48 protein-coding genes and 1 pseudogene (1 of these 49 running past the window's edge) are annotated in these 57,671 nt (G+C 57.3%); 16 read left to right on the top strand and 33 right to left on the bottom strand.

Features of this window, described 5'->3' with window-relative positions:
- Nucleotides 1-200 precede the first annotated feature (200 nt).
- From ACZRMO_RS27715 to ACZRMO_RS27735, 5 genes are all read right to left on the bottom strand, one after another.
- On the bottom strand, nt 201-557 hold the full coding sequence (locus ACZRMO_RS27715; protein ID WP_124526206.1) for a DUF1493 family protein: 357 nt from the start codon (nt 555-557) through the stop codon (nt 201-203).
- 269 nt (nt 558-826) lie between these two features.
- Entirely contained in the window at nt 827-1,462 is a 636-nt protein-coding gene (locus ACZRMO_RS27720) for a DUF1493 family protein (protein ID WP_463974976.1), read from the bottom strand.
- A complete protein-coding gene (locus ACZRMO_RS27725) occupies nt 1,459-1,950 on the bottom strand; it encodes a hypothetical protein (RefSeq protein WP_463974977.1) in 492 nt (163 codons plus the stop codon). The genes ACZRMO_RS27720 and ACZRMO_RS27725 overlap by 4 nt, the downstream gene beginning before the upstream one ends.
- A gap of 311 nt (nt 1,951-2,261) precedes the next feature.
- Nucleotides 2,262-2,861, bottom strand: a complete 600-nt coding sequence (locus ACZRMO_RS27730; protein ID WP_463974978.1) for a putative adenosine monophosphate-protein transferase Fic — start codon at nt 2,859-2,861, stop codon at nt 2,262-2,264.
- A complete protein-coding gene (locus ACZRMO_RS27735) occupies nt 2,861-3,031 on the bottom strand; it encodes a YhfG family protein (RefSeq protein WP_017737561.1) in 171 nt (56 codons plus the stop codon). Before ACZRMO_RS27735 ends, ACZRMO_RS27730 begins: the two co-directional genes overlap by 1 nt.
- A 175-nt stretch (nt 3,032-3,206) precedes the next feature.
- On the opposite strand from ACZRMO_RS27735, the gene ACZRMO_RS27740 reads away from it, so the two are divergent.
- Nucleotides 3,207-4,382, top strand: a complete 1,176-nt coding sequence (locus tag ACZRMO_RS27740; RefSeq protein ID WP_124526201.1) for a tetratricopeptide repeat protein — start codon at nt 3,207-3,209, stop codon at nt 4,380-4,382.
- Nucleotides 4,383-4,446: 64 nt separating this feature from the next.
- Here ACZRMO_RS27740 and ACZRMO_RS27745 read toward each other — a convergent pair whose 3' ends face one another.
- Complete coding sequence (locus tag ACZRMO_RS27745) at nt 4,447-5,508, bottom strand: S8 family peptidase (RefSeq protein WP_463974979.1); 1,062 nt, start codon at nt 5,506-5,508, stop codon at nt 4,447-4,449.
- 165 nt (nt 5,509-5,673) lie between these two features.
- On the opposite strand from ACZRMO_RS27745, the gene ACZRMO_RS27750 reads away from it, so the two are divergent.
- Nucleotides 5,674-7,611, top strand: a complete 1,938-nt coding sequence (locus ACZRMO_RS27750) for a RecQ family ATP-dependent DNA helicase (RefSeq protein ID WP_463974980.1) — start codon at nt 5,674-5,676, stop codon at nt 7,609-7,611.
- A 23-nt stretch (nt 7,612-7,634) separates the two neighbouring features.
- Entirely contained in the window at nt 7,635-8,066 is a 432-nt protein-coding gene (locus ACZRMO_RS27755) for an acyl-CoA thioesterase (RefSeq protein WP_463974981.1), read from the top strand.
- A 158-nt stretch (nt 8,067-8,224) separates the two neighbouring features.
- Here the strand turns inward: ACZRMO_RS27755 and ACZRMO_RS27760 are convergent, their stop codons facing one another.
- The 4 genes from ACZRMO_RS27760 to ACZRMO_RS27775 form a co-directional block, all read right to left on the bottom strand.
- On the bottom strand, nt 8,225-8,698 hold the full coding sequence (locus ACZRMO_RS27760; RefSeq protein WP_017737565.1) for a glycine zipper domain-containing protein: 474 nt from the start codon (nt 8,696-8,698) through the stop codon (nt 8,225-8,227).
- Nucleotides 8,699-8,899: 201 nt separating this feature from the next.
- Complete coding sequence (locus ACZRMO_RS27765) at nt 8,900-11,248, bottom strand: FdhF/YdeP family oxidoreductase (RefSeq protein ID WP_463974982.1); 2,349 nt, start codon at nt 11,246-11,248, stop codon at nt 8,900-8,902.
- Nucleotides 11,245-12,084, bottom strand: coding sequence for a formate dehydrogenase accessory sulfurtransferase FdhD (gene fdhD, locus ACZRMO_RS27770; protein WP_463974983.1), 840 nt, complete (start codon nt 12,082-12,084; stop codon nt 11,245-11,247). Before fdhD ends, ACZRMO_RS27765 begins: the two co-directional genes overlap by 4 nt.
- A 97-nt stretch (nt 12,085-12,181) precedes the next feature.
- Nucleotides 12,182-13,069, bottom strand: a complete 888-nt coding sequence (locus tag ACZRMO_RS27775; RefSeq protein WP_017737568.1) for a LysR family transcriptional regulator — start codon at nt 13,067-13,069, stop codon at nt 12,182-12,184.
- A gap of 132 nt (nt 13,070-13,201) precedes the next feature.
- On the opposite strand from ACZRMO_RS27775, the gene lysM reads away from it, so the two are divergent.
- Nucleotides 13,202-13,642, top strand: a complete 441-nt coding sequence (lysM, locus tag ACZRMO_RS27780) for a peptidoglycan-binding protein LysM (protein WP_159932444.1) — start codon at nt 13,202-13,204, stop codon at nt 13,640-13,642.
- A gap of 109 nt (nt 13,643-13,751) precedes the next feature.
- Here the strand turns inward: lysM and yrfG are convergent, their stop codons facing one another.
- Complete coding sequence (gene yrfG / locus ACZRMO_RS27785) at nt 13,752-14,414, bottom strand: GMP/IMP nucleotidase (RefSeq protein WP_463974984.1); 663 nt, start codon at nt 14,412-14,414, stop codon at nt 13,752-13,754.
- Nucleotides 14,415-14,501: 87 nt separating this feature from the next.
- Between yrfG and nudE the strand changes: the two genes are divergently transcribed.
- A complete protein-coding gene (gene nudE / locus ACZRMO_RS27790) occupies nt 14,502-15,068 on the top strand; it encodes an ADP compounds hydrolase NudE (protein WP_124526194.1) in 567 nt (188 codons plus the stop codon).
- Nucleotides 15,065-15,901, top strand: a complete 837-nt coding sequence (cysQ, locus tag ACZRMO_RS27795; protein WP_463974985.1) for a 3'(2'),5'-bisphosphate nucleotidase CysQ — start codon at nt 15,065-15,067, stop codon at nt 15,899-15,901. Before nudE ends, cysQ begins: the two co-directional genes overlap by 4 nt.
- A 154-nt stretch (nt 15,902-16,055) precedes the next feature.
- Here cysQ and ACZRMO_RS27800 read toward each other — a convergent pair whose 3' ends face one another.
- The 7 genes from ACZRMO_RS27800 to rfbB are packed head-to-tail and all read right to left on the bottom strand — an operon-like array spanning nt 16,056 to nt 23,088.
- Nucleotides 16,056-16,511: a YiiD C-terminal domain-containing protein gene (locus ACZRMO_RS27800; RefSeq protein ID WP_463974986.1), complete on the bottom strand. Its 456-nt coding sequence runs from the start codon at nt 16,509-16,511 to the stop codon at nt 16,056-16,058.
- Nucleotides 16,508-17,884, bottom strand: coding sequence for a sigma-54-dependent transcriptional regulator (locus tag ACZRMO_RS27805; RefSeq protein WP_124526191.1), 1,377 nt, complete (start codon nt 17,882-17,884; stop codon nt 16,508-16,510). Before ACZRMO_RS27805 ends, ACZRMO_RS27800 begins: the two co-directional genes overlap by 4 nt.
- Nucleotides 17,881-19,689, bottom strand: coding sequence for a sensor histidine kinase (locus tag ACZRMO_RS27810; protein ID WP_124526190.1), 1,809 nt, complete (start codon nt 19,687-19,689; stop codon nt 17,881-17,883). The genes ACZRMO_RS27805 and ACZRMO_RS27810 overlap by 4 nt, the downstream gene beginning before the upstream one ends.
- A 36-nt stretch (nt 19,690-19,725) precedes the next feature.
- Nucleotides 19,726-20,595 (bottom strand): dTDP-4-dehydrorhamnose reductase, encoded by an 870-nt coding sequence (rfbD, locus tag ACZRMO_RS27815; protein WP_463974987.1) that lies wholly within the window; start codon nt 20,593-20,595, stop codon nt 19,726-19,728.
- Nucleotides 20,592-21,137 (bottom strand): dTDP-4-dehydrorhamnose 3,5-epimerase, encoded by a 546-nt coding sequence (gene rfbC / locus ACZRMO_RS27820; protein WP_463974988.1) that lies wholly within the window; start codon nt 21,135-21,137, stop codon nt 20,592-20,594. The genes rfbD and rfbC overlap by 4 nt, the downstream gene beginning before the upstream one ends.
- Nucleotides 21,134-22,009 carry a glucose-1-phosphate thymidylyltransferase RfbA gene (rfbA, locus tag ACZRMO_RS27825; RefSeq protein WP_463974989.1) on the bottom strand — a complete coding sequence of 292 codons (876 nt, stop codon included), beginning with the start codon at nt 22,007-22,009 and terminating at the stop codon, nt 21,134-21,136. Before rfbA ends, rfbC begins: the two co-directional genes overlap by 4 nt.
- Nucleotides 22,006-23,088, bottom strand: a complete 1,083-nt coding sequence (gene rfbB / locus ACZRMO_RS27830) for a dTDP-glucose 4,6-dehydratase (RefSeq protein WP_463974990.1) — start codon at nt 23,086-23,088, stop codon at nt 22,006-22,008. The genes rfbA and rfbB overlap by 4 nt, the downstream gene beginning before the upstream one ends.
- A 150-nt stretch (nt 23,089-23,238) precedes the next feature.
- Here rfbB and ACZRMO_RS27835 point away from each other — a divergent pair, with 150 nt between their 5' ends.
- The 3 genes from ACZRMO_RS27835 (at nt 23,239) to ACZRMO_RS27845 (ending at nt 27,815) form a co-directional block, all read left to right on the top strand.
- Entirely contained in the window at nt 23,239-26,139 is a 2,901-nt protein-coding gene (locus ACZRMO_RS27835; RefSeq protein WP_463974991.1) for an aminotransferase, read from the top strand.
- Between the two features lie 122 nt (nt 26,140-26,261).
- A complete protein-coding gene (gene aguA, locus ACZRMO_RS27840) occupies nt 26,262-27,368 on the top strand; it encodes an agmatine deiminase (RefSeq protein ID WP_463974992.1) in 1,107 nt (368 codons plus the stop codon).
- 234 nt (nt 27,369-27,602) lie between these two features.
- Nucleotides 27,603-27,815 carry a hypothetical protein gene (locus tag ACZRMO_RS27845; protein WP_463974993.1) on the top strand — a complete coding sequence of 71 codons (213 nt, stop codon included), beginning with the start codon at nt 27,603-27,605 and terminating at the stop codon, nt 27,813-27,815.
- A 128-nt stretch (nt 27,816-27,943) separates the two neighbouring features.
- Here ACZRMO_RS27845 and ACZRMO_RS27850 read toward each other — a convergent pair whose 3' ends face one another.
- The gene (locus ACZRMO_RS27850) at nt 27,944-30,013 is read right to left on the bottom strand and encodes a TonB-dependent receptor (protein WP_463974994.1); all 2,070 of its coding nucleotides are present in this window, start codon (nt 30,011-30,013) and stop codon (nt 27,944-27,946) included.
- Between the two features lie 409 nt (nt 30,014-30,422).
- Here ACZRMO_RS27850 and ACZRMO_RS27855 point away from each other — a divergent pair, with 409 nt between their 5' ends.
- Nucleotides 30,423-31,718, top strand: coding sequence for an OprD family porin (locus ACZRMO_RS27855; RefSeq protein ID WP_463974995.1), 1,296 nt, complete (start codon nt 30,423-30,425; stop codon nt 31,716-31,718).
- Between the two features lie 73 nt (nt 31,719-31,791).
- Here ACZRMO_RS27855 and ACZRMO_RS27860 read toward each other — a convergent pair whose 3' ends face one another.
- The 11 genes from ACZRMO_RS27860 to ACZRMO_RS27910 form a co-directional block, all read right to left on the bottom strand.
- On the bottom strand, nt 31,792-33,921 hold the full coding sequence (locus tag ACZRMO_RS27860; protein WP_463974996.1) for a M48 family metallopeptidase: 2,130 nt from the start codon (nt 33,919-33,921) through the stop codon (nt 31,792-31,794).
- Between the two features lie 66 nt (nt 33,922-33,987).
- Nucleotides 33,988-35,553, bottom strand: coding sequence for a M48 family metallopeptidase (locus tag ACZRMO_RS27865; RefSeq protein ID WP_463974997.1), 1,566 nt, complete (start codon nt 35,551-35,553; stop codon nt 33,988-33,990).
- A 12-nt stretch (nt 35,554-35,565) separates the two neighbouring features.
- Nucleotides 35,566-35,931 (bottom strand): hypothetical protein, encoded by a 366-nt coding sequence (locus ACZRMO_RS27870; RefSeq protein ID WP_463974998.1) that lies wholly within the window; start codon nt 35,929-35,931, stop codon nt 35,566-35,568.
- Between the two features lie 39 nt (nt 35,932-35,970).
- Nucleotides 35,971-37,314 carry a CHASE2 domain-containing protein gene (locus tag ACZRMO_RS27875; protein WP_463974999.1) on the bottom strand — a complete coding sequence of 448 codons (1,344 nt, stop codon included), beginning with the start codon at nt 37,312-37,314 and terminating at the stop codon, nt 35,971-35,973.
- A 140-nt stretch (nt 37,315-37,454) separates the two neighbouring features.
- Complete coding sequence (locus ACZRMO_RS27880) at nt 37,455-39,884, bottom strand: TonB-dependent siderophore receptor (protein WP_463975000.1); 2,430 nt, start codon at nt 39,882-39,884, stop codon at nt 37,455-37,457.
- A gap of 100 nt (nt 39,885-39,984) precedes the next feature.
- The gene (locus ACZRMO_RS27885) at nt 39,985-40,932 is read right to left on the bottom strand and encodes a FecR domain-containing protein (protein WP_463975001.1); all 948 of its coding nucleotides are present in this window, start codon (nt 40,930-40,932) and stop codon (nt 39,985-39,987) included.
- Entirely contained in the window at nt 40,932-41,432 is a 501-nt protein-coding gene (locus ACZRMO_RS27890; RefSeq protein WP_463975002.1) for a sigma-70 family RNA polymerase sigma factor, read from the bottom strand. Before ACZRMO_RS27890 ends, ACZRMO_RS27885 begins: the two co-directional genes overlap by 1 nt.
- A 228-nt stretch (nt 41,433-41,660) precedes the next feature.
- Complete coding sequence (locus tag ACZRMO_RS27895; RefSeq protein ID WP_463975003.1) at nt 41,661-41,951, bottom strand: type II toxin-antitoxin system RelE/ParE family toxin; 291 nt, start codon at nt 41,949-41,951, stop codon at nt 41,661-41,663.
- Nucleotides 41,914-42,180, bottom strand: coding sequence for a CopG family ribbon-helix-helix protein (locus ACZRMO_RS27900; protein WP_124526174.1), 267 nt, complete (start codon nt 42,178-42,180; stop codon nt 41,914-41,916). The genes ACZRMO_RS27895 and ACZRMO_RS27900 overlap by 38 nt, the downstream gene beginning before the upstream one ends.
- A gap of 171 nt (nt 42,181-42,351) precedes the next feature.
- Entirely contained in the window at nt 42,352-43,041 is a 690-nt protein-coding gene (locus tag ACZRMO_RS27905; protein WP_463975004.1) for an NYN domain-containing protein, read from the bottom strand.
- Between the two features lie 1,439 nt (nt 43,042-44,480).
- Nucleotides 44,481-44,777, bottom strand: a complete 297-nt coding sequence (locus ACZRMO_RS27910) for a hypothetical protein (protein WP_463975005.1) — start codon at nt 44,775-44,777, stop codon at nt 44,481-44,483.
- 162 nt (nt 44,778-44,939) lie between these two features.
- On the opposite strand from ACZRMO_RS27910, the pseudogene ACZRMO_RS27915 reads away from it, so the two are divergent.
- A pseudogene (locus ACZRMO_RS27915) lies at nt 44,940-45,032 on the top strand (3-oxoacyl-ACP reductase); the annotation flags it as partial.
- 66 nt (nt 45,033-45,098) lie between these two features.
- Here ACZRMO_RS27915 and ACZRMO_RS27920 read toward each other — a convergent pair.
- Complete coding sequence (locus tag ACZRMO_RS27920) at nt 45,099-45,440, bottom strand: DUF6124 family protein (RefSeq protein ID WP_463975006.1); 342 nt, start codon at nt 45,438-45,440, stop codon at nt 45,099-45,101.
- A gap of 1,028 nt (nt 45,441-46,468) precedes the next feature.
- Here ACZRMO_RS27920 and ACZRMO_RS27925 point away from each other — a divergent pair.
- On the top strand, nt 46,469-50,527 hold the full coding sequence (locus ACZRMO_RS27925; RefSeq protein WP_463975007.1) for an AAA family ATPase: 4,059 nt from the start codon (nt 46,469-46,471) through the stop codon (nt 50,525-50,527).
- A gap of 112 nt (nt 50,528-50,639) precedes the next feature.
- Here the strand turns inward: ACZRMO_RS27925 and ACZRMO_RS27930 are convergent, their stop codons facing one another.
- Both ACZRMO_RS27930 and ACZRMO_RS27935 read right to left on the bottom strand, forming a co-directional pair.
- Nucleotides 50,640-52,367, bottom strand: coding sequence for an ATP-binding protein (locus tag ACZRMO_RS27930; RefSeq protein ID WP_463975008.1), 1,728 nt, complete (start codon nt 52,365-52,367; stop codon nt 50,640-50,642).
- A gap of 9 nt (nt 52,368-52,376) precedes the next feature.
- Entirely contained in the window at nt 52,377-53,390 is a 1,014-nt protein-coding gene (locus tag ACZRMO_RS27935; RefSeq protein ID WP_463975009.1) for an SIR2 family protein, read from the bottom strand.
- 618 nt (nt 53,391-54,008) lie between these two features.
- Between ACZRMO_RS27935 and ACZRMO_RS27940 the strand changes: the two genes are divergently transcribed.
- The 4 genes in view from ACZRMO_RS27940 to ACZRMO_RS27955 are tightly spaced (at most 28 nt apart) and all read left to right on the top strand, a layout consistent with a single transcriptional unit that may run on beyond the window.
- Nucleotides 54,009-55,805, top strand: coding sequence for a hypothetical protein (locus ACZRMO_RS27940; RefSeq protein WP_463975010.1), 1,797 nt, complete (start codon nt 54,009-54,011; stop codon nt 55,803-55,805).
- 28 nt (nt 55,806-55,833) lie between these two features.
- Complete coding sequence (locus tag ACZRMO_RS27945; RefSeq protein WP_463975011.1) at nt 55,834-56,781, top strand: ABC-three component system protein; 948 nt, start codon at nt 55,834-55,836, stop codon at nt 56,779-56,781.
- Complete coding sequence (locus tag ACZRMO_RS27950) at nt 56,774-57,004, top strand: ABC-three component system middle component 8 (protein WP_200866307.1); 231 nt, start codon at nt 56,774-56,776, stop codon at nt 57,002-57,004. The genes ACZRMO_RS27945 and ACZRMO_RS27950 overlap by 8 nt, the downstream gene beginning before the upstream one ends.
- A protein-coding gene (locus tag ACZRMO_RS27955) for a DUF2326 domain-containing protein (protein ID WP_463975012.1) crosses the window boundary here: on the top strand, nt 57,001-57,671 show its 5' portion. The gene runs 1,117 nt beyond the window's last position; the window shows 671 of its 1,788 coding nt (coding positions 1-671); the start codon lies at nt 57,001-57,003; its stop codon lies beyond the right edge, outside the window. Before ACZRMO_RS27950 ends, ACZRMO_RS27955 begins: the two co-directional genes overlap by 4 nt.

The following is a 57,671-nucleotide window of genomic DNA, read 5'->3' on the forward strand; positions in this document are numbered from 1 at the left end:
AGCAGGCCTCACAGCTACAACGACTACCGGTCGCCGGTCGCGAAGGAAAGGTTGGCGGCATGAACCTTAATCGGTGTCCAAGATTACTTGACCAGTTCAGCTTGCTCGCGAATGCGGTGGGTCAGATATAAATTCAGTGACTGACCCACCGCTTTCGCGAGCAAGCCCGCTCCCACAGTAAGTGCTCTGTGTTGTTGAGGTCAGCTGAGGTTTTCCAGGGTTTGCGTGTCCCAGCTGTGGGTTTTGATCGCCAGGTACAACATGCCGATGGTCAGCGGGATTTTGTCGCCGCGACCCTTGGCGCGGTGCTTCAGGAAGACATCGAACACCGGCGGGTTGAAGTAACGATAGGCGTCGTAGTCGCCCATATCGAGGGCAAACTCCTCCTCCACGGCTTCCATGAACTGCTTGGCCTCCGCGCCGTCGCAACCGAGGTCGAAGTTGATCGAGGTTTGCAGGCGCAGGGTCTTGTGTTTCGGCAGGCCGATTTCTTCGTGCAGCAGTTGCAGGAGTTGCTGCATGGCGAGGTCTTCGGGGAAGTCGGCGGCGAGGTTCATGGTGGGGGCACGCAGGAGTGGGTGAGGGGGATGGTCGCTTTGCAGGCGGTATTTGTTGCGGGTGATGAAGAGTGCCAAGCCTATCAAGAATACGAAGACAGGTAGGAAGGGCATTCTGAGAATCACCGCCACGTAGGGTAGTAGGAACGTCAAAGTGAGCCCGGTCACGAGAAATGTGAGTGCGAAACGCTTTCTGAGGGTGGGGTCTGTGATTTGTAGATGCAGCAGCAAGTAAAGGCCGAGGAAAAAGGCTGTTTGCAGATAGATACTCATGACGACGGGTAACCGATTGCTTCGAGCGTCTCAGAGTCCCAGCGTTTGGCTTTGATGGCTTGGTAGAGCATGTTGATGGTGAGTGGCGTCTTGCCTTCGCACCCTCTTTCTACATATCGCAAATAGACGTCGAAACCTCGGCGCTTGAAGTAGCGGTTGCTTTTATAGTCACCGAGTTTCAAACCGAAATCTTGTTTCAGCGCTGCCATCAATCGTCTGGCCTCGCTACTGCTACAGCCGAGGTCGTGGTTGATTGAGGTATTGAGGTTAATGGCCTGGTGCTTGGGCAGGCCCACATCTTCATGTATGAGTTGCAGAAGATGAAGCATGAGGAGGTCGTCTGGGAAATCGGCGGCCAAGTTAAGCGTGGGTGCCACAAGCAGTGGGTGAGCGGATTGGGTTCGATTGTAGCGGTGTCGGTCCAGGAACAGTCCCGAACCTAATAGGACTGCACCTATCGGCACGCTGGGCAACTGGGCTTCGTGTGCCCAGTAAGGGAGCCATATTGCACAGGCTAGCCCTGTGGCTAGCAGAGACAAACCGACATACTTCCTTAGGCTTTGCGCGCGTATTTTGTTGTCGATGACAACGTTCAGCACGATAAAAATCAGCCACTGCAGGTACTCCATCATTGGGTGATGCCCCCCATGAATGGGATAACCATTGCAGACATGGAGCGCTGGGGGCCTATCCCACCTTCGACCTGCGCTTCAATTCCAATAACCACATCACTTGCGTGATAGGTGCGAATGAAGCTTTTGGTGATTACTCCCACCGTTGTGGCAGCGGCGCGTGCCACGGGTTTTGAAAATGGGTGAATTGGCGCGCTGAAAGCCCCCGCTAGCAACAAAGCGATGATGGTCCCGCGCTCATTGAACAGGTCCGCCTGCTGTCGGGTTAGCGGTTTGGTGATCGCGATAGTCATCATGCAAGGCAAATCACGAGCAAGCATTTTTCCGTAGAGATCCACCAGTTGTTGGCGGACCTCATTTGCGGACGCGCCAGCTTCTAGTAGGCAGAGGTTTGCCAGCGCGTTCCGATCGGCAGGTAAAACGGTAACGCGCAGCACGGTGAAAGTGACGCCGTAGTGGCCGATGTATTGAGTCCTTTCGATGTTCATAGGGTGTTGTCCAGGCCGTGGAAAGGGCGCTAGTTTCGGACAGGCGAATATGGGTTTTGTAGAGGGGCGCGTGAGTGTTTTAAGCAGTTTCAGACGTGGATGTCACGGTGTTTGGAGGTTTCTTACAGCGGCGGCCGGCGTTGGCAGCTTGGCAGTGATTTCACAGGAAAAACGCGCCAACTGTGGGAGCCGGGCTTGCCCGCGATGGCGGTGGGTCAGGTAGGGAATTATCGGCTGATACACCGCGATCGCAGCGGTGCGACGACTCGACAAGCCAGCTCCCACAGGTTCAGCGGTGTGGCTGGGAGCGATCAACTGCTGGCAGGCCTGCTGATACACCGCTCAAAAATCGCCTCCAAACCGCGGTAATCACACGCCACCGCATCAATATTCGCCGGTACCCAGGCGGCGTGTTTCACCAGCCACCAGTTCACTGAAAACCCCGCATTCACAATGATCTGTTCAAACAAGATTCGCTGTGCCCGGCCGTTGCCTTCGCGGAAGGGGTGGATGACGTTGAGGTCGCCGTACGCCTCGGCAATCTGCGTTATCAGCTCGGCCTGAGTCGCGCCCACGTACCAGTTGGCCGCTTCCATATGCCCGATGATTTTCGCCGCTTCCGGTGGGATGCGTTCCGGGGTGCAGAACAGGGTGTCGCCTTTCTGGATATTGACGCTGCGCAGCTCGCCGGCCCAGTCGTAGAGGTCGCCGAACAGGACGCGGTGGATGTATTGCAGGCGATCGAGGTCGTAGGGCGGTGGGAAGAGGGGGAGGTTGCCTACGGCGATTTCGGAGAGTTCCCGCTCAGCCTGGTGCAGGCGGGCTTCGTCGTGCAAATCGAGGCGGTTGCGCAGCACGCTGCTACCGGGATAGCAGTACGGGTCCTGGCCCACTCCATATTTGTCGAGCATCAGCGTGGGGTGTCGCGGTACTTGGCAAGGACGGCTTCGCGGGTCGGCAAGGGTTTGTCGACGTCGGCCGGTTGGGTATCGAACCCTTCCAGGCGCAGGCTGGCCAGGTAATTGGACCGGCGTATCTTGTGGTAATGATCCTGTTTTTGCTCAAACGTCAGTTCGCTCATTGCAGCGTACTCCTGGGTGGCAAGGCTTGATTGTAGCGCAATGCTTCCAAGGGCAGGCGCGATAAAAACCACGTCACATTTTGTACAAAAAAACTGCCAGCTCGCTGAATTCAGCGTATGTTGCAGCGCAAAATCTTGTAGGGCGATTCCGCCCACTACTTAAAGGGAGTTAAGCATGGGTTTGCTTCGTGTCGCCTCGGCGATGTCATTGTGTGCAGTAGCGTTTTCAGTCCAGGCCGAACAGTTGCCGATTGAAGTGCTCAGCGCAGTGGTCAAGGACCAGAAAATCGCCGACGCCGAAGTGCTGCTGCAACGCAACGGCGCACAAAACGTAGTGGGCCGCACCAACGCCCAAGGCCAGGTGGTCCTCACCAGCGCAGCCGCCGATGATGGCAGTAGCCTGTTGATCATCAAAAAACCTGGCTATTCCAACCTGGTGGTGAAGTGCCCGTGCAAGGGCATGACCTACGCGATCAGCCCGGTAATGGAAAACCTCGACGGACTGCGCGTCGTGCTGACCTGGGGTCGCAACCCTTCCGATCTCGACTCCCACATGATCTTCCCGGGCAACAACATCTACTACGCCAGCAAAAAGGGCACTGATGCCGAGTTGGACGTGGATGACACCGACAGCTACGGCCCGGAAACCATCACCCTGCAGAAAAAACACTACGGCGAAAGCTACGTGTATGCCGTGCATGACTACTCCAACCAGTCCTACCCGAATTCGAGCCAGCTGTCCGACAGCGAAGCCAAGGTGTTCGTGTACATGGGGCAATCCCTGGTACGTACTTACTACGTACCGAAAAACCGCACTGGCAACCTGTGGACCGTGTTTCGCATGACCGGCAGCGGCGACTTCCAGGACATCAACAGCTTCACCGGCGTCACCGTGGATGCGGCGAATGTGCTGAACGAAGTCAAACCGTTGCTGGACGACAGCGTGGCCGTCACCGAAGTGGTCGTCAGCTCTTCCGTACAGGCTGATGCGAAGAAGCTGAACCTGAAAGGTGAAGCGGCCTACCAGGCGGGTAACCTGGACCAGGCGATTGACTACTTCCGCCAGGCTATCGATCTGGATAACAGCTTCGGCAAGGCTTACGGCAACCTGGGCTTGGCCTATCAGAAGGCCGGCAACACTGCCGAGTCGATCTGGGCCAACCGCAAGGCCATCGCTTTGGCGTCGGGCGCGAATGCTGCAACCGTGCGTGCCGGGTCTTACTACAACATTGCGCGGATCTATGAAGCGGCCGGGCAGTTCCAGGATGCGTTGCGTCACTACCAGTTGGCCAAGGAGCAGAAGGCCAATCCGGTGTATGACACGGCGATTGAGCGTGTGAAAAACCGCTGATCGTCAACGCCCTACGCTTTATCGACAACGCGCCCTGGTGGCGCGTTGTTTGTTTGGGCGGCGGTTACAGGCGTGAGGCCGCTTCCAGGTCCATCAACCCGCGCCCATAGGCTTCGCTGTTGGCGTAGATGCCTGTTCGATTGGCGGTGTTGAGCAAGCGCTCGCGGACCTGTTGTGGCGTCATTTCAGGAAAGCGGCTTTGTAACGCGGCCAGTGCGCCGCTGACCAATGCAGCGGCTGGCGAGGTGCCGGCGGTTGGTCCATAGCTGCCGTCTTTGTGAGTGGTCAACAACCCTGCGCCACCATCGCCACCCGGCACGGCGATGCACCAGCGTGCAGCCAGGCCGCAATAATTGGATTTGAGATTGATGGCCGTGCCGTCGTTCTTGAGCGCCATCACGGCAATCCAGCCTTTTTCCAGTTCGGGTACCAGCGTTGGCAGGCCAGGCTCGGCCAGGGGCTCACGCTTGATTTCATTGCCCGTGGAGAAGACAAACACTGCACCCTCTGCCACCAGCTTTTTCGCCACGTTCAGCGAGTCCCCCATCAAGCGTTCATACACGGGGATTTCATTGGTGTTGGCTTCGATGGGGTTTGCCCATGAGTTGCTGAAAATGCGTGCGCCTTTGGCGTATGAGAGGGACCAGGCCTGGGCGATTTCACTGTCGAAGTAGAACGGCTCCTTGTCATCGCCAAAGCGCATGGGAATGAGCTGTGCGTTGAAGGCAATCCCATGCATGCCCTGGTCATTCTTGTTGGCGGCGAGAATGCCGGCCATCTGCGTGCCATGGCCCTTGATATCCACCGTGCCAGGTTGTTGGCGGACAAAGTCGTAGCCTGGGTCGGCCACTCGATCGTGGAATTCGGGCAACCCCTGGTTGAGGCCCGAGTCGATCAGCGCCACTTTCACGCCCTGGCCGGTGCCGCCCCGTGCGTAGAGGGCCGAGGCCTTGACGATGGGCAGGGCTTTTTCCGCGAGGTATTCGTGGGTTTCGAAGGTGCGGGTGTCCGGGGCGGCAGGCAGGGGTTTGGGCGGTGTAGTGCAACCGAGCAGAATCAAAGGCAACGCGAGCAGGCCGAGGCGTTGCAGTGACAGCATGGGCTTGGGATGGTGGCATTGAGGCATTCACGACTCCTTGTCGGGGTAGGTGATCAAGCGTGCTACTGTCTGCGTTTTTGCGCGGGTCTGCTGGTTTTCTCTGTATCAGTTTGTAGCGTTATATCCCCGACTTTTTCCAGGCCGCTGGTCTATGTTTTTGACGTGTTCAGCGGTCAACGGAGTGACAGTTCCATGCACGAAACCCTTCAGCAGGTCTTTGGTTATCCACAGTTTCGTTTGGGCCAGGAAGAAACGGTCAGCGCCGTGCTGGCCGGCCGTTCTGCGGCCGCGATTTTCCCCACCGGCTCGGGTAAGTCCCTGTGCTACCAACTGTCGGCAGTGCTGCTGCCGCACCTGACGCTGGTGGTGTCGCCGTTGTTGGCGTTGATGCAGGACCAGTTGGGTTTTCTGCAACACCATGGCATTTCAGCGGGCAGCATCGACTCGGCGCAGAGCCGCGAAGACGCCAATGACGTGATGGCCCGTGCGCGTTCGGGGGAGTTGAAGATCCTGATGATTTCCGTGGAGCGCTTGAAGAACGAGCGCTTTCGCAACTTCCTGCAAAGCGTGCAGATTTCGCTGTTGGTGGTGGACGAGGCGCACTGTATTTCCGAATGGGGCCACAACTTCCGCCCGGACTATTTGAAGCTGCCGGACTACCAGCGTCAGTTCAATATCCCACAAGCCTTGCTGTTGACGGCTACAGCAACGCCAGAGGTGATTGCCGACATGCAGGCGAAGTTCGCCATCGCGCCGGACGATGTGGTCACCACAGGCTTCTACAGGCCCAATCTCAACTTGCTGGTGGAGCCAGTCAGTGGGGCGGACAAGCGCCGACGCCTGGTGCAGTGGATGAGCGAGCGGGCGAACCAGCCGAGCATCGTCTACGTGACCCTGCAAAAAACCGCCGAGCAGATTGCCGAGCACCTCAATCGCAATGGCATCCAGGCTGAGGCCTATCACGCTGGCCTGCCTCACGATAAACGCGAGGGTATCCAGCAGCGCTTCATGGGTGGGCGTTCCAATTGCATCGTCGCCACCATCGCGTTTGGCATGGGCATCGACAAGAGTGATATCCGCAATGTGGTGCACTTCGACCTGCCCAAATCCATCGAGAACTACAGCCAGGAGATCGGCCGCGCGGGGCGTGATGGGCAGCCGTCCGATTGCCTGGTGCTGGCCAACCGCGACAGCCTCAACGTGCTGGAAAACTTCGTGTATGGCGATACGCCGGAGCAGGACGGCATTCGCCGTGTGCTGGAGGAGTTGCAGGCGGCGCGGGGTGAGGGGCAGTGGGAGTTTCTGCTGCGCTCGCTGTCGGACCACAGCAACATCCGCGAGCTGCCGCTGAAGACGCTGTTGGTGCAGTTGGAGCTCAAGGGTGTGATTGCGCCACGCTACGCGTTTTATGCGGAATACCGCTTCAAGTACCTGATCGAGCCCGATGCGTTGTTGGCAAGGTTTAGCGGCGAGCGGCAGCAGTTTGTCGCGGCGATCGTCGAGGTGTGCAAGCGTGCCAGGACCTGGGCCACGGTGGATTTCGAGGCGCTGTATCAACAGCACAACGCCGGACGCGACCGCGTGGTGAAAGCCCTGGATTACTTCCAGGAACAGGGCCTGATCGAGTTGGAAAGCAAGCAGATGACCGAGGTCTACAACCTGCTGGACACGGATTTTGATCCACAGGTGATGAGCGCCGAGTTATACACAGGCTTCAAGCGACATGAGGTCGGCGAGGTGGCGCGGATTCACGCCATGCTCGACCTGTTCGCCACCGAGCACTGCCTGGGGCAGCGCCTGGCGCAATATTTTGGCGATGAAAACGCGCCGCTGCGCTGCGGGCATTGCTCGGTCTGCCATGGTGATGTTGCGCACTTGCCGGCGCCGCCAGCGTTGCCGCCGCTTGTGGATAAAAACTTCATGGGGCTGTGCGGTGATTTTATCCACAGGCATCATCAGCACACCGGGCAACTGCCCGAAGCGGAACGCCTGACGCGGTTCCTCGGCGGGATCAGCGTGCCGTTGTTTACCAAGTTGAAGGCGCGGGGTATTCCGGGTTTTGCTGCGCTGGAAGACTATCCGTATGCCGAGGTACGCGAATGGGCCGAAGCCCATTTGCAGGACCTTTAAACCCCCTACACGAGATGCGCCCGATGCCCGACTCAGTGCCACAACGTGCCGACTACCTTCACTTCCAGCCGATCATCACGCGCTGGCACGACAATGATGTGTATGGGCATGTGAACAATGTCACCTACTACAGCTTCTTCGACACGGCGGTGAACACCTACCTGATCGAGCAGGGAGGTCTGGATATTCATGACGGCAAGGTGGTGGGCTTTGTGGTGAGCTCGGCGTGTGACTACTTTGCGTCGATCGCCTTTCCCGAGCGCATTGATATCGGCCTGCGGGTGGGCAAGTTGGGCAATAGTTCAGTGCAATACGAGTTGGCAGTGTTCAAGGCGGGCGAAGACGACGCCTGCGCGGCGGGGCGCTTTGTGCATGTGTTTGTGGAGCGCGGGTCGAACCAGCCGGTGGCGATTGCGGGGGTGTTGCGCGAGGCGTTGCAGCGGTTGGTGGTTTGAGCCGACCCCATAAGCACCGCAGAACTAAATGTGGGAGCGGGCTTGCTCGCGAATGCGGAGTATCAGACGACACATCAGTGACTGACCCACCGCATTCGCGAGCAAGCCCGCTCCCACACAAGCCCATTCCACATTGGGTCTGTGGTGTGCTTTAGATCTTACCGGTGACGGTAGTGATGCTTGTTCTTGCGATGCCCGTAAGCATGCCCACGGCCACGATGGTCATCACGATCGTAACGACGGTTGTCGCGCGAACGGCGATCATCGTCGTCGCTCTTGTTGCCCATGTAGTTACCCAGCGCACCACCTGCACCACCGCCGGCGGCTGCGCCGATCAGGCTGCCGGTGCTGCCGCCGACACTGCGGCCGACCACGTTACCGCCGGCTGCGCCCAATGCGCCGCCAATGGCCGCTTCGCCACGGCTGCGTTTGTCGGCACCGACCGCACTACCACCTGCGCCGCCCAGGGCTGCGCCGATGGTCGAGCCGGTGTTGCCGCCGAGCTGCTGGCCAACAACCGAACCTAGAACCCCGCCCAATGCGCCGCCTACACCGGCTTCGGTGGTGCCACCGGCCATGGCTGCGCCACTGACCAGGCCAAGGGACAACAAGAGAATCGAGGAGAACTTCATTCAGGGAAACCTCAAGGGGATGACGGCGCGATCCTGAGGCTGTATCGACATTGTGACAATAGAAATCCGACCAGTAACACGAGTTGTGCACAATTAGCTAAGTTATTGTTTTAGCTAGGGAACTTAAGTCGGTTTGGTGGGTCTTTAGCTCTTCGGAACGGCCGCTTTTATGCAAAAGCGGCCTTTTTTGTGCCCGCAGATCTACGCCGTGCGCGCCATGATCAAGCCGTTGTCACTTGCGGCTTCCAAACGGATCGCGACGAATTTCGACGTTGGCGTATGGCTGCCATCCCCCGTGCTTTCCAGCGGCACCAGCGGGTTCACTTCCGGGTAGTAGGCGGCTGCCTGCCCCGCCGGAATATCAAACGCCAGCAGGGTGAAGCCCTTCACCCGGCGCTCACGGCCATCTTCCCACAGCGACACGATGTCCGCCTTCTGCCCCGGCTTGAAGCCCAGGCGGATGATGTCGGCTTCGTTGACGAACAACACGTCACGCTGGCCCTTGACCCCACGGTAGCGGTCGTCCAGGCCATAAATCGTGGTGTTGTACTGATCGTGGGAGCGCATCGACTGCATGATCAGGTCCGGCACGCGGCCCGTGGCGTGGGTGCGTTCGTGGATCAGGTCCTTGGGCAGGATGTTCGCGCGGAAATTGGCGCGGCCCGAAGGCGTGTTCCAGCGCCGTGCGCCGGCGGCGTTGCCCAGGTAGAAACCGCCCGGGTTTTTGATCTTCTCGTTGAAGTCCTTGAAGCCTGGAATGGTGTCGGCGATCAGGTCGCGAATACGCCCGTAGTCGGCCACCAGCCAGTTCCAGTCCACCGGCTTGCTACCCAAGGTAGCGGCGGCGATACCGGCCAAGATGGCGGGTTCGGATTTCATCAGCTTCGACAGCGGCTGCAACTGGCCATTGGAACCGTGGACCATGCTGAACGAGTCTTCCACCGTCACCGCTTGCGGGCCATCGGCCTGGATGTCGATGTCGGTGCGGCCCAGGCACGGCAGGATCAGCGCGTCTTTGCCGTGCATCAGGTGGCTGCGGTTGAGCTTGGTGCTGATCTGCACGGTCAGGTCGCAGTTGCGCAGTGCTTGAAAGGTGCGCGGGCTGTCTGGCGTGGCTTGGGCGAAGTTGCCGCCCAGGCCGATAAACACCTTGGAGCGGCCTTCGAGCATGGCGTGGATCGCTTCCACCACGTTGTGGCCGTTTTCGCGCGGCACCTGGAATTGGAAACGACGCTCCAGCGCGTCGAGGAACGCCACCGGTGGCCGTTCGTTGATGCCCATGGTGCGGTCGCCTTGCACGTTGCTGTGGCCACGCACCGGGCACAGGCCGGCGCCGGGGCGGCCGATGTTGCCGCGCAGCAGCATCAGGTTGGCGATTTCCTGGATGGTCGGCACCGAGTGGCGGTGCTGGGTGATGCCCATCGCCCAGCACATGATCACGTTCTTGCCTTTGGCGTACATGCGCGCCGCTTGCTCGATCTCAACCAGGGTCAGGCCGGACTGTTCGACGATTTCATCCCAGGAGGTGTCGTCGATTTTGGCCAGGTAATCCAACACGTTGACCGTGTGTTCGTTGAGGAAGGCGTGGTCAAACACGGCTTCCTTGCCTTCGGCCTGGGCCTGGCGTTCCCACAGCAGCAGGAACTTGGCCATGCCGCGCAGGATGGCCATGTCGCCACCCAGCGCCGGGCGGAAGTAGGCGGTGTTGGTCGGCTTGTCGCCGTTGGTGAGCATTTCCAGCGGGTGCTGCGGGTGCTGGAAGCGTTCCAGGCCGCGCTCTTTCAGCGGGTTGATGCACACCACCTGGGCGCCGCGTGTGACCGCTTCGCGCAGCGGTTCGAGCATGCGCGGGTGGTTGGTACCGGGGTTCTGGCCCCAGACGAAGATGGCGTCGGCATGTTCAAAATCGTCAAAGGTCACGGTGCCTTTACCCACGCCCACGCTTTGCGCCAGGGCGACGCCGCTGGCTTCGTGGCACATGTTCGAGCAATCCGGGAAGTTGTTGGTGCCAAACGAACGCACAAACAGTTGATACAGATACGCCGCTTCGTTGCTGGCGCGACCCGAGGTGTAGAACTCGGCCATGTCCGGGCTGGGCAGGGCGTTGAGGTGCTTGCCCACCAGGTCGAACGCGGCTTCCCAGCTAATGGGCTGGTAGCGGTCGGTTTCGGCGTCGTAGCGCATCGGCTCGGTGAGGCGACCCTGGTACTCCAGCCAATAGTCGCTTTGTGCAATCAGCGAAGTGACGCTGTGCTTGGCGAAAAACGCCGCATCCACACGGCGCTTGGTGGCTTCCCAGTTGACCGCCTTGGCGCCGTTTTCGCAGAACTTGACCATGCCGCTTTCCGGCGAGTCGCCCCAGGCGCAGCCCGGGCAGTCGAAGCCGCCGTTCTGGTTGGTCTTGAGCATCATGCGCAGGTTTTTCAGGGCGTTGTCGCTGGTCAGCCAGGCCTGCGCCACGCTGATCAGCGCGCCCCAGCCGCCGGCCGCACCTTTGTAGGGTTTGTAGCGTGGGGTTGGGGTTTGGTCGGCTTGGTTATGATTGCTCACGGCTGGTTCTCCATCGCAGGGCTGTAGACCCGCGGCGCACTTTTCTGCGGCAGGTGGATGAGATTGAGGTTATGCCGGCGCGCCCATTGCAGGGCCAGGCCGGTGGGCGACGACAGGCTGACCAGGGTCTGGATGCCCGCGCGCAGGACTTTCTGGATCAGCTCGAGGCTGCAACGGCTGGTGACAATCGCCAGGCCGCCGTCGGTCGGAATCTTTTGGCGGATCAGCGCGCCGATCAATTTATCCAGGGCGTTATGCCGGCCGATGTCTTCGCGGCCCAGCAGCAATTCGCCTCGGTTGTTCATAAACACGGCGGCATGCACGGCGCCGCTGTACTGGCCCAGAGGTTGAAACGCGCTGATGCGCTGGCGCAGGCCGTCGAGCCATTCGGCGGGCGGGAGCGGTGCGCCAGGCAGCACTTGCAGGTCAGGCAGGGCTTGTTCCACCGCTTCCACGCCGCACAGGCCACAGCCGCTGGTACCGGCCAACTGGCGGCGCTGCTGCTTGAGGTTCCAGAACGCACGGCTGGAAATCTGCACCTGGGCGTATTGGGCTGAGCCGGAACCACTGAGTTTCAGGTCATAAATGTCGCTAACGTCGGCGATAATGCCGCTGCCGAGGCTGAAGCCAACGATAAAGTCTTCCAGGTCGGTGGGCGTCACCAGCATGACTGCCTGGCTGATGTCGTTATAGGCAATCGCCAACGCCACTTCTTCCGCCAGCGCGGTGCTGGCGACTTCGGTGTGTTCGAGATTGCAAAACTGATAGCTCTGGCTGGCGGCCGGCGCGGGTGTATCAAGGGCGGGCGCCGCGCAGACTGGACGCTTGGCGTTCATGGGGCAATACCACCGGCGGATTGATCAGTGTTTAGACTAGGCGCGACAAAGCGTCGCGTCTAATTGCCAGTACTGATCTACCGATAGATGACGTCGATCAAGACGGGTTTTGCGATTTCTGAAACAGCGCGAAGCACGCCTCGGCCAACGCCGAACGCGGTGCGCTGCGGCGCATGATCAGCCCGAGGCGCGCCAGGGTGTGGGCGTCTTCGATCGGTTGCAGGCGCAAATGCTCGGTCAGCGCGTCCAGGCCACCGTCCAGTGGCATCACCGCGCAACACAGGCCGCCGTGCACAGCTTGTAACAACTGATGGACGGCGTCGGTTTGCAGCAGCGGTTGCGGGTTGAGCCCACGGCTGTGGAAGTTGTGGTCGATGGATTGGCGAAAGTGCATGCCGCTGGTGAGCATGCCCAAGGGCAATTCCGTCAGGGCCTCCCAGCTCAGGGGTTTATCGCCAAAGCTGAAGAAGCGCTGGTCGTAGAGCAGGCCCATACGGGTTTCGCCCAGGGCCAGCGAATCGAAGCGTTCATTGTCCAGGCGCTCCAGGTAGGACACGCCCAGGTCCAGGCGATTGCTCGCCAGCTGTTCAAGGATTTGCTCGGAGCTGAGCGCCGACAACTCAAAGCGCAGGCTGGGGTGCTCTTTATGCAGTTGTTGCATCAGGGCCAGCGGATCAAAGCTCGACAGCGGCACCACACCCAGGCGCAACGTACCGACCAGGTTGCCGCGACAGGCGGCGGCTTCGGCCTGCAAGCCGTCGTAGGCAGCCAGCACGGTGCGCGCCCAGGCCAGCACGCGTTCACCGGGGGCGGTAAACCCTTCGAAGCGCTGGCCGCGGTTGACCAACGGCAGGTCCAGTTCTTCTTCAAGGCTGCGCAGGCGCATCGACAGGGTCGGCTGGGTAATGTGGCAACGTGCCGCGGCTTGGCCGAAGTGACGGGTTTCGTCGAGGGCGATGAGGAATTTCAGCTGTTTGATGTCCATCTTCGCTCCAGGGCTTATTCCAATGGCGGGGGGATTCTAGCGCGTTTGGGTCTTTGGCCGGGCTGGAACCCAAATCCGTGGGACTGGTCTAGTCTTGGGCATCTGGAACTCAAATCCCAAGGAGAACGCACTATGAGCATTTTCAGCTTTATCAAGGAAGCCGGCGAAAAGATTGTCGACCTGTTGACGCCGGGTAATGCCAACGCCAGTGAGCAGTTGAAGGACCACGTGTCCAAGGTCGGTCTGGGGAATCCGAATGTGCAGACCACGGTGGATGGCGACAAGGTGACCGTGACTGGTGAAGTGGCCAGCCAGGAAGAGAAAGAGAAGATCCTGCTGGCGTTGGGCAATATTGCCGGTGTGGCCAGTGTGGATGATCAGATCACAGTGTCGGGCCCAGCGGTGGCTGCCGCGCGTTTTGTCGTGGTGAAGAAGGGCGACACGCTGAGTGCGATTTCCCTGGCGGTGTATGGCAACGCCAATCTGTACAACAAGATTTTCGAGGCGAACAAGCCGCTGTTGTCACACCCGGACAAAATTTACCCAGGGCAGACGCTGCGTATTCCTGAGTAACACGCGGACCAAAATGTGGGAGCGGGCTTGCTCGCGAAGGCGGAGTGTCAGTCACCAGATCAATTGACTGATCCACCGCATTCGCGAGCAAGCCCGCTCCCACATTGGGTCAGAGTCCGGCAAGGAGTTCTCGGTAGTCTTCAACTGCTTCGAATTCTGCGGTGTCCTTTGGCCCTTTTTTGCTATCCGGCTCTTTCACCGCCAACAAATGCCCCACCCCAAACACCCGCGCACTGCGCAAAATCGGCAAGGTGTCGTCGATAAACAGGCTGCGCGCCGGGTCGAAGCCGATATCGGCTTGCAGGGCATCCCAGAATTGCGGGTTTTCCTTGGCGAAACCGTAGTCGTGGGAGCTGATCAACCGCTCGAAATACGGCGCCAGTTCAATGCGTTCCAACTTCAATGACAGCGAATCACGATGCGCGTTGGTGATCATGATCACGCGCTTGCCGGCCTGCTTGATCGCCGCCAGGAAGGTGTCGGCATCCGGGCGCAGGGCGATGAGGTGGGCGGTTTCCAGCTTGAGTTCGCGCACCGGGAGCTTGAGCTCGGCGCTCCAGAAATCCAGGCAATACCATTGCAACTGTCCGGCGTTACGCTCGAACAGCGGCTGCAATTCCATCTCGGCCATGGCCCGGCTTACCCCGTGCAACTCGGCGTAGCGTTGCGGCAGGTGTTCCATCCAGAAATGGTTGTCGTAATGCAGGTCGAGCAAGGTGCCGTCCATGTCCAGCAGGACGGTGTCGATGGCGTGCCAGGGCAAAGAGGGCATGGGGCGGTCTCATGTAAGTAAAAATATCCGACACAAACAATCGGAAAAGCCACGGTATAGTAACCCGATCACGCCAAGGAGCCGCTTATGCGCCAGAAACCCACCGTCCTCGCCCGCGAAATAGTCGCCAGTAGCCGTTTGTTCCGCGTGGAGGCCGTGCAATTGCGTTTCTCCAATGGCGTTGAGCGGACCTACGAACGCCTGGTGGGCCGCGGTGCCGGCTACGGCGCAGTGATGATCGTGGCGATGCTCGATGACGAGCATGCGGTGCTGGTGGAAGAGTACTGCGGCGGCACCGATGAATATGAACTGTCCCTGCCCAAGGGCCTGATCGAGCCCGGTGAAGACGTCCTGGCGGCGGCCGAACGGGAGCTCAAGGAAGAAGCGGGCTACGGCGCACGTCAGCTGGAATTGATTACCGAACTGTCGTTGTCGCCGGGGTACATGAGCCAGAAAATCCAGGTGGTGCTGGCCACCGACCTCTACGAAGAACGCCTCGAAGGCGATGAGCCTGAGCCGATGCGCGTGGACAAGGTCAACCTGCGCGAGCTGTCGCAGCTTGCGCAAAACGAGCAATTCAGCGAAGGCCGTGCCCTGGCCGCGTTGTATCTGGTACGAGACCTGTTGACCCAGCGTGGAGCGTTTGACGCATGAGCGAATTGTTTTTAGGCCACCCGTTTATCGCCCCGGTGATCGAGCTGGCGCGTCAAGCCGGCGAAGTGATCCTGCCGTACTGGCGCGCCGATGTGGCCGTGACAGCCAAGGCCGATGACTCGCCGGTGACGGCGGCCGACCTGGCGGCGCACCATCTGATCCTCGCCGGGCTGACCGCGCTGGACCCAAGTATCCCGGTGCTGTCCGAAGAAGATGCCGATATCGACCAGAGCATCCGCGCAGGTTGGCAGCGTTGGTGGCTGGTTGATCCGCTGGATGGCACCAAGGAATTTATCGCCGGCAGCGAAGAATTTACCGTCAATATCGCCTTGATCGAACAGGGCCGCGTGGTGTTTGGCGTGGTGTCGATGCCCACCAGTGGGCGGTGTTATTTCGGCGGTGCGGGCCTGGGGGCGTGGCGTTCGGACATGAACGAAGCGCCGAAGCAGATCCAGGTGCGCACGGTCCCGGCGGCGGGTGAAGCGTTCACCGTGGTTGCCAGCCGGCGCCACAGCAGCCCGGAGCAGGAGCGTTTGCTGGCAGGTTTGAGCGAAGGCTTGGGCGAGCTGAAACTGGCGAATATCGGCAGCTCGTTGAAGTTCTGCCTGTTGGCGGAGGGCAGCGCCGATTGCTATCCACGCCTGGCGCCGACGTCGCAGTGGGACACCGCCGCGGCCCAGGGTGTGCTGGAAGGTGCGGGTGGTGAGGTGTTGGAGTTGAGCGGTGTGCCGTTCAGTTATCCGGCGCGGGCATCGTTGTTGAATCCGTTCTTTTTGGCGTTGCCGGCGAAGGCGGCATGGCGCGAACGTTTACTGGCGTTGGCACGCTCCTGAGACTTGCATAAATCAATGTGGGAGCTGGCTTGTGTGGGAGCTGGCTTGCCTGCGATGGCATCACTGCGGTTTAACTGACAGACCGAGGCGCCTGCATCGCAGGCAAGCCAGCTCCCACATAAACCCCTTTCACAGTAGTTTTGTGTGAAGGCTTTCAGCGGTGCAGGACGTATTGGCCAGTGAAGGTTACCGCGCGGTCTTCACTGCCCTCGTTCACAATCCACGTCTCCAGCATCAACCTTGCGCGGCCGTAACGCTTGTACGTCGCCACAAACCGCTTCCACACTTTCTCTTCCGGCGCCTGGCACACCACCACCGCATCCCGGGTAACGGGCAACGGATAACTGATCTGCCCCTCCTGAATCACGATATGCCCGTCTTCAATCCCTTCTTCGCGTAGCTGCAAGTGCAGCCAGCCCCAACCCGCCAGCACCGCGCCGCAATACAGGCTGCCGCCAAACATGGTGCTCTTGTGGTTGATATTGGCCTGCAACGGCAGGTGCAATTGCAGCTGCCCGTGCTGCCAGTCGCGCACTGTGAGGCCCATCTCCCGGGTCAGGGGGATGTCGTGGTGCAGCACGGATTCCAGGTGATCTCTGGCGTGGGTCATTCGTCGTCACCACTTTGGTTGGCAAAGTTCAGGCCGTGCTTGCGCAGTTTGTCGTGCAAGGTTTTGCGTGGCACGCCCAAGGCTTCGGCGAGGCTGCGCATGGAGCTGTGGGGGCGGGTCAGTTCGGCGGCGATCAGGCTTTTTTCGAACTGCTCGACTTGCTCACTCAAGCCGCCCGACGTGGAGGTCAAAACGCTGGCAAAGGGATTGTCCGGCGTGGCGTCCAGCGCCAACTCCAGCCCGAGGGCAAAGCGTTCGGCGGCGTTCTGCAACTCACGCACATTGCCCGGCCAACTGTGGCGCAGCAGCAGCGCACGCTGGCCCGGTTGCAACTCGTGCAGGGTCAGACCATGGCGGCTGCTGGCTTCATCGGCAAAGTGCTGGAACAGCATCAACGCATCTTCACCGCGCTCGCGCAGGGGTGGGATGCGCAGCGAGGCGACGTTGAGGCGGTAATACAAGTCGGCGCGGAAGCGGCCCTGGTCGGCAGACTGGCGCAAGTCTTCCTTGGTGGCGGCGATGATGCGGATATCCAGCGGGATCAGTTGATTGCCACCCAGGCGTTCCACCACGCGCTCTTGCAGCAGGCGCAGCAACTTGACCTGCACATCCAGGCTCATGCTTTCGATTTCATCGAGGAACAGCGTGCCGCCGTTGGCGAATTCGAACTTGCCGATCCGGCGTTTCTGCGCGCCGGTAAACGCGCCAGGCTCGTGGCCGAACAGCTCGCTTTCGACCACCGACTCGGCGAGGGCGCCGGCGTTGATCGCCACAAACGGCCCGCTGCGTCGGCTGGACAGATCGTGCAGCGCCCGCGCGACCACTTCTTTGCCGGCGCCGGTCTCGCCGAGGATCAGCACATCGGCCTTGGTCGCCGCCAGCGCGCCGATCTGCTCGCGCAGGCGCAGCATTTGCGGCGAGTGGCCCACCAGGCGCGTGCTCAGTTGCTGGCGGTCGCTGAGGGCCAGGCGCAGGCTGCGGTTGTCCAGCACCAGGCGGCGCAGGGCCAGGGCGCGGCGCACGCTGTCGAGCAGGGCGTCGCTGGCGAAGGGTTTTTCGAGGAAATCATAGGCGCCCGCACGCATGGCCTGCACCGCCAGCGGCACGTCGCCATGGCCGGTGATCAGCAGCACCGGCAGGTCCGGGTCCTGGCCGTGCAGTTCGGCGAGCAGCTCCAGGCCGTCCATGCCGGGCATGCGGATGTCGCTGACCACCACCCCCGGCCAATCCCGCGACAGGCGCGCGGTGAGGCCGCTGGCTTCGCCCAGGGGCAGGACCTTCAGCCCGGCCAGGTCCAGGGTCTGGCACAGGGCCTGACGCAGGTGTGGATCGTCGTCGATCAACACCACCTGAATCCCGTTGTCGATACTCATACGCTGCGGTCCTCGGACGGTTGCAGACTGACGCCCGGCGAGCCGGCACGCAATTTCAGGGTTAACAGCGCGCCGCCTTCCTTGTGGTTGGCGAACAGCAGTTCGCCGCCAAAGGCACGCATCAAGGTGTCGCAGATCGCCAGGCCGAGGCCAAGGCCCTGGGTACGCGTCTTGGTGGTGTAGAACGGCTCGCTGGCGCGGCCCAGGGCTTCCATGCAAAAGCCCGGGCCGTTGTCGCGAATGTACAGGTTGACGCCCTGTTCGGTGGTTTCGGCACTCAGCCAGAGTTTGCGCGGCGGGCCTTTTTCGGTGAGGGCGTCGAGGGCGTTGGCCAGCAGGTTGCCGAGCACCTGGCGCAGACGGGTTTCGCCGGCCTGTACCCACAACGTCGCCTCGGGCATGTCGCGGATCAGCTCGACTTCCATCGAGCGCCGCCGCTTGGCCAGCAAGGCCAGGGCATCGTCCAGCGCAGGTTGCAGGCCGACGCTTTCCGGGGCATGCCGGTCGCGGCGGGCAAAGGCGCGCAGGTGGGCGATAATCGAGGCCATGCGCCCGGTCAGTTCGCTGATCAGCTTGAGGTTGCCGCGCGCATCGTCGGTGCGCTGGTGGTCGAGGAGGATCTCGGCGTTTTCCGCATAGCTGCGGATTGCCGCCAACGGCTGGTTGAGCTCGTGGCTGATACTTGCCGACATGGTGCCCAGCGCCGACAGTTTGCCCGCCTGCACCAGGTCATCCTGGGCGCGCACCAGTTCCTGCTGCGCCTGTTCGCGTTCCAGCACTTCCTGTTTCAGGCGTCGGTTCAGGCCCTCGAGGTCGCTGGTCCGTTCGACCACCCGCGCTTCCAGCTCGCGACGCGCCTTGGCTTCGAAGGCGATGCGTTCCAGGTAGTGGCGGCGGCGCTGCATCATCAAACCGAGCAACAGCATCAACACCAGCAACGTCGCACCGCCGACGGCGACCACGGTACGCACCGGGCGGTTGATCAAGGATTGCGGCGCGAGGATTTCCACGTTCCAGCCGGTCTCGGCAATCGCCGTGGATTGGCGCAGCCAGGCTGTGGAACTGAGGGTCAGCGGCTGTGGGTCGCGGGTCGGGTAAGGCTGGATGGCAATGATCGCCTGGCGTTCTTCGGCGGTCAGCGGGCGGGTCGCACGGAAGCGCCATTGCGGGCGTGAGGTGAGGATCACCACGCCGTTGTGGTCGGTCACCAGCAGTTGTTCCGGGGTGTTGCCCCACAGGCTTTCGGTGTGGTCCAGGTCGACCTTGACCACCAGCACGCCGATGATGTTATCGCCATCGCGCACGGCGGCGGCGAAGAAGTAGCCGCGTTTGGCCGAGGTGGTACCCAGGCCGAAAAACCGCCCCAGGCGCCCAGCCATGGCTTCGCTGAAATACGGCCGGAAGGAAAAATTGCGCCCGACGAAACTGTCCTGTTTATCCCAGTTCGATGCGGCTAGGGTCTTGCCATGGGTGTCCATCAGGTACATCACCTCCACCCCGGCCTGGGCGGCGACGTCCTTGAGCAACTGGTTGGCGTTGGTCAGGTTGGTGCTGACCTGCGGCGCGTCCAGTGCCGTGCGCAGGGCCGGTAGGTCGCCGAGGATCTGCGGCAGTACCTCAAAGCGGTGCAGGGTGCCGAGCAGGTTGGCGACGTACAGGTCGAGGGTCTGGCGGTTCTGCCCGGCCAGCTCGTTGCGGTAATAACGCTCGGCCAGATGCTCCAGCGGCCATAGCAGCGGCGCCAGGCACAACGCCAACAGGGCGAGGCTGCGCCAGCGGGGTCTTCGCGGGAGGGTTGGAGTCATGGGAGTCGGGCGCCTGTGGGTACAGGCGCATTATGCCTAGTGCTGCGCGGCAAGACACTCGCGCAATGCGTCTTGCCAGTGGGGTTGGCTGACGTGCCACTGCTGTTGTAGGCGACTGCAATCAAGGCGCGAGTTCAGCGGGCGCTGGGCGGGTGTGGGGTAGGCGCTGGAGGGGATCGCCTCCAGTTCGGCGCAGGCCTTGCCCTCGGCGCGTAGCTGTTGGGCGATGGCCTGGGCGAAGCCGAACCATGAGGTTTCGCCTTGGGCGGTCAGGTGATAGACACCCCATTCCCCTGCGGCGCCTGCTTGCCAGCGCTCGATCAGGGCGCGGGTGCTGTGGGCGATGCTGCCGGCCCAGGTCGGCGCGCCGATCTGGTCGGCGACGATGCGCATCTGCGGCTTCTCTTGCAGCAGGCGCTGCATGGTCAGCAGGAAGTTCTTGCCGTGGTTGGAATACACCCAGCTGGTACGCAGGATCAGGTACTCACCGCCCACCGCCACAATCGCCCGCTCACCGGCCAGTTTGCTTTGGCCGTAGACGCTCAGCGGGTTCGGGGTGTCGCTTTCGGTGTACGGCGCCGGTTTGCTGCCATCGAACACGTAGTCGGTGGAGTAGTGGATCAACGGCACGCCCAGGGCCTTGGCTTCTTCGGCGAGGATGCCGGGGGCGATGGCGTTGATCGCGAACGCGGCGTCCGGCTCGCTTTCGGCAAGGTCCACGGCGGTGTGGGCGGCGGCGTTGATGATCAGGTCGGGGTGGTGGGCGCGGACTTGCTGGCGGATGTGCTCGGGGTTGGCCAGGTCCAGTCGGTCGCGGCCGAGCACGATGAGTTCGCCCAAACCCTGGAGTCGCTGTTGCAGCGCCTGGGAGACTTGGCCGTGCTGGCCGGTAATCAAGATTTTCATGGGAACAGGTCGGCTTCCATCAGCAATTTGCCCGCCTGATCCTTGGCCGACAGCTGCGGTGCCTCGTTCAGCTCCCAGTCGATGGCCAGCGTCGGGTCATTCCACAGGATGCTGCGCTCGGCACTCGGCTGGTAATAGTCGGTGGTCTTGTACAGGAACTCGGCGTAATCGCTCAGCACCACAAAACCATGGGCAAAGCCTTCCGGCACCCACAGTTGGCGGTGGTTCTGCGCCGACAGCCGCACGCCGACCCACTGGCCGAAATTCGGCGAGCTGCGGCGGATGTCCACGGCCACGTCCAGCACCTCGCCGGCCGTGACGCGCACCAACTTCCCCTGGGTGTGCTCAAGCTGATAGTGCAGGCCGCGCAATACGCCTTTTTGCGAACGTGAGTGGTTGTCCTGCACAAAGTCGCGCTGTAGCCCGGTGGCCTCGGCAAAGGCCCGGGCATTGAAGCTTTCGTAGAAAAAACCGCGTTCGTCACCGAATACCTTGGGCTCAAGGATCAGTACGCCGGGCAGCGCGGTGTCGACCACGTTCACCGGTTGTCTCCCGCCAGCGAGTAGAGGTACTGGCCATAACTGGTCTTGCCGAAATACTTGGCCCGTTCGAGCAAGTGCTCGCGGTCGATCCAGCCGCTGGCGTAGGCGATTTCTTCGAGGCACGCGACCTTCAAGCCCTGGCGGCGCTCGATGGTTTGCACGTACTGCGAGGCGTCCAGCAGGCTGTCGTGGGTGCCGGTGTCGAGCCAGGCGAAGCCACGGCCAAAGCGTTCCACCTGCAAGTCGCCGCGACGCAGGTAGGCATTGTTGACGTCGGTGATTTCCAGCTCGCCACGGGCCGACGGCTTGACCGCCTTGGCGATCTCGATCACGTCGTTGTCGTAGAAATACAGGCCGGTGACCGCATAGCTGGACTTGGGCACCGCCGGTTTTTCCTCGATGGACAGGGCGCGGCCTTCGCTGTCGAAGTCGATCACACCGAAGCGTTCCGGGTCTTTGACCCAGTAGCCGAACACCGTGGCGCCTTTGCCGCGCTGTACCGCGGCGTGCAACTGCGCGCTGAAGCTTTGCCCATGGAAGATGTTATCGCCGAGGATCAGGCACACCGGGTCGCTGCCAATGAACTCTTCGCCAATCAGGAACGCTTGCGCCAGGCCGTCCGGCGACGGTTGTTCGGCGTAACTGAACGTGACGCCGAACTGGCTGCCGTCACCCAGCAGGTTGCGGTATTGCGGCAGGTCGGCCGGGGTGGAGATCACCAGGATGTCCTTGATGCCGGCCAGCATCAGCACCGAGATCGGGTAGTAGATCATCGGCTTGTCATACACCGGCAACAGCTGTTTGGACACGCCCAGGGTGATGGGGTGCAGACGCGTGCCGGAGCCACCGGCCAGTACGATTCCTTTCATCATGCGATCAGATCCCTCATGTCGGTGTTGCCCAATCGTTGACCCTGATAACTGCCGTCCTGGACCCTGCGGCACCATTCCAGGTTATCCAGGTACCACTGCACGGTTTTGCGTAGACCGGTTTCAAAGGTTTCCTGCGGCACCCAGCCCAGTTCGCGCTGGATCTTGCCGGCATCGATGGCGTAGCGCTGATCGTGGCCGGGGCGATCTTTGACGAAGGTGATCAGGTCGGCGTAGTGCGCCACGCCGGCCGGATGCTGCGGCGCCAGTTCTTCCAGCAGGGCGCAGATACTGCGCACCACATCGATGTTCTTTTGCTCGTTGTGGCCGCCGATGTTGTAGGTCTCGCCCACCACGCCTTGCGTCACCACCTTGAGCAGCGCCCGCGCGTGGTCTTCGACAAACAGCCAGTCGCGCACTTGCAAACCATCACCATAGACCGGCAACGGCTTGCCCGCGAGGGCGTTGAGGATCACCAGCGGGATGAGTTTTTCGGGGAAATGGTACGGCCCGTAGTTGTTTGAACAGTTGGTCAGCAGCACCGGCAGGCCATACGTGCGCTGCCAGGCGCGCACCAGGTGGTCGGATGCGGCCTTGCTCGCGGAGTAGGGCGAGCTGGGTGCGTAGGGCGTGGTTTCGGTGAAGAGGTCGTCCACGCCGTGCAGGTCGCCGTACACCTCGTCGGTGGAGATGTGGTGGAAGCGGAATGCGTTTTTCGCCGCTGGATCGAGGGTCTGCCAATAACCCCGGGCGGCTTCCAGCAGGCTGTAGGTGCCGACGATATTGGTCTGGATAAAGTCCGACGGGCCGTCGATGGAGCGGTCCACGTGGGACTCGGCCGCCAGGTGCATGATCGCCTGTGGCTCGAAGCGCGCGAGCACGGCGCTGACGGTGGCCTGGTCGATGATGTCGGCCTGGACGAACTCGTAGCGGCTATTGGACGCGATATTGGTCAACGATTCCAGGTTGCCGGCGTAGGTGAGTTTGTCGAGGTTGAGCACTTCATGCTCGGTGTGCTGGATAAGGTGACGTACCAGAGCAGAACCGATAAAACCGGCGCCACCGGTAATGAGAATGCGCATGTCGGGGCCCTTTTCCTTTTGACGGACATTTAGCGAATGGAGCATAGCCTGTGTTGCCGCGCGGGGTAGGCCAGGATGTGTCGGGGGGTTGCACAAGCCCCCTGAACAATGGCGAACTAAGCGCCTGATAAAAATACCGAGGTTGCCCCCATGCTGCTCGCCACGTTGATTCACCGCGCCAGTCTACCCTGCCCGCAAGTGGGCCCCGAGCAGGCAGCGCAATTATTGGCGCAGCATTATGGGCTGGCCGGCACCTTGCAATCACTGGGTAGCCAGCAAGACCTCAATTACAGGGTGGACAGCCCTCGCGGCCGATTTGTTCTGAAAATCTGCCGGGGCGATTACGCCGCCGTGGAATTGCAGGCCCAGCACGCCGCGCTCAATCGCCTGCAAGGCGTGCGTGTGCCCAAGGTGATCAAGGCGCTCAACGGCGAAGAACTGCTGACCGTCAGCCTCGACGGGCAAACCTTGCACCTGCGCTTGCTCGATTACATCGACGGCCAGCCGCTGACCCATCTGCCGCACCTGGGGCGCGAGGTGATCGCAGGCTTTGGTGAGCTGTGCGGGCGCATGAGCCTGGCCCTGGCGGATTTCGCCCATCCGGGCCTTGAGCGCACGTTGCAGTGGGACCCGCGCCACGCGCGGGAGCTGATCGCGCACTTGCTGGCGACCTTGTCAGACCTGCCCCATCGCGCCGAGCTGGAACAGGTCGCCGCGCAGGTTGAAGCACGTATCCGGCCGCTGGCGGAGCAATTGCCGCGGCAAGCCGTGCACATGGACATCACCGATGACAATGTGGTCTGGCAGCGTGATGCCGCGCGGCAGTGGCAGGTCGAGGGCGTGATTGATTTCGGCGACCTGGTGCACACCTGGCGCATTGCCGACCTGTCGGTGACGTGTGCCGCGTTGCTGCATCACGCCGAGGGCGATCCCTTTGCGATCTTGCCGGCGATCCAGGCGTGCCACGCGGTGACGCCGTTGCAGCGTACCGAGCTACAGGCGCTGTGGCCGCTGATCGTGGCACGGGCGGCGGTGCTGGTATTGAGCAGCGAGCAACAGCAACGCCTGGACCCGGATAACGCTTACCTGTTGAAAAACGCCGAGCACGAGTGGGAAATCTTCCACGTGGCCACGTCGGTGCCGTTCGAGTTGATGGAGGTGGCGATTCTGCGCAGTGTCGGCGAAGACCTGCCGGCGGTGGCCAGCGAGGATTTCGCGCCGTTGCTGCCGGGGCTGGTAGGGCGCGAATTTGCCTTGATCGACCTCGGCGTGCTCAGCCCGCATTTCGAGGCGGGCAACTGGGAGCAACCGGGGATTGATCGCCGCTTGCTGGATGAAGCGGCGGCGGTGCATGGGTTGGCGGCCAGTCGTTATGGCCAATATCGGTTGTCGCGCACTTGCCCGGACAGTGCCGTTGAACCGACGACCTTCCCGCTGCACGTCGAGCTGCATTTACCTCGTGGCACGCTGTTGGAAGTACCTTTCGCCGGGACGTTGCAACACGGTGCGGACGGCTTGGTCAGTGTGCAGGGCGTCGAGCTGAGCCTGCGCTTGTGGGGCGTGAACACCGTCTTGAACGCCGGCGCGCTGCTGGTTGAAGGCCAGGTGCTAGGCGAGGTGCATGGGCCGTTGACCGTGCAACTGTGCCGCGCTGAGCTGGAACCGCCGCTGTTCTGCACGCCATCGCGGGCGCTGGCGTGGCAAGCCTTGTGCCCATCGCCCGCGACCTTGCTGGGGTTGGCCTGCGATGCCGAACCCGAGCTGGACCCCGAGGCCCTGCTGGCACGCCGCGATGCCAGCTTTGCCCGTTCGCAAAAACACTATTACGTCGACCCGCCGCGCATCGAGCGCGGCTGGCGCAACCATTTGATCGACATGCAGGGCCGCTCCTACCTGGACATGCTCAACAACGTCGCGGTGCTCGGCCACGGTCACCCGCGCATGGCGGCGGTGGCGGCGCGGCAATGGTCGCTGCTCAATACCAACTCGCGTTTCCACTACGCGGCGATTGCGGAGTTTTCCGAGCGTTTGCTGGCGCTGGCGCCGGAAGGCATGGACCGGGTGTTCCTGGTCAACAGCGGCACCGAAGCCAATGACCTGGCGATCCGCCTGGCCTGGGCCTACAGCGGCGGGCGCGACATGCTCAGCGTGCTGGAGGCGTATCACGGCTGGTCGGTGGCGGCGGATGCGGTGTCCACCTCGATTGCCGACAACCCCCAGGCGCTGAGCAGCCGCCCGGACTGGGTGCACCCGGTGACCGCGCCGAATACTTATCGCGGCGAGTTCCGTGGGCCGGACAGTGCGCCGGACTACGTGCGAAGCGTGGAACACAACCTGGCGAAAATCGCCGCGAGCAAGCGCCAGCTGGCCGGTTTCATCTGCGAACCGGTGTACGGCAATGCCGGGGGTATCTCGTTGCCGCCGGGCTATTTACAGCAGGTGTATGGGCTGGTGCGTGCCCGGGGCGGTGTGTGCATCGCCGACGAGGTGCAGGTCGGCTACGGGCGTATGGGCCACTTCTTCTGGGGCTTTGAAGAACAGGGCGTGGTGCCGGACATCATCACCATGGCCAAGGGCATGGGTAACGGCCAGCCGCTGGGTGCGGTGATTACCCGTCGCGAAATCGCCGAGGCGCTGGAGGCCGAGGGGTATTTCTTCTCGTCGTCGGGGGGCAGCCCGGTCAGTTGCCGGATCGGCATGGCGGTGCTGGACGTGATGGCAGAAGAAAATCTGTGGGAAAACGCCCAGGTGGTCGGCGGGCATTTCAAGGCGCGGTTGGAGGAATTGATCGACCTGCATCCATTGGTGGGCGCGGTCCATGGTTCCGGCTTCTATCTGGGCCTGGAGTTGGTCCGCGACCGGCAAACGCTGGAGCCTGCCACTGAAGAAACCGCGCTGCTGTGTGATCGCCTGCGTGAGCTGGGCATTTTCATGCAGCCCACCGGGGATTATCTGAACATCCTCAAGATCAAGCCGCCGATGGTTACCTCTAAACGCAGTGTGGATTTCTTCGTCGACATGCTGTCGAAGGTGCTCGGTGAACAATTGTAATTAATCGATTCTTATCGGCTATTTATTGTCATATTTATCGCCGATGATCTTTGATCGCTTTTAAAGCCGATTTTTATCCGTTATAAAGTCGGCCTTTACCCCCATTCGGAGTCTTGATCGCCATGACCACCCTGCACAGCACACCCCGCGCCGATGGCTTTCATATGCCTGCCGAATGGGCGCCACAGACCCAAACCTGGATGATCTGGCCCGAGCGCCCGGACAACTGGCGCCTGGGCGGCAAGCCGGCGCAGGCGGCGCATGTGGCGGTGGCCAAGGCCATTGCGCGTTTTGAACCGGTGACGGTGGCGGTGTCTGCTGGCCAGTACGAAAACGCCCGTGCGCGCCTGGATCTGCCGAATATCCGCGTGGTGGAAATGTCCAGCGACGACGCCTGGGTGCGCGACACCGGGCCGACCTTCGTGATCAACAACAGCGGCGAAGTGCGCGGCGTGAACTGGGATTTCAACGCCTGGGGCGGCTTTGACGGCGGCCTGTACGCGCCGTGGAACCGCGACTCGCAGGTGGGCGGCAAGATCCTCGAAATCGAACGCGCGCCGCGCTACCGCACCGAAGGCTTCGTGCTGGAAGGCGGCTCGATCCACGTGGACGGTGAAGGCACGCTGATCACCACCGAAGAATGCCTGCTCAACCGCAATCGCAACCCGCACCTGGACCGCGCGGCAATCGAGGCGGTACTCAGCGCCAACCTGGCTGTGGATAAGATCATCTGGCTGCCGGACGGCCTGTTCAACGACGAAACCGACGGCCATGTGGATAACTTCTGCTGCTACGTGCGCCCCGGCGAAGTGCTGCTGGCCTGGACCGATGACGCGCAAGACCCGAACTACGCCCGCTGCCACGCTGCCATGGACGTGCTGCAAAGCAGCACCGACGCCCAGGGCCGCGCGTTCACCGTGCATAAAATGCCGATCCCGGGGCCGCTGTACGCTACCGAGGAAGAATGCGCCGGTGTCGACCCGGTGGACGGTTCGCAGGAGCGCAATCCGACCGTACGTTTGGCCGGTTCCTACGTGAACTTCCTGATCGTCAACGGCGGCATCATCGCGCCAAGCTTTGATGACCCGATGGACGGCCCGGCGAAGAAGATCCTGCAGGACCTGTTCCCGCAGCACGAAGTGGTGATGGTGCCGGGCCGTGAACTGTTACTGGGCGGCGGCAATATCCATTGCCTGACCCAACAACAGCCGGCGCCGCAGAAAAAGTGAGTGCAGTTGTAACAGCAGCATGACGGTGACCGGACGCTAAGCCGTTCCGGCAGTCATGGGAAGCCCGCGGCCTGGCAAGGTCGCGGGTTTTTTTGTGGGTAAATGCCTACAAAAACCGGGGGTTGGCATAGCTCTTGTATCGCTGTGGCGACAGTGATCGAGGTTTATGACTAAGCGGTTCTGTCATAAACCTTGAGTAAGTTAGCCGCTCAAGCAGTAGGAGAGAGCGCTGAAATGAGTCCTCAAATCAACTTGATGTACACGCGCACGTTTCACCCGATGCGGGTCAACGGCGACGCGATCCAAGCACTGGGGCTCTGGTTGAAGGAAAACGGCTCACGGAAGAGCAGGCTGCCTGATTTGCGCAGCGTGATGAGCGAGCGGTATCCGGTGGATTTGTTCAGTGAGGAAGAAGTACACGCGTTGTGTGACTTGCTGAAAAACTAAAGAACACTGCAATCAAAAAATGTGGGAGCTGGCTTGCCTGCGATAGCGGAGGGGTCAGCTTGCCTATCAGTTACTGATAGACCGCTATCGCAGGCAAGCCAGCTCCCACATTGGTTCTGTGCTTGGGCTTAGAAGCTGTAGGTGCCTGTCACTACGAGGCTACGCGGCTCGCCCGGCTGAATCTGCGCCACACTGGTCGCCGACGCATAGTAGTTTTTGTCGGCAATATTGTTCAGCGCCGCACGCACGTCCCATTCTTTCTGACGGAACCCGGCCAACGCATCCCAACGGCCGTAGCCTGGCAGCACCACAGTGTTGAGGCTGTCGGCGTAACGGTCGCCCACCAGGGTCAAGCCGGTTTCCGCGTACCAGCCCATCTCTGGTTTCCAGGTGATAAACAGGCTGCCATTGCGCTTGGCCACATCGTTGACGCGCTTGCCTTCAAAGCCGTTGTTGTCCTTCACCACGGTGGCGTCTTGTAGGCCGATTCCCCCGCGTACGTACCAGTTGCCGACGATCTTGCCGGTGGCGGTCAACTCGATGCCGCGCGAGCGTTGCAGGCCGCTGAGCAGGGTGATGGTGCGGTCCAGCGGGTCGCTGGTGCGGCGGTTGTAGAGTTCCAGCTCATACACGGCCAGGGTGGTGCTCAGGCGGTCGTCGAGCCAGTCGCTTTTGACGCCGATTTCTTTTTGCTTGGTCAGCTCGGGGCTCAGGTCGTTGGCGCCGCTGTTGGCGCTCGGGGTGATGCCGATCAGGCCGCCACCCGCTGGGGAGAACGTCTTGCTCCACGAGGCGTAGAACGAGTGGTTTTCCAGGGGCGTCCACACCAGGCCGATGCGTGGGCTGGCGTTGTGGCTGTCGACGTTTTGCTGGAGGTTGTTCAGTTTGTTTTTGGTGTCGACTTCAAAGCGGTCGTAGCGCAGGCCGGCGAGTACTTGCCATTGATCGTTGAGGCGCAGTTGGTCCTGCACGTAAACAGCGCGGCTTTCGACTTCGGTGTGGTTGTTGCTCGATACGTTCATGCGCCCGGTGTGGCTCAAGTGGCGGTTGGGCTGGTTGAGGTCGAGGCTCGGCACGGTGCTGCCACCGTTGTAGAGTTTCGGATCGCGGCGTTGGCTGCCCATTTCGACGCCGGTGAGCAGGCGGTGCTCCAGGCCGAAGGTGCTGAAGCTGCCTTCCAGCTCGACGTTGTTGGTGATGTTGAAGGTGCGCAGGTCCTGCTGCCAGCGTTGGCGCGTGACGCGGTTGGTCGCCGGCACGTAAGCGACTTGATACGTGTTGTCGAAATCGCTATCGAGCTTGAACAGGCCGAGCGTCTGGCGCAGTTGCCAGTTGTCGTTGAGCTCATAGGCGAGCTTGGAGCGCAGCGACTGGGACTTGTCGTCGATGTAGTCGCGGCTGTCGCCGTAGGTGGTGCTGCGGCTCACATCGGCTGGGCGGCCATTGACGCCGGGGATGCCACGGTCGGGCGTGCGGTTGTAGCGGCTGTATTCGTATTGCACCAGCCAGTTCAGGTCGGGGGTGAGCTGCCAGCTCATGGACGGTGCGAACAGTTGGCGGTTGCCGCTGACGCCATGACGAAAGCTGTTGTTGTCCTGGTTGCCCATGTTCAGGCGCAGGCTGATGGTGTCGCTGGGGTCGGTGCTCAAGTCGGCGTACAGGCTGCGCAAATCATTGCTGCCGCCCTGGGCTTCGATGCTGGACTTGTGCCCGGCGGTGGGCAGTTTGCTCACGCGGTTGACGATCCCTCCCTGACCGCCTCGCCCGTAGAGTACTGCGGCTGGGCCCTTGAGCACTTCGATGCGCTCGATGTTGTGCAGGTCGCGGATGTATTGGCTGTCGTCGCGGATGCCGTCGAGGTAGAAGTCGTTGCTCGCGTCAAAGCCACGAATGCGCAGGCTGTCGAAACGCGTGTCGGCGCCGCTGCTGACGTTGGGAATACCGCTTAACGCCTGGCCCAGGTCATTGGTGCCGTAGGACCGCAGGCTTTCCGTCTTCACCGAGTCGATGGCCTGGGGCACATATCGCACCGGGGTGGCTGTGCGCGTGGCCGTACTGGTTTCCTTGATGCGCGGGTCGTCTTCGTCAGCTTCGGCGCTGATCGAGGTGGCGGGCAAGGTGGTGGCAGCACAGGCAAAACCAGCGGACAGCAGGACGGAGAGCCCAAGGGTGATGGGCGTCAGGCGTGGGGCAGGCATGGGGAAATGTATCCGAATTGTTTGGGAGGAAAATCGCACGTTAATGGTAATGCTTTGCATTAACGCTCGTGATGTATTCCCAAATGTATCGGCTTTGAAATGTGTTACAGAATATGTTTCAAGGGTCGTTTGATCGGGGTTTTTGTCGTTTTCAGAAGCGCTGTAGGCCGTTGCTTAGAATTATTTCGCCTAAATACAGACGATTCGCGAAATTGACACATAGTTCCGGGCGCGACTAGGATTGCGCCCAACGCCTGTGGCTAACAGCCATGACTCATCCAATAAAAAAAGGCCCGCGGCAGTTCAGTCGTCCGCGGGTCTTCTTTTTTCCGGGAAAAGTCGATACCAGAAAGCAATACGGAGCCTGGTGTCATAGCGCGTACTCAACCAGTAATAAGGAATATAAGAAATGTTGAAGCAACGGATGAGTCTGATCGCTCTGGGGATTTTGAGCGCATCGACAGCAATGGCCAACGACCAGGAACAATCCAAGGGTTTCGTTGAAGACAGCCACCTGAACATCGCGGCACGTAACGCTTACATTAGCCGTGACTACAAAAACCACAACCAGGACAAAGCTGAATGGGGCCAAGGCTTCATCGGCAAGTTCGAGTCCGGTTTCACCCAAGGCACCGTGGGTGTGGGTGTGGACGTACTGGGCCAATACGCTATCCGTCTGGACGGTGGTAAAGGTCGCAGCGGCGGCGGCGGCATCGACTTCTTCAAGCAAGGCGCCAGCGGCTCTGCAGCCAACGACCTGGCCAAGGGCGGCGCAGCGGTGAAGGCGCGTATCTCCAACACCGTACTGAAATACGGTCAGCAACTGCCGAACGTACCGGTACTGGCCTACGACAGCGGCCGTCTGCTGGCGGAAACCTACGAGGGCACCTCGATCGTTTCCAAAGAAATCGCCGGTCTGCAACTGGACGCTGGTCATTTCACCAAGCAAGGCCGTAAAAGCGCCGAAGGCAGCGACAGCGGCCACCTGAAGAGCATCGACTACGTCGGCGGTAGCTACAAGTTCACCGAAAGCCTGTCGGCCGCGCTGTACGCTTCCGATATGCAGGACGTGCTGAAGAAGCAATACGTCAACGTGAACTACGTGCTGGCCCTGCCAGAGAAGCAGTCGCTGACGTTCGACTTCAACGGCTACAAAACCAAGCTGGACAAAGATTTCGCCCAGCTGACCCAAGGCGATCAAGACGCCCGCGACAACAAAATCTGGAGCCTGGCGGCTACCTGGGCTGTTGGCGCACACAGCTTCACCGTCGCTCACCAGCGCAGCACCGGTGACACCGGCTACCTGTACAGCGGCTACCACCAGGACAACAAGAACAGCGGCATCGGCGACGGTGGCAACACCATCCTGTTGGCCAACTCCTACTGGTCTGACTTCAACGGCAAGGACGAGCGTTCCTGGCAGGTTGGCTACGGCCTGGACTTCAGCGCCTACGGCGTGCCTGGCCTGAGCTACAACGTGGCTTACGTGCGCGGTACCAACATTGACGACGGTACCAACCGTGGCAATGGCACCGAGCGTGAAATCTTCAACCAGTTCAAGTACGTGGTTCAGAGCGGCCCAGCCAAAGACCTGAGCCTGCGTGCTCGTGCCTCGTGGTTGCGCGTTTCGAACAACGCCAGCAACTACAACATTGGTGGTAACGAACTGCGTCTGTTCGCTGACTACCCGATCAACGTTTTCTAAGTGATCGCTTGTAGCGCCTGATTTCAGGCGATAAAAAACCCCGACTGGTTCGGGGTTTTTTTATGCCGCGGGATCAGTCTTCGCGGTGCTGCAAAATGCTGCGGGCCAGCGCGGCGTTCTTGTAGTCGAGCATCATCGACAGCCCCTCGTAGGGCTCGATCTTTTTCCCGTCGATGCACAACTGCGCCATCAGCAGCAGCACCTGGCGTTTCTTCTTGTTGACCCGTACGCCGGGCACGCCGAATGCGGTCTTGCGTGTTTCGGGCAGCGGCGCCTCGGGTGTCAGCTGTAGCGTCACCCAGATCCCCTGGACGAACTGCAAGGTGATCTCGTCGATATGCTCGATGGGCAGCGGCTGCGCCAGGTTGTTGAACACAAAATGCTCTGGCGTCAGGCGCAAGGCGGTCTGCGGCGCGCGCTTGAAGCGGCGGATGCCCAGCCACAGCAGGGCCAGGCCGATAACGCCGAGGCTTGCGCCCGCGCCGAGGGCTGACAGCGGCGTGCTTTTCAAGCGTTCTGGCGCCAGCCAGACGCGGCTCACGATAAACAGTCCGGCCAGTGCAAAGGGCAGACCCGATACGGCCATCAGCGCGCCTCGCCACGCGCCGCCTTCGTGTATTTCACGCTCGCCTTCCGCTGAAGCAGCCATGGTTTCCAGTAGTTGGGTCTGCGCAGACTCTTCGGATGCCGCCACCGCGATCAAGTCCTGCGTCAATTGCTCGCGTAGTGTGTGCGGCGCGCTGAAGCAGGCGTCGATTTGCGCGTTCGCCGCTTCGGCGTCGACGGCGCGGGTCGCGCTGTGCATCGCGTCTTCCAGCGGCACGTGCAGGGCCTGCAAGCGCTCGCCATTGGACGGATGGGAATCGGTGGGGTGTGGCTGATGAATGTCCAGCGCCTCGGCTGGCAGGTGCAGCTCAGCGCCTTGCAGCGTGTTGAGCACGGCAGCGGGCAGGTCGCGTTCAGGGGCGTTTTCGCACTTGGCGATCAATGCATCGTCGAGAGGCGCCTGCAACACCGAGACTCGCAACAACGCCGAAGCGGCCGCCGCATTGCCCACCAGCCGTGCGCCGGCGGCATCCGCCAGCAACTCGCGCTCGCGGCTCCAATGGTTCACCGCATGATCGAAGCGTTGCATGAAAAACATGCCGAGCATGAACGACGGGCGCATCAAGCGGCCCTGGATCGGGTCGCTGGCCGCCATTGTTTCGAGCAACCCACAGAGGCTGCGGTGGACCCCGTCGTAGATCGGCAAGAAACGCAGGCTGTACGCGGTGTCGTCGCCGGCAAAGTGCGCCAGTTCATGGCCGATCACTGCGCCGATTTCCTCTCGGTCCAGCAGCCCCAGGTACAGCAATGGGAGATGCAGGGTGCGCCCGCGCAATGGGGTTTCGGCCGGCATCACCAGGGCGTCGCTGGAGGTCACGTAGAAGCCCTGGGTCAGGCTCACCACGATATGCTCCGGTGGCAAGGCGCCCAGCTTGGCCGCCAGTTCCTCGACATGGCGCCACAGGCCCGGCGCCTGTTCAGGCGTGACGCGCTGCCCGAACATCTCCAGCGGCGTGGGCTCGAACATCGCCAGCATGGGCCGCAGTTGCTTGAGCAACAGCCAGATCGAATACAGGCAAAACGCAGCGACGACCCCGAGCATGCCCATCAGCTTCATCTCGCCGCTGCCAAGCCGGCCTACGTGCCACAATGCCAAGCCCTCGAAGACCAGCACCAGCGCCACCGTCGCGGCCATCGCCACCACATGGCTCACCAGCACATAGGGCAATAGGCGGCTGCCGAGGGTGAACACCTGCAACAACTTCTCCCGAGACTGCTGCGCGCGCTGGCCGGCCCAGTACGTGCCGGCCAGTGCCGCCAGGCCGATGAAGGCCGCCAGCAGGCCGAGGCCGATCACCCACGGTGCCAGTGCGCGCAAGACGCGGTTGATGCGATGGGCGGTGGGCAGCTCGGCTTCGGTTTTTTCTACCCGCGCGAGGGCCTCTTGAACGGTGATGAGCCCCTCGGGTGGGGGAATTGCAGATGGGGGCTGTCTGGCTGCTACCGCTTGCAGTGGTTCCTTGTAGTTTGCGAGGTTGAGGCGCAGTTCAACCAGCGCCGTAGCGGCGCGGTCAGCCCGCTGGAGCTCCCAGCCGCCAAGGGCGGCCAGGAGCAACGGGAAAACAACCAGCAGGCAGAGCAGCTTCAGGGCGTTCATGGGAGTCCGTTCACAACGCGGGAAATTTTCCGGTTATACCGAAGAACCGCGTTTAAGGGATACCCGTCAGGCCTTCACCGGCGCCAGTTTCTTGCAGTTCTCCTTGCGCGTCGGGTACTGCTCGCACTTGCGCAGCACGCTTTGCACCTGTTGCGCGTTCTGCAGTTGCTGGTTGGCCAGCAGCTTCTCGGTGATGAACAGCTCTTCCGAGCCGAGGTGACGCTCGGCCTTGTCGATCATCGCCAGCGCCGATTGCCCATCGCCGCGCTTGAGGTGGTAGCTGATCATCAGGTCATAGGTCGAAGGGCCGGCCAGCGACCAGTCCTTGATCGCCTGCAATTCCTTGATCGCCTCGCTGCTTTTGCCCTGGGCCAGGCGCACGGTGTAGGCAGTGCGGCGGATGCCCGGTTGGTCCTTGACCGGCGAAGCGAGCGCCTTGCGCACAAAACCATCGGCGTCGGACACCTTGTTTTTCTCCAGGGCGTCGATGGCGAAATACGCGTCCTTGTAGCCCTGCATGGCCTTTGCCACTTGCGGCGTGTTCTTCATTGTTGTCCAGCTTTGTGGGCTGACCCGGGCACGGCGTTCCTGGCGGTATTCGCGCTGCAAGTACTGGCGCAGCTCGGTGTCGCGGTCCATCGCCGACATGTGCGAGCGGTTGAAGTACTGAGTGGTCGCGGTGATGCCGGTGGTCAAGCCGTCCTTGACCAGCACGTCCAGTTCTTTGGTGAACTGGTTGAGGTTGAACTGCTGCAAGGAGTCCTGCATGGCGTTCTTGCGCGCGGTGAGAAAGCCGGTGAGCAATGGCTTTTGCTTGCCCTGGAAGTCATTCAAACGCTCCAGGCTATGGGTCGCGGCGCGGGGCGCGTAGCCGGCGCGGATCATCAGGTCGGTGCCGAGCAAATCGGCCTGGTCTTCCTGGCTGCGGCCCCAGGCGGTGCTCCACACGTGGTCGGAAAAGGTGTTGGCCAGCGTGGTGTACAGCACCGTGTTGCCGATGGTTTTCTGGGTGCCGGCCGGGTCTTTGCTGAACACCTTCATGGTGCCGGAGCTGCGGTCGATGCCAGTGTCGGCGGCCATCGTGGCCAGGGCAACCGTGGAGGCGACGGTGGTGAACATCTCTTTTTGCTGCTGGAAGGCGGCCATGCGGTCATGGTGATGCAGCAGCACGTGGCTCATCTCGTGGCCGAGCATCGCGGCGATTTCATCTTCGCTGCCGACGTTATCGAGCATGCCCAGCGGCACGAACAGATTGCCGTACGGGTCTGCCGAAGGGCCGAAGCCGTAACTGTCGGTGATCTTCACCTGCAACGTCGGCAACTCACCCGGCCAGCCCTTCGACAGGCGCGTGACGATACCCTGCAAGTACACCTGCAACATCGGGATATCCACCAGGTTCTGCTGGCGCGCTTCAGCTGCCGGCACCGCGCGGCCGTCGTAGCTCAAGCGTTGCTGGCTCTGGCGTTGCGGGTCGAGCTTGTAGTACTGGCGCACGTCGGTGTTGTCCACGTAGTGGCCTTGCACCCTGGATTGGGTCGAAGGGCCCACCAGGTTCATGAATGCCTGGTCCGCACCTTTCAATGTCGCGCAACCACTCAGCAGTGCGCTGGCCAGCAATAGATATCCCTTCACCGCCACGCTCCTTTATTGATTGCAGCCCGCGCCAAAACCGATGGTCGAGGCGTTGCGGCTGTCTTTGGTCTGGCTCTTGGTCAGGCCCTGGCACGGCAGCTCGACGATATTGAGCGGCGGCACGATGCGCAGGTCCATGGTGTCCAGCCAGACTTTCTGGCCAGCCAGTTCCACCTGCACCAGGTCCAGCGCCTTGTTGTACTGCAACACCTGCACCGGCTGGCTGGGCGTGTCTTTTTTCGGCAGCTCGCGCTGCTGTTTGCCTTGCTCATCCAACACCGCCACCGGGTCGGCGAGGAACGCCATGATGTTGTGGGTTTCGGCCCAGGCGCCTTGAGTGAACAGGGCGGCGAGCAATACGATCAGGTGTTTGTTCATCCTTGGGTTCCTTGAGTCAAAAAAAACACAGCGGTGCCGTCAGCGATCGCGGTCGAACCAGGCTTCGATCCGTTCGCTGAACAGCACCAACGACAGCAACACAATGCCCAGCACGTTGACCGGGGTGATGTGGTTCAGGCTCAGCAGCACACTCAGTGCGATGAGCACCGACATCACCAACAGCCACGACGGGCACGGCGACGTGAAAAACCAGATTTCCTGGCGCCGCCAACGGCTCCAGGTGCGATAGCCCGCCAGCCGCCGCGCATGCAGGGCCTTGAGCAGGGCGATCAGGGCGAGCAGGCCGATCTCGACAAAATCCAGCCAATGGAAGGGCAGGCCGGGCAGGTTGGCGGGCTCGTGGTCGTAGGCCATGCCGTCATTGATCAGGTTGTCGAGGGCCATGGCATGCAGGTAAACGCCGGGGAGCTGGCCGTGAACCGGCGACTCCACGAGGTCGCCGGTGGAGGTGATGTTGGCGCCGACCATCACCAGACGGTCGTGCAGCAATTCGGCGATCAGTGCCTGGTCTTGCGGGTCGCTGACTTCCAGGTCGCTGGCCGCCAACGTCAGCGTGTAGGGGCAGCGCGCCTGGGCCGAATCATCGAGTTTCCAGAACACCGCCTGGAACAACTGCACCACCGCTTCCAGTAAAAAATGCCGCGCTGGCGCGCAATGGCCGATATCAGCGATGCGTGCTTGTTCCGGTGCGAGTTTCAGGCCCCATTGCACGGCGATGGGCTGCATCTGTGCAGCGACCTGCGCATCCACCGGCGGCTGTTTGCACGGTTGGGTGGAACAGAAGTATCGATACATCGCCAGGGCTGGCGTTTCCATCAGCCCGATCGGCGTGTTCACGGCCAGCGGGTACTTGTCGTCCACGCCTTCCCACGCCACCAGGCCCGGCCGGCTGACTTCGACAAACGGCGCCAGCGTATTGGCCTGGCCCGCCTCACCGCGTACCACGCCGGTGTTGGCCAACCACAATGGGATGCCTTGGCGTTGATAACGCTCGAACACGTTCGCCAATAATTGGCTGCCCCGCGCCGGGTCGCCGAACGAGTGGTCGTGGCTGTAGAGCAGGTCCACAAACACCGCCTTGGGCTTGTACGCGAGCAAGCGCTTGAACAGCTTGCTCTGCTCGCCGTAGGGCATCGGCCAGGAAGTCTGGTTGCGCATCAGGTAGGCGTCGTCGATCAGGATCACGGCCACCTGTTGCTGGCCGGTGCTGGGGTAATTGCTGGCGAACAGACGGTTGAGCCACTGCGAGGAGGCTTTGTCACTGGAACTGGCCAGGCCGAACGGATCGAGAATCGCCAGCAGCACGATAAATGCGGCCAGCCAATAGCGGCGGTATTTGAACAGCGGGGGGGTCGACAACATCCGTGTCTCGATAAAAAGCACAAGCAAGACAGGGTTTTTAGCGGAGCGGGGAGGGGGTGTCAATTGGAAAAGTGGCTAAGTGCCATTGCGCTGGGCAAATCCAAACCCCTCGGCCAGTCTGCGGCCGAGGGGTGTAGCGGTCAGAAATTCCAGCGCGTGCTGAGCATCACGTTGCGCGGGTCGCCGTAGTAGGCCGAGTTATAGAAGCCGATGTTGGTGTAGTAGGTCTTGTCGAAGACGTTGTTGACGTTGAGCGTGGCCGAGACGTTGTCGGTGATCTGGTAGCGGGCCATCAGGTCCAGCAGCCACAGCGGTTCCTGGGAGAAGTTGTCCTGGCTGCCGGTGGTGTAGTTGTTGGTCAGCAGTTTCCAACCGGTGCCTTGCCAGCGCACGCCGCTGCCCAGGGTGAGTTTGTCCAGCGGGCCGGTCAGCTTGTAGCTGGTGTAGAGGTTGAACTGGTCTTCCGGTTCCCAGGTGGACAGCTTCTCGCCCTGCTTGTCGCGCATGATCTTGTGGGTGTAGCCCGCCTGCAATTGCCAGCCGGGTGCCAGCTCGCCGGAGATTTCCGCTTCGTAGCCCTTGGTCTTTGATTCCACGCCTTTATAGGCGCCGTCCAGCCCGGGGATGGTGCCGGCGACATAGCTGTCGTCGCTGACCGCGCGGTTGTCCTCGTGGATTTCAAAGTAGGCGAGGCTGGCGTTCAGGCGGCCATCGAAGAAGGCGCCCTTGAGCCCGATCTCGTAGTTCTGGCCTTCATCCGGCTCCACCGGTTTGTTGTTGAGGTCGCGGTATTCGCGCTGCGGCAGGTAGATCTCGGTGTAGCTGGCGTAGGCCGAGAGGTTGTCGTTGAGGTCGTAGGTGAGGCCGGCGTAGGGCACGACCTTGCCGGTGTCCTTGACCTGGCTGGTGCCGGTGACTTCGAAGTTGTTGACCCGGGTGCCGAGCATCAGGTGCATGGCGTCCGTCACGTTGAAGCGGGCGGTGACATAACCGGCGCTCTGGCGGGTGGTTTCGTCGTTGTAGTTAGTCATCGGGCCACGACCTGGTTCTGCGGCGTCGCCATCCCAGGGGAAGTAGTCGTGGCTGTTGCCGTTGACGTGGACAGCGGCGGTGTAGTCTTTGCCGGTCCAGCGCGAGCGCGACACCGAGGTGCCGACCACCAGTTCATGTTCGCGGCCAAACAGGCTGAACGGGCCGGTGGCGTACAGGTCGCCGGTGTCGCTGGTGGTTTCACCGTAGTAGGCACGCGTCAGCATCATGGCTTTGCCGGTAGTCGCATTCGGGCTCAGCAGCGCGGACAGCGGCGCGTCGTAGCCGTTGATCTGGTGGTTGTACTGCGCCTTGCCCACCCAGCCGTTGGCGAATTCGTGTTCGAGGGTGGCGAAGCCGGTGCGCGTGTACTGTGCCCACTCGCTGAACTTGGCGCCGTTGTTGAACGAGCGCGGCGTGTTGATGCGGTTGCCGGCCGAATCGTACAGCGCTGCCGAGCCGGACCAACTGGAGCCTTGCGGGTTGCTGTCCTGGTAGTCGGCGCCGACGGTCAGCAGCGTGTCGGGGGACAAGTCGAATTCCAGAATGCCGTAGTACACGGCGGTCTGGCGCTGGTAGTGGTCGAGGAACGAGTGCTTGTCCTGATAGGCCGCGACGGCGCGCCCACGCACGTTGCCCGACTCGGTCAGCGGGCCGCTGACATCCACTTCCGAGCGATAGTTGTCCCAGGAGCCCGCGCCCAGGTCGATGTAGCCCTTGAATTCCGAGGTGGGCTTCTTGCGCACCATATTGATGGTGCCCCCCAGGCCGCCGGCGCCGGTGAGCAGGCCGGTGGCGCCCTTGAGGATCTCGACGCGGTCGTAGATCACCGTGTCGGTGAGGGTGTGGCCGGATGAATATTGCGCGTCCTGCAGGATCGGGATGCCGTCGTACTGGAAGTTGCGAATGGCAAAGCCACGGGAGTAGTAGGACGTGCGCTCACTGTCGTAAGCCGCGACGGTGATGCCCGGCGTGTGGCGCATCACGTCGTCGAGGGACTTGAGGCTGAAGTCGTCCATGGCCTGGCGGGTTACCACGGAGATCGACTGCGGCGTCTCCCGTGGGGTCAGCACCAGTTTGGTCGCAGTGGCGATGGTGCCCGGGGTGTAGGAGCCGCTGCCTTCGGTCACGGTGCCCAGTTGGTTGGTGGTGACTTCGGTGGCGCGCAGCTGCAAGGGCCCTTCGCTGGTGTTGGCGACCAATACGTAGCCGCCGTTGCTCTGGCGTTGCGCTGCCAGGCCGCTGTTGGCCAGCAATCGCGCCAGACCCTCTTCAACCGTGTACGAGCCCTTGAGCCCTTCGCTGGTGAGGTTGCGCGTTTGCTGGGTATCGAACGAAATCGTCACGCCCGCCTGCACGCCGAATTGGGTCAGGGCGTTTCCTAGCGAGCCCGGCGCAATCTCGTACGCGGCTTGGCTCTGGGCGTGTGCGGGAGTGGCTTGCAGCGCCAGCGCGGGCAGGCTGGCAAGGGTCAAACCAAACAGCGCCAGGCGCACGGCACGGGCCATGGCCGTCTTGGCGGTAAGTGGAAGCGGGAGCATTCGATTGTCCTTGCGTAGTCTTGGCAGAGAGCCGCTGTGTGCGCGGCTTGTGTCATTGACGGATGAGAATCGAAATCAGCAAGGTTGCCTGCGGTTTTATTTACAGGGCTTCGACGCTGACCCAGTAGCGCGTGAGGTAAGTCACTTTCACCGGTAGGGATTTGCCCAGGTTCTGTAGGACGGTGTCAGTGTCATCAATCCGAAACGCGCCGGAGATGCTCAGGTTTTGTACCGCCGGCGCACAGCGCAACACGCCGGGGCGGTAGCGGCTCAACTGGGTGATGAAATCCCCCAGGCGCCAGTCGTCCACGCTCAGCATGCCCTGGACCCAGGCGGTTGAGCCTTGGGGCAACGGGTGAGGGCGGCCGATGGCATCGCGGTCGAAGCTGACTTGTTGGCCGGCTTCCAGCGTGAGTCGTTGCGTGTCATTGCGGCGTGGGCGGACTTCGACAGCGGCCTGTTCGACGCCCACTTCGGTGTGATCGCCCCATTGGCGCACGCTGAATTGGGTGCCGAGTGCGCGCACGTTGCCATCGCTGGTGGTCACGCTGAACGGCCGCTGGGCCGGGTCCTTGGCGGTTTGCACGAGGATCTCGCCCTGGTACAGCTGGATCAGCCGTTGCTGGCCGTCGAACTGGATATCCAGCGATGTATCCACATTCATCTCCAACCGCGTGCCATCGTCCAGTTGCAGCGAACGCCGCTCACCGGAGTGGGTGCGTTGCCCGGCGAGCATCGAGCGATACGGCACCTGCTCCACCGCCAGCCAGGAACCTGCGCCAACGGCCATCAGCATCCCCAGGATCTTCAACACATCACGCCGCTGCCGCTGCGCCGCCCCCAACCCGGAAAGCGCCGCCCGCTGCGGCATTCGCGCCCACTGCTGTTGCAGCGCCTCCACCCGCGCCCAGGCCGCCGCATGCTGCGGGCTGGCCTGCACCCACGCCTGCCAGGCGAGGGTGCGCGCTTCGTCGGGTGCGCCGTCATTGAGCTGCACGTACCAGGTGGCGGCGGCTTCCAGGGTCTTCAGATCCAGCGGCGCCGCCATCAGGGTTCGACCAGTAACAGGCATTGGGTCATGGCGCGGATCAGATGATTCTTCACCGTCGTCACCGACACGCCAAACCGCTCCGCGGCCGCCACGTAGGTCAGGCCTTCGAGTTGCACCGCGAGAAAAATCTCCCGCGTACGTGTACCCAAGTCATCGAGCAGGCTGTCGATCGCCAGCAGCATCTCAATGATCGACAAGCGCACCTCCGGCGACACCGCTACCGGTTCCGGCTGTTGTGCCAGCGCAAACAGATACGCCTGCTCGATCGCCCGACGGCGAGATTTGTCGATCAGCAACGAGCGGGCAATGGCACTCAGGTAGCCGCGAGGTTCACGGATAGGTGCCGCGTTGCGGGCGGTCATGACGCGTATGAAAGTGTCCTGCGCCAGGTCGGACGCATCCGCCGCATTGCCCAGACGCACGCGCAACCAGCCTTTTAGCCAACTGTTGTGTTCGCTGTAGAGCTGATGAAGCGCGGAGTGATCGAGGGACGACATGAGCGGGCCATTGGGGAGTAAATGGTAATAGCTCTCATTATTGTGATGGTGGGGTATTTAGGCAAGGGGCATTCGATGCTGGATGAGCGGTGTCGAGTCAATTTAAAATTGTCTTTCTTCATACATCAGAAACCACAAAGCCCCGCGTGCGGGGCTTTGTACTGTGGCGATGAATCGTGACCTACTGACTTGTAATCAGTAGGTCCTCTTGCTTGAACGTTTTACGTATCACCAATCTTCACGACGCTGCGAATGCTGATGAAGAATTCGAAACACGATCACTTGATCACCTTGCATGCTGTACGTAGCCCGATAAGGGTAGGTAGTGATGATGAGCTCCCGGCAATCGGGGCTTGGAGACGCTTTACCAGCGTTGGGGAAGCGCTCCAGCATCTCCAGACTGCTGAGAATATGGAAGACTGCAGCCTCCCCCAGCTCAGCGCCAACTAATGCTTCGTAGTGCTCGTAAATTCCATCCAGGTCACTTTCCGCTTTGCTGCTTAATGCGATCTTCGGCACGTTTTACCCACTTAGCCTTTACGGCATCCAGATCAGTGACGTTGCCGGCTGCAGCATCCTCGATGCCTTCTTGCACGGCTTTGAAATGCCATGACTCATCGGCCATATAGCGGCTCAAAGCTCGCTGCAGATGGTATTGACGATCTCGGTCGGTCGCGTGTGCCAGTTGATCCAACTCGTTGGCAAGCTCGGGCTTTACTCGGAAAGACAGAACGGGAGAGGCTGCCATAACGTTGCTCCATACATATTCTGTATACGCTGTGTACACGGTATGCAGACGTTAGGCTTTGGGGGGGAGGTGGTCAATAGCGGTTTGTCGGTTGGGCGGGTGAAATGGGGATGGACCCCTTATCCGCGCTTTCCCGCGATTTTGTATGCCGGTCTCGTGCAACCCGCAGATTTACCAATAGGCAGGTTTAAGGGCTGGTTTTTTGTGCGTAGGTATTCGAGGTGGGAACTGGTGATCAGCGAGTTCAATTTCAGTCACTACGTGGCGCATCCAGTCTGCGTACCTCTTGAGGGAGCCAGGAACCGTACGTTGAATGCCCTCACGGTGAGGCAGGATGACGCCGATGCGCAGATTGGGGAAGTCTTCCCGAAGTGCTTTCAGGGCTGGCGTCATATCCGTATCGCCTGAAACCAGAACGATCTGCTGGGTGCGCTGTTCTGGCGGTAGCTGGGCCTCACGAGATACCAGGCGATACATGCTGATCGCAATGTGAACGTCTGTTTCTTTTTCCTCTAGTTTCCAGACTTCGACTTGATCGGTTCTGGACGCAGGCGTTTGTTTATTGATGAAGCGTGGTGCCTTGCCGGACTCAAGTTGATGGCGCCCATAAAACACCTGCACATCACGCGCTATCAAGGCGCGTAGATACGTGTCCTGAGCTTCCTTCGATGCGATGCCACGACTGGCGAGTGATGGCTTGACGCCTGAGGTGAAGAAGCTGATGCCGTTGATCGTACTGTCGGGGTGTTCAACACGAACGATGTGGGAGAGCAGGGAAGGAAGATCGAGCCATTTGTACGGAGTACCCGCAAGGAGGCCGTAAAACAGGTTGTAACCGTCGACAAAGCAAGCTGTACGCAAGACTCAACCCTCAGAAACGAAAAAACCGGCACAAGGGCCGGTTTTTTCACCCCAACGGCCAGAGAATTTAATCACTGCGTACGGGGCTGAGTAGTGAACGGATAATGACAGAGTCATCATTGATGTCAACTGCTGGGCTAACGCTACCGTCAAGCGTCGGAGGGGCGCTCGTTGGCAATGAAAGCACTAACCGGGGAGGCACTAGCCTGTCTGCAAGCTCAGTTTTACTCAATGCTGGCACTCACGAATGGGGGATGGGAAATCGTGAGGGCGTGTTACTGAGCCAGCGAGAAAATTGCTTGAAATGCCGACAGACCCCTTTCCCGCCGTGATGGTGTGGCGGCGGTCAGCCAGCGGTTGGTGGCGCCAAAAACTTGGTTGGGGTCAGAAGGGGTGAACGTGCTGAAGGTGCTGTGTGATTTGCTTGACCTTGTGCAGCGGATGAGCACCCAACTGGCCGGACATACCCATGGGCCGACACCAGTACCTGGTAATGCGGCCGCATTCACAGGTTACTCATCAGGTGCTTTGTTGTTATCCACCGCGATAAGACCGATCACGCTTTAGATTTGGCTTCAATCAATGCGCCGAAGAATGCGGGATGAACAACAGTTTTTTTGTGGCTCTATTTAGTGAAGAATTCATTGTGATTTTTTTGAATTCATTTTATCGGCTGTTTTATATTGTTTTTCGTTTACGGTTTTATGTTCGTACAAGTAACTACCCAATTCGATAGGCACATGTGCCTACTGTCACCTCAGAATAATAGGCACTTGTGCCTACTGTTGCCGCAGAGTAATAGGCAATTCTGCCTATTCGTCATATACCGTTCGTCGGATTATTGCTAATTAATGCATTTGCACAAATCATGAGTGGTCATTGTTGGCTAAACATCATTTTTTCGTCATCACACCACGTAAACCCGCTAGTTACCGAGGAAAGCGCTGATGGCGGTGATGACCGGTAGGCACAGAAACGGCGAGGCCCGCGTTTTAGCGGGCCTCGTGGCAGATATTTTCATGTTGCTCCCCGAAGGAAGTCTTGTGGTAATCTCAGCTCAACCACTTACATCTGTACTTCTTTGTTACTGGCATTTCAAAGGGTATGGCGCTGTGACAGACCAGTCAAGCTCGAATCGGCTACGAGACGACGTTAGTAATGACGTTTTACGTGACTTAGTTGCGAGTTAAGTTATTTCTGTTATCGGTAATAACTTCTGGAGTTACGTCGCAGGTTAAGTGGGACGCTCTGCTGCTGGTCTTTACGAAAGCGCAGGTTCTACCTATCCAGAGGGCAGCTCTATGAAAAAGGTTATTCAAAAGCTTTTTCCTGAAGAGTTGATTCGGTTGCTTCAAACGGCCTATTGGTTCGTTCGTTTGCTTCGGGTCATTCAACAGGTCTAAGCAGAAAGCGGGGGCCTGTAGGCCCTCGCTTTTTTGTTAAGCAAGTCGGCACCACCAGGACTGTGCATAAGCGCACCCGTCGATGTACTCGATGCCACTCAATACAAAGCCTGTTGGAGCCATTCCGGACAAGCTTGCATCGAGCAACTGAGGCAGTGGGTCTGGTTCCAATGGCATCCCCTTCGATACCCTCGCTATATTTGAGCTACGGCCAAGCTCAACGCTTGTTGCAGGCGCTACGAGTACGTCACCCCTAATCGCCGGATAGAGCCTCCTTTCTTGTGGGCCCAAGTCCACGCCCTTGCAGCGTATCGGGGTTATCAGCATGTGCATGAGAATTCGCCGCCTACTGGTTGCTCGGCTCATCCAGAAGCGCTTCAACGGCGTAAGCCAGCGGCCCACAGAAAAACGGGGTCTAGAAAAACGGAGTCAGACCACGATTTTCGTTCTTGAATTGAACGAGGGCCTGACCCCTATTCCCTGCGGAAGGCTCGGGATATTACGCAGGCGATTGTGCATTTGGAGTCGGATGAATTTGTGACGTGGGAAATTCTGCATGTGGACGGTGGGCAGAGTGCTAGGCACTAAGCGATACGGCTGAACGAAAAACGCCCCGGGCCATGATGGCTCGGGGCGTTTTTTGGTCTGTCGGAATTAACTCGCTGCGGGCGCAATTTGTTCCAACGCTCGATCTGCCAGCATTGAACTCAACTCGATCAGTTGCTGAATCCCCAATGCCACAGCCCTTTGTGATCCGTCCAGCTCAAATGCCAGATTCGAGACCATCTCGTTGGCTGATGAGAGGGTTTCTGCGGCATTAGTAAGCAGTGTTTCAGTATCTACATCGGGCGAAACGGAGAACAGATTACCGCCTGGACGCGCCGCAGGTTCTGCGCCGTCTGATGGGTGCAAGTAATGATCAATCGCCCGCTGCGCTGCGGCATGAAGCTTGGCGTCGATTGGGTCTTGAGGCGGGTTGGGTGTGACCTTGAACATGGCGAAGCTCCTTTAGCGATTCAGGAACTGCCAATCTCACTTCCACATGAGGGTGGCAGCTGTGCGCAGGTGTGGAAGACCGGGGCTAAAGGAACCCGGCGCACCGAAGTGCCCCGCACACAGCCGCCATAACACAAGAATACAGGCGAAAAAAAACGCCGTCAGGTGTTCATGGGCGTTTGAGCGCCTTTAGCCATAGTACGGACTTCCACATCCGGCCGCTGATTTTGCAGCGGCTTGAGGAGGTTAGCGGGGCGGAGGATGGGGAGGCAAGCTGATATGGGTGTACGAAAATTCGGGGTCGCAGCGGCATGTGCTCACGAATTAGCTCTTTTTATGGATACGCCATAATTCTGCATAAAACTCGGAAGGCGGGACTTCGCTACAGGAATTGCTCTTTTTGGAGGCTCATCGGCTTGCTCAGCTGGGGCGCCAGGCACAGACAGAATATGAACACCCCAGAAACAACAAAGCCCCTGCATTTCTGCAGGGGCTTCGTCTTATATGGTGCGGCACCAGGAGTCAAAAAACTAAATAACTATTTGATTTGCATGAATTAATTGTCTAGGCATACGATCTTCTATCTCTAAAAATACCCTCTGACATTCACCTGATCGCTCACAGACGCAAATAACACCCAACTAAGAACCGTGCCTTCGGTTCATAGCAGTCCCTGATAGGGACACAGCTCTCTAACTACGGTAAGCGCGAGCAAAAAAATCTTACGCTACGGTTGGTGGATGAGGGCTATGGCTAAGGTGGCGGCATGCAGAATCAGGTCAGAAACGGATACTCGAAGTCGCTTCCAATCTAGGGCCAATTCAGGCATCGGATCACCCGGTTTACGCCGTCGAACAGTTTCCATTTTACGCTAAGAATTAAAGTATCGGATTTATGTTTCGATAAGAAATGATATCCTAATATCATAGTGGGCTTTCAAAGAAACGTACGATAAGAAAGGCATAAAATTACTACCTTTTGGCTGAATTTTAAGGTGTACGTCGCAATGGATGCATGTCGGACTACTTATGACGAATGAAATTTTCGGTGCCGGTGCGCGCCTCGGAGACCACCCTTCGACAGATCCGTCACGGCAGGCTGTGGCGTCTTTACGTGGTTACGCATACCAACTTTACGCCTCCGGAATCGCATGGGTTAAATTGCGCCGCGATGAGTACTTGTATTTAGAGGTTGCAGAAGATTACGCGATACTCGCCCAGTCATCTATTAATGCTGTGCAGGTCAAAGACACAAAAGCTTCAGGTGTCGTCACCCTGAATAGTAAGGATGTACGTCAGACGATTGATGCATTTGTCGACTTGGTTTCTCGGAATCCAAGTCGTCAGGTTACTGTGAGATTCCTCTCTACAGCAGAAATCGGCGTCGAACGATCTATAGAAGATAGGGTTGAAGGTATAGGAGGGTTAACATACTGGAGACAGGCGGCTAATTCTTCGGATGTAGAACCACTGCGGCTCATTCTCGAGAGATTGGATTTGAAAGCCGCCACATTAAACTTCATTCGAGGTTGTATTGGTGAAGAACTTCGGGAAAAACTTCTAAAAAATATTCATTGGGATTGTGGTCAGGCAGACATTAAAGATCTGACAGAGGATCTTGAAAGCGATTTGATTGGTTTGGGGGCAAGCGAACACTTGTTCGGGATCTCTCAAGTTGAAACGGTTTCCGCCAGAATTATCAGCCATTTGCTAAAGTTGACAATTGAAAGTCGTGAGCAAGATCGACGCTTAACAAATTTAGATTTAAGGCGGCTCGTTGATAGTGCTACAAATGTGTCAGTGAATCGCAATGATTTTGATAGGCTCGTTAAAAGTTTAATTCAGACTGGGTCCTCCAATATAGAGCAGCGAGAGCTTCGCAGTGCCGAAGATCTGCTTGAGCCGGAATCGAATTTTCCTATGCCAAGCTTGTTGGTTGCAGGTCGGATGGTCGTAGAAAATGCTAAAAATATGCTTATTCGACATAAGGCCGTCTCCATAATTGGCGCAACAGGGATGGGTAAGACAACTATCGCTCGTCAGATTTCAAGAGAAATAGGCGGAACTTGGTTTGTACTGGATGCGCGCGATACAGCTCCGGAAGCAATTAAGGATTTCGTGCGGAGGGTTATTGCAGAGGTTGGAGGAAAGCGTCCAAAAGGAATTATTATTGACGATGCAAACTTTATAAATGAAGGTGTTGCTGATCGTGCGGTCGATAAATTATTTCGATATTTAAAAAATTTTGACATCTACCTGTTGCTGACCAGCTATAAGCCCATGTGCGGTCACTCTTCTGATGGTTTAATAATTAATCCGGATGCCAACATCACCGCCCAACCCTTCACAGAAGGTGAGGTAAAAGGACTAGTCAAAGATGCGGGTGGTACTGAAGAGGTTTGGGGGAGCTGGGTTTTCTATAATGCTAGTTTAGGTCACCCCCAGCTGGTTATGGCAACAATTAGAGGCTTGCAAGCCCGGCGCTGGTCAGTGCAGGGGCCTAATTTTATTGAAACGCTGTCACTCTCGCGCGCAGACATTGAAAGTGAACAGGACAGAGTGCGGAAAATCCTCGTCAATACGCTGCCTGAACCTACAAAGCATTTGCTGTATCGCTTGAGTCTTGTGCGTGGTCAGTTTGATCGGCCACTGGCTATAGCTTCGGGAGAGGTTGTACCAGAGATTTATTTGCCTGGCGAGCAACTTGATAAGTTGATTGGGCCTTGGATTGATCAAGTTAGTAGAAAAGAGTTCAGGGTTTCTCCCTTGGTTTTAAATGCTGGCGAAAAAATTCTGCCCAAGCAAGAAGTTAAGGAGGTCCACAGGGTCGTTGCTGAAGAATTGATATCTAGGGATTTGATTCCAAGTAAAATGAACTCCGCCTTATTGCATGGTATCGCTGGCGAATCCGATCTTACCTTGTTGGTTATTGCTAATAGTATATTGGTAGCCCCAAGTGAAACGCTGAAGGAGTCGGGGTGGTCGCTTTTTGCAATAACACAGCTTTCAACGTTGAAGCCAATTTATAAGCCTGATCAAAGTATTTCCTCTTTGCTTAGACTCGCCCAACTATCGTTGAGGATTGAAATAAGCAGCTCTGAGTCAATTAGAGAGTGTTGGGACGCGTTGCAAAGAGAGTGCGAAGCCGACGAGTCGTCAGATTCCTCCTTTGAGTTGATCGCACTTTTAAAGTTGCTTCTAGCAAGCCCGATTGTTGAAGCTATCCCAGAATGGCCATCTCTTCTGCTTCGTCTGGATTCTTTAATTGGCGGGTACGAAGGGGAACTTTTGATCCAAAATTTAGATCAAAGCGAGGATGGAGAGAGCGATTCGATCATCTCGGTAATTTTTATTAACCAAGTGCGAGGAATTCAATCGTCTCAGCGGCTTTATGAACTAGTTCAGCAACTTGGTAAACTATCAAGCTCGGAGAGAATGATTCTTCTTGATGGCGTAAGAAATATCCAGGCAGGCGTGTCGCTGATTTCTGGGACGCCGTGGTTCAACGAGTCTAAAGTTAAAGATTCAAACTGGAAAGCTGCTCAAAAACATTACTTGCTGGTTGCGCAAAGTTTTTTTGATTGGGGCTTCCTTGAAATTTCGATTGAATACCATATAGTAAGGTCGGTCATCATTGAGCAATATGGTGGTGATTATAGAGGCGCTGTAATAAGCTTAATAGAGGCGGAAAAGAAAATTGGGCCTCGGATGGAAATTGTCCGTCGGAGAGCGCAAATACTTTTTCGTCATAATGCGCAAGAGGAAGGTATATATTTACTTCAATCTGTTAACGACTTTGCTCAAGCGAATGTACTGATCCCTGAGAAAGGGTTTTGGCTACGAGATGAAGCGATAAGCTTAGCTTCTGTCGGTAAGTGGGCAGAAGCTCAATTTTCATTCGAACTTGCCCAACAGATAGCGGCCGGAAGCGCAATACCGGAAATAAAAGTCATGGCTATTGGCCTGAGGGCCGATGCCGCGCTTGCTGCCTACCAGGCAAATAAACGCCAAGATGCCATTCGGCTACTGATGATTTCATTGAAAGAGCTTCAATTTCTCGACCCGACAGAGTCTACGATGGCAGCTTATTGCCATCGTGTTGTCCGGCACGGATTGCTCTGGATGCTCAATATTCTCAATGGTGGTGGATACCTTGTCGATGATCTTCCGCCGAAAATGGTATCTGGTATGTGTAGCAATCCAGAACCTCCGGAAAGAATAAAGACACTCCCTCTAGCTCCCTTAGAGATGGCATGGTATCTCTTAGCCGAAATAGATTTACGTTGTGGTGGGCTGAATGGAGCAGATGCTGTTTTAAAAGAGATAGTCCGGGATGGAGCAAGCCCTATAATGGAGCTTGGCGTCCGGAGCCTGAGGCTAGACCTGGCAATACAAAGGGAAAGTGCAGAGGATATGTTTGATGCGCTGCATAAATGTGTTGACGCAAAGCGGTACTTTGATATCCATAAACAAAAAATCATGCAGCAAAAGGTTGATTTTCCTTTGCTTGTAAAAATTCCGACTGTGCCGGTAGAATTTTACGCCAATGATGTTGGTGTCCAGTCTTTCATTAGTTCTGTTTTAATCGCATTCGGATTGTTCGGGGTAATTAATAGGCGGTCGTTAAGTGACTTAGAATCTACTGCGGAAAAATTTTTGGCATTTAATCCTGGCTTAGCCGAATTGGCAAGGGCAATGGTGGTAGGTCCAAAGGTTGGATCTGAGCCTGCCAATAATGCCGCAAAATGTATTTATTATATAAGTCAGGGCGGCGTGCTATCTGTGGATGATGCCTACGAAATTTGCGTAAATTTAATTTACATTGCAAATAACAGTGAGGTGTTGCGTGAGGAGCTAGCTGCTCTGATTTCTAAATGGATTCGCAATTTGTGGCGGATGATACTAGGTTCACGAAGTGGAGAGTTGAGAAGTCCAATTTTTACTCCCGCTATTCTTGAGTGTTTGCGTATGCCAGATAGCCTAAGGTCGGCTGTGTTAGTGCTCTTGGCTGCCGAGAATTCCACTGGTAAACGTCTGTCGCCCACACAGCGATCTTTTCTTTTTAAATTGACCATACCCAGCAAGTAGGTAACCTGTCCGATACTTAAAGTTGAAAAAAACCATTAGTTACTTGAGCTTTCAAGCGGATTGTATAAATGATAATCCATTTGAAAGCTCAAGTTATTGAGCGGTCTATGGTCTACTGGATATTTTGCTTACGCCAGTTATCCACCGCAATCGAAAGACGATTATCTTTAACCGGCTTTTGCCATTCATCCCAGAAGTTTACGGTGCCGCTATTAGGTTTGTTTATAGGCTCATCAATTCTGATTCTGCTTGGTAGCAAGCTTGCATCGCCAACAACCAAAGCTTCGCCTGTATCGAGAGTCGGTAGGATATCGCTGAATCCACCGAGGCTATCGGGGAGAAGTCTTTTGATAACCCCCTGATCCTCGGCATTGGTCAACCGCATAGATACAAAGTTGCTGCATTGGCTGAGCATTGTTTTATTCACTTCGGACGGACGCTGGCTTATTACGACAAGGCTGACACCGTACTTACGGCCTTCTTTGGCGATGCGCTCGAAAATGTCCAGGGAAATATCGTCAGCTGATTCCGCCATGCTTCGTTGGGGCATGTAGAGATGCGCTTCGTCACATAGAAGCGCAATAGGATGACGCAGCTCAGATGGCGTCCACTGTTGGACGGAGAATGTAACCCGCGCGACAAGGGAAACGATCAGCGGGAGAACGTCTGATGGAACCTCGGAAAAGTTGATGATCTTGATACCAGCTTTGCCATTTTCTCCAGAGCTGCCGAGCACGGCAGTGGTGAACTTGTCAAGCCAGGAAAAGTCCAGAACGTCTCCACCGCCATTGAACATAAAGCCAAGGCGCCGATCAGAAATTTTGTTCTCAAGGCGGGAAATCATGCGGGGAAGCTTTCCGTTGAAATCGCCTTGCTTTTCACCGCGAGCGCCGGGAACCATCTCAACGTTGATCTCATTCAACCTACCCATGAGGAAATCGAGATCGAACGGAACTGGGCTGTCGACAGTGAAGTGTTTCAATATATCTGTCTGGTCATTATCTTCCAGGTACTTTTGCTTCGCCTGGTTGATCTCACGCGCCATAATCATGGCTTGGTTGGGAGCATTCTGGTCACTCCGGTCAACAAACATTGATACGAGTGCTTCATACGAAAGTAACCAGTAAGGCAGGTAAAGCACACCGTCATCAATGGTACGCTGAGCCTCAACATCTGCGGGGCCGGCCACCTTGAAGTGCTGAATGCCTTGGCCCACCAATGGCGAGTATTCACCATGAAGATCAAAAACAATGGCGTTAGCCGTAGAGAGCCCTGCCATCTGCTCAATGATCTTGGCTGTCGTCCAGGATTTACCTGACCCGGTGCTGCCGCCGATGAAGGCGTGGCGCTGGAAAAACTTGTTACCGTTGAGATAGGCAACAGCGTGTTCGTCCAGTGTGTATTTGCCCAGTGTCAGGGCATTGCCATCTGCTGAGACGCTAGAGAGCGTACGCATAAAGCCGGTAAGGTTTTCGCCCTCTAGCGAAAAGCAATTCGCGTCAATTTCTGGAACGCTTTCCAGAGTGCGGCGAAAGACGTTTTCTCTTTCTCCATCACGATCCAGCATCGTGCCAATCAGGGCGATTTTGCACAGGTTCAGTTCTGAGGTCTGCTCGCTGATGCCATCATTGGCAATGTCCTCGATGCCACGCTTGCGGGTCACCTGGGTGATGAGGCCGATGAGATGCTGTCCAGGCCTGCTGCTTTGGAGCACGGCCAGATGGTTGACTTGCAACCTTTTGAGTTGGTCGACATTTTCCACGTCCACGATAACGTTTGTCGTATCGACGGAGGCCACCTTTCCAAGCGCGTCTTCATCCCTAAAATTAAATATCGGCATCTCTTCTTCCTACATGATGAGTGACAAGTAACCCTCAAGACTCCATATGTTTTTTTCAACGGTCACTGGAGTCTTATCCAAAGAGGAGTAGACGATGGACTGGTCGTCTGTTGCTCCCCGCTCTATTGCCAGGTAATTCTGCGCCTTGCCGTCAGTAATTAGCTTCCTGGCCGCGTCTGAAAGCGCATAGGTAATAATCGTGATCGGGGTATTCTGACGCTGACATCTCGCCATGAGTTTCGGCTGAATATGCTCGTCATTAAAGCCGTAGCCAATGCACAGGTAAGAGTTCGCCGCAGTAATGGCTTGGTCAGCATTGTTGATGATTGAGCGGTACGGCTCTAAATGCGTCGTTTGATATTTCTGAGTACCCGGAGTCACGATTTCCGGCTTGTAATTGACAGGTATCCCTTGAATATTTGAAAGGGCCACAATGTCTTCGAGCGGCGATTTAAACCAATCCAGCGAGCCGTGAACCTTCCAGATATTGACTCTGCGGGCAGAATTAATCTCATTCGGCGCGGCCAGTTGCCGGAAAAACCCGTGCGTGAAGCCCGTGTAATGGTGAATCCGCTCCTGATCGCAGGCATATTCGGCGAGCCTGTCGTAATTCGTAGTAACGATGTTTAATTTGGTGAGGCTGCTTTTGAACATGTGGCGCAGCAGTCGGCTCAGCGGGAATATCGCCTGGTCCTGAAGGCTTTCGTTGAAAATTTGAATGTCTTCAGCGTTGATAAGCGACCAGGTTGCTTTGATAATTCTGGAAGTTAGCTCGTCCGTAATAGCCACCCGGTGCAGCGCCGACTCCAGATCAACCCCAGCATCTAAGACCTGGCAGAATTTCTCCCAGGCTTCTATCTCGCCAGCGGATAATCCTGAAATGTCGGTATTTGCGACCAGGTGCTTCGCAAGCGCCCACATGCCAGACATGCCATGGGCAGCCGATGCACCGCTGCCTAGGATGATAAGGGGAGCCTTGTTGTAATAGTCTTGCGCTTGTTTTTCAAAATTCAGGTCTGACAAAATTCTATCCTTGCCGTTTGTGTCGATCCGAAAAAACTACGCCTGCAGCCTAGTCAGCCTACAAGGCTCAATACCCTTGAGATAATCACTTACACAATCCTCTGTCAATTTGTGAAAATCCGGGAAATACCATGATTAATTTGGCCTATGCATATTCATTTAAGCTAGGAATCGTGGTATTCCCCCGAAAATCGACAATTTTGAAGGTCTTTCAGGCCTTATCGCAGGCTGGCGTCAGCTCTCTTGCAGGGGCTGTAGCCGTTGGATTTTCTGAATGCTAGAAACAACCATCGTTTTGTATGGTGCAGCACCAGACGAACGGTAGATTTCGGCGAGACTAGGTTTCTCGCGGGTCTAGATGTTGGTGGAAAATTTGGCTTCCTCAACCGGTAACTATAAATAAATCAGCTGGTTATGGTTTTTATTGGAGTCGAATAAGAATTGCTCCTATCCGATAATTAATATCTTTAATGCTCAGATAACGCTTTCTGAAGTCATGTAATTTCAGCCTTCCAGATTTGCGCTGGAAACGTTGTCTTATTTCTGTTCGAGATTTCTAGGCTGGCACAAGGCCATTTGGTATGATTGCGGCCTTGCGACTAACAAGGAAGTATGCAGATGGATTTCACGAATGTTTATCTTGGGAAAAGCGCACAGTTCTATAAAATTAAGAAAAAAATAACAAAAAAGAAAATATCTGAAGTATTTAAAGATATATCTTCTGAGAAAATAGGTGGGTTCTTAATAAGAATTATCAAGGAAGAGGTGGTTGTTAATCAAGAAGTTGTTTTATGTTCTGCGGTCGCCTACAAAATTGTTAGTGAACCCTCATTTTTGGATCAGACCGATATTCGTGAGGAGAAGTACGCTTTTGCCTTAATCGTAGAGTACGATTCAGCTTTAGCTATAATAAAGAAGCATGTTTCCTCGCTGGAGAAGAAGTTTTCCGAGTTCTTAGATGAGTTCGAGTATGAGAAATTTACAAATTTCCAAGGGCGAAACGACCCGGAGTATGAAAAAGTTACAATGAGTAACATGGCGATTTCGGATGCTGTCATTAGAAGCCGAGCGTATGAAGCCCGACGGCTAAATGGAATACTTTCGTCGAACTCATCAAGCCGTTCTATACCACAAAGTTTTAGAATAAAGGTGCAAGGGGATACGATTACTTTGACACCTAACGCGTCTAGAGTAACCCTGAGAGATAAACGATCTAATTTAAATGAAGTCGTAAGGTGGGTAATGGCCACGGTGCAGGAAATTAAAAATCTTGCAAACAAAAGCGAGTTCATTAATGGCTTTGCCTCACCTATTACGCTTGAGGAAATTGTCCAAAAAGGTTTCGAGCCTATCGCATTGTTTATTAATCTTGACGAATTAGATGAGCTAATCAGGTCCGGAAACTCCGCATCGGAAATAAAGGTTTTACGCGGTGGAGGTGAGGAGGCGATGTCCCCGCTTCAAATGAAGCGTCTATTCGATTGTTTCAAAACGCCGGCTAAGGTTGTGGCGGGAGGGACGATGGTTTTTAAAGGGAAAGAAATTTCAGGCGCTGTAACTTTGCAAAAGCGGGTGGCTTCATTCAAATCAAAAATCACAGATAATATTTTGCTGTATATTGAAAATGAACAGAGCATGTCATTGACGAAATATATCAATACCCACAAGCCGTTTTCGATCATGTTTAATACTCCGAAGTATGCCTACTTCGGAAGAGACTGTTTCGAAGATAAGAAATTATTAAATAATTTGCCGGCGGTCTTATCTATATTTAATCCTAACTACGATTTTTCTGGAGTTCGTAGTGAAAAGGAAAAGAATGAGGATAGAAGGTATCCACCAGGTATCGATAAATTTCCTGAGTTATCGTTGTTTCGGAAGGTTGAAGATTTAGTATGCCTGCCTGATGGGGTCACTGTATGTGACGATATGAATGACGAATGGGCTGACCATATTTTCTTTGAACCCAATGCTAATCCTCCGGCGATATCGTTCATACATTCAAAATTTGTTAAAGGTGAAAGTTACGGTGCAAGTAGCTTTCATGAAGTGGTTGCTCAAGGCCTAAAAAATATTGGACGCACATTCGCTGATACCATTGAATTTAGAGAAAAACATGATCGTGATTGGATAGGTTTCTACGAAAACACTCAAATTACTAGAGTCAGAGGCGGAAAAAATTGGACAGATATTGAAAGCGCATTAAACGCGATTGCATCCAATCAAAACTCAGTGAGAAAAATAGTGTTGGCAACACCATTTTTAAAAAAGAGTGTTTTGGAAACTCAATTTAATGAGTTGGCGCAAACAGGGACGTGTCGGCCGCATTATATTCAGTTGATCTGGCTGATCAATACTTTCATTGGTGCTTGTAAGGAATATGGTGTTCAACCTCATATTCTATGTAATCCATGAAATAAAAATATCTGAGAAGGATGCAGGTATGAAATATCAGTATAGTGAATTATCCCCGACGCAATTTGAGACTCTGGTAATTCACGTTTGTTATCGGCTGTTAGGTTTGGGCACTGAAACATTTTCTGATGGGCCAGATGGTGGGCGCGATTCCCGTTTTCACGGAGAAGCAGAATTGTTTCCAAGCAGATCAAAGCCGTGGAACGGTTTAACTGTGATTCAAGCAAAACATACGCTGGCATACAATAAGAAATTTTCAGACCCTGACTTCTTTGGAGTCGCCTCGTCGGCTGTCAATGGTGAGATTTTAAAGATTAAGGGACTGATCGATAACGATGGTTTAAGTAACTATTTGCTTTTTTCAAATAGAAAGCTTCCAGGCAATGCGAATGAGGCCATCAAGAACTTTATCTCTTTTGAGACTGGCCTCGACAAACAGAATATTGGATTGGTTGGTATCGAGAGTTTTGAAAATTATTTGAAATTCTACCCCGACATTCCAGCTGCTGTCGGTTTAAACCCATTCGAGATGCCTTTGAACATAGAGCCAGATGACCTAGCTAGTATTATAGTAGGGCTTAGTAATGGCTTAGGAGGTATAACTAAACGCGACATATCTACCCGAATATTTAGAACTGATTTTGAAATAAAGAATGAGATAAATAGTCTTTCTGATCAATATTCTAAGCTCATAAAAAGAAAAATTGAAGACATGTATCTCATCCAGGACTTCCTCGCGATGCCTGAAAACGATGATTTGCAGAGGCTATACTTAGGCGTATCAGAAGAACTGGCTGCGAAAATTATCGCTCTTCGAATCCCTGGTCAGAGTTTTGATGTTGTGCTAGAGAAGTTGATCGAACTGCTGTTGGAACGGGATGTTGAACTAAAAGGGAACAAACAGTTAACCAGGTCTATGATGTATTATATGTATTATCATTGCGACATTGGAGATGATGATGTTGCTAATGCCTAATAAGAACTCTCATCCCGATCTCACTGTTCTGGCAGTGTCTGGTTTTTTATTGGGCTCCATTAAGAAGTCTAAATTTGAGAGCTATTCTGATTTGCTAGAAAAGCTTAATTCTTACGATGCTAGGGCAAATATTTTATTTAAGCCGAGCTTGCAGTTGCTTTTTCTTTTGGGGTTGGTTGATTATCACCGTAAGAATGATCTTATCGAGTATGTCGGACCATGAAAATTTCTAGGATATATTCAAATTTCGAAAGCGAATTTTCTACTGTTGATTTCCATGATGGTTTTAACGTCATACTTGGTAGGGTTTTTAATAAGACCTTGAAATCGACAGATGCCCATAATTTAGGTAAAAGCAAACTGGCAGAACTTATTGATTTTTGTTTGTTGAAAGGGCGGCACAAGACTTTCTTCTTGTTTGAATTTTTTCCTGTGTTTGAAAAATATGAATTTTACATTGAGCTTAAGCTGAACTCCGGTGAGTTTTTAACTGTAAAGCGCGGAGTATCAAAAAACACTCGAATTTTTTTAAGGAAACACTCAAAAGCTAAACAATGCTTTCGAGGTTTAGAAGATGCGCTCTGGGATTATAGTGATCTTGCAATCGACAAAGCACGCCTTGTTCTTGACTCTTACCTTAATCTCTTGGTTATTGATCCATGGAGTTATCGTGATGCTATCGCTTACTGTCTAAGAGGTCAGGATGATTACACGGATGTTTTTCAATTGGATAAGCATAGAGGGCAACATGTCTATTGGAAACCATATGTTGGACACCTTCTGGGATTTGACTCGCACTCGTTGAAGAGAAATTACTTGCTAAAGAGCGAGGTTGAGGCTCTGCGGGAGGAAATCGCTAAGCTAAAATCCGCTATAGGCTTGACTGCAGG

Source organism: Pseudomonas sp. B611 (assembly GCF_055407965.1).

Excerpts from the sequence above, each read along its gene's own strand:
- ACZRMO_RS27715 (WP_124526206.1), bottom strand. The coding sequence starts at position 557 with ATGAACCTCGCCGCCGACTTCCCCGAAGACCTCGCCATGCAGCAACTC.
- ACZRMO_RS27720 (WP_463974976.1), bottom strand. The coding sequence starts at position 1,462 with ATGATGGAGTACCTGCAGTGGCTGATTTTTATCGTGCTGAACGTTGTC.
- ACZRMO_RS27725 (WP_463974977.1), bottom strand. The coding sequence starts at position 1,950 with ATGAACATCGAAAGGACTCAATACATCGGCCACTACGGCGTCACTTTC.
- ACZRMO_RS27730 (WP_463974978.1), bottom strand. The coding sequence starts at position 2,861 with ATGCTCGACAAATATGGAGTGGGCCAGGACCCGTACTGCTATCCCGGT.
- ACZRMO_RS27735 (WP_017737561.1), bottom strand. The coding sequence starts at position 3,031 with ATGAGCGAACTGACGTTTGAGCAAAAACAGGATCATTACCACAAGATA.
- ACZRMO_RS27740 (WP_124526201.1), top strand. The coding sequence starts at position 3,207 with ATGGGTTTGCTTCGTGTCGCCTCGGCGATGTCATTGTGTGCAGTAGCG.
- ACZRMO_RS27745 (WP_463974979.1), bottom strand. The coding sequence starts at position 5,508 with ATGCCTCAATGCCACCATCCCAAGCCCATGCTGTCACTGCAACGCCTC.
- ACZRMO_RS27750 (WP_463974980.1), top strand. The coding sequence starts at position 5,674 with ATGCACGAAACCCTTCAGCAGGTCTTTGGTTATCCACAGTTTCGTTTG.
- ACZRMO_RS27755 (WP_463974981.1), top strand. The coding sequence starts at position 7,635 with ATGCCCGACTCAGTGCCACAACGTGCCGACTACCTTCACTTCCAGCCG.
- ACZRMO_RS27760 (WP_017737565.1), bottom strand. The coding sequence starts at position 8,698 with ATGAAGTTCTCCTCGATTCTCTTGTTGTCCCTTGGCCTGGTCAGTGGC.
- fdhD (WP_463974983.1), bottom strand. The coding sequence starts at position 12,084 with ATGAACGCCAAGCGTCCAGTCTGCGCGGCGCCCGCCCTTGATACACCC.
- ACZRMO_RS27775 (WP_017737568.1), bottom strand. The coding sequence starts at position 13,069 with ATGGACATCAAACAGCTGAAATTCCTCATCGCCCTCGACGAAACCCGT.
- lysM (WP_159932444.1), top strand. The coding sequence starts at position 13,202 with ATGAGCATTTTCAGCTTTATCAAGGAAGCCGGCGAAAAGATTGTCGAC.
- yrfG (WP_463974984.1), bottom strand. The coding sequence starts at position 14,414 with ATGCCCTCTTTGCCCTGGCACGCCATCGACACCGTCCTGCTGGACATG.
- nudE (WP_124526194.1), top strand. The coding sequence starts at position 14,502 with ATGCGCCAGAAACCCACCGTCCTCGCCCGCGAAATAGTCGCCAGTAGC.
- cysQ (WP_463974985.1), top strand. The coding sequence starts at position 15,065 with ATGAGCGAATTGTTTTTAGGCCACCCGTTTATCGCCCCGGTGATCGAG.
- ACZRMO_RS27800 (WP_463974986.1), bottom strand. The coding sequence starts at position 16,511 with ATGACCCACGCCAGAGATCACCTGGAATCCGTGCTGCACCACGACATC.
- ACZRMO_RS27805 (WP_124526191.1), bottom strand. The coding sequence starts at position 17,884 with ATGAGTATCGACAACGGGATTCAGGTGGTGTTGATCGACGACGATCCA.
- ACZRMO_RS27810 (WP_124526190.1), bottom strand. The coding sequence starts at position 19,689 with ATGACTCCAACCCTCCCGCGAAGACCCCGCTGGCGCAGCCTCGCCCTG.
- rfbD (WP_463974987.1), bottom strand. The coding sequence starts at position 20,595 with ATGAAAATCTTGATTACCGGCCAGCACGGCCAAGTCTCCCAGGCGCTG.
- rfbA (WP_463974989.1), bottom strand. The coding sequence starts at position 22,009 with ATGATGAAAGGAATCGTACTGGCCGGTGGCTCCGGCACGCGTCTGCAC.
- rfbB (WP_463974990.1), bottom strand. The coding sequence starts at position 23,088 with ATGCGCATTCTCATTACCGGTGGCGCCGGTTTTATCGGTTCTGCTCTG.
- ACZRMO_RS27835 (WP_463974991.1), top strand. The coding sequence starts at position 23,239 with ATGCTGCTCGCCACGTTGATTCACCGCGCCAGTCTACCCTGCCCGCAA.
- aguA (WP_463974992.1), top strand. The coding sequence starts at position 26,262 with ATGACCACCCTGCACAGCACACCCCGCGCCGATGGCTTTCATATGCCT.
- ACZRMO_RS27845 (WP_463974993.1), top strand. The coding sequence starts at position 27,603 with ATGAGTCCTCAAATCAACTTGATGTACACGCGCACGTTTCACCCGATG.
- ACZRMO_RS27850 (WP_463974994.1), bottom strand. The coding sequence starts at position 30,013 with ATGCCTGCCCCACGCCTGACGCCCATCACCCTTGGGCTCTCCGTCCTG.
- ACZRMO_RS27855 (WP_463974995.1), top strand. The coding sequence starts at position 30,423 with ATGTTGAAGCAACGGATGAGTCTGATCGCTCTGGGGATTTTGAGCGCA.
- ACZRMO_RS27860 (WP_463974996.1), bottom strand. The coding sequence starts at position 33,921 with ATGAACGCCCTGAAGCTGCTCTGCCTGCTGGTTGTTTTCCCGTTGCTC.
- ACZRMO_RS27870 (WP_463974998.1), bottom strand. The coding sequence starts at position 35,931 with ATGAACAAACACCTGATCGTATTGCTCGCCGCCCTGTTCACTCAAGGC.
- ACZRMO_RS27875 (WP_463974999.1), bottom strand. The coding sequence starts at position 37,314 with ATGTTGTCGACCCCCCCGCTGTTCAAATACCGCCGCTATTGGCTGGCC.
- ACZRMO_RS27880 (WP_463975000.1), bottom strand. The coding sequence starts at position 39,884 with ATGCTCCCGCTTCCACTTACCGCCAAGACGGCCATGGCCCGTGCCGTG.
- ACZRMO_RS27885 (WP_463975001.1), bottom strand. The coding sequence starts at position 40,932 with ATGGCGGCGCCGCTGGATCTGAAGACCCTGGAAGCCGCCGCCACCTGG.
- ACZRMO_RS27890 (WP_463975002.1), bottom strand. The coding sequence starts at position 41,432 with ATGTCGTCCCTCGATCACTCCGCGCTTCATCAGCTCTACAGCGAACAC.
- ACZRMO_RS27900 (WP_124526174.1), bottom strand. The coding sequence starts at position 42,180 with ATGGCAGCCTCTCCCGTTCTGTCTTTCCGAGTAAAGCCCGAGCTTGCC.
- ACZRMO_RS27910 (WP_463975005.1), bottom strand. The coding sequence starts at position 44,777 with ATGCACATGCTGATAACCCCGATACGCTGCAAGGGCGTGGACTTGGGC.
- ACZRMO_RS27920 (WP_463975006.1), bottom strand. The coding sequence starts at position 45,440 with ATGTTCAAGGTCACACCCAACCCGCCTCAAGACCCAATCGACGCCAAG.
- ACZRMO_RS27925 (WP_463975007.1), top strand. The coding sequence starts at position 46,469 with ATGACGAATGAAATTTTCGGTGCCGGTGCGCGCCTCGGAGACCACCCT.
- ACZRMO_RS27930 (WP_463975008.1), bottom strand. The coding sequence starts at position 52,367 with ATGCCGATATTTAATTTTAGGGATGAAGACGCGCTTGGAAAGGTGGCC.
- ACZRMO_RS27940 (WP_463975010.1), top strand. The coding sequence starts at position 54,009 with ATGGATTTCACGAATGTTTATCTTGGGAAAAGCGCACAGTTCTATAAA.
- ACZRMO_RS27945 (WP_463975011.1), top strand. The coding sequence starts at position 55,834 with ATGAAATATCAGTATAGTGAATTATCCCCGACGCAATTTGAGACTCTG.
- ACZRMO_RS27950 (WP_200866307.1), top strand. The coding sequence starts at position 56,774 with ATGCCTAATAAGAACTCTCATCCCGATCTCACTGTTCTGGCAGTGTCT.